Origin of the sequence: Erythrobacter donghaensis (assembly GCF_002155425.1) — a bacterium.
Lineage (GTDB): Bacteria > Pseudomonadota > Alphaproteobacteria > Sphingomonadales > Sphingomonadaceae > Erythrobacter > Erythrobacter donghaensis.
The window spans coordinates 112,304-167,687 of the sequence record NZ_MUYG01000005.1; the positions used below are offsets into that span (position 1 = coordinate 112,304).

Below are 55,384 nucleotides of genomic sequence, written 5' to 3' on the forward strand. Positions count from 1 at the left end.
CCGATCACGGTGCCGCCGGGGTTCAGCATAAGCCTTGCCGCCGATGGCACGATCCTCGCCAGCGATCCGGCCGCGCCCAATGCCGCTGCCGAAGCGATCGACCGCATCCGGCTGGTCAATCCCGAAGGCAGCCCGCTCGCCAAAGGGATCGATAGCTTTCTGAAGGTGCCGAACGGCGGTGTCCTTCCCCCCGATCCCACTGCCCGGCTCAGCACCGGGGCGCTCGAAATGTCCAATGTCGAAACCGCCGATACCCTCGTCCAGATGATCGAGGCGCAGCGCGCCTTCGAACAGCGCGCCAAGATCATCGCCACCGCAGGTACGCTCGATGAAGCCTCCAGCGGCCTGATGTCGCTGCGCTAAGAACAGGAGAACCGACCCATGCCCACTTCCGCTCTTCACGTCGCCCGCACGGGCCTCGAGGCGCAGGATGCGCGGATGCGCGTCATCGCCAACAACCTTGCGAATATCGGCACCACCGGCTTCAAGCGCGACCGCGCGGACTTTGCGACGCTCGCCTATCAGGAACAGCGCGTGGCGGGGCAGGCCTCGACCGGGCAGACCGCCTATGCGGTGGGGCTCAATTTGGGCACAGGCGTGCAGGTGCAGGGCACCGCGCGGATCAGCACGCAGGGCACGCTCAGCCGCACCGACAACCCCTTCGACCTCGCGCTGGATGGCGACGGGTTCTTTCAGGTGGAACTGCCGCCGGGCGGCCAGATCGGCTTCACCCGCGCAGGCAATTTCGCGCTGGCGAATGATGGCACGCTGATCACCGCGCAGGGCTATGCGCTGCAGCCGCCGGTGCAGATCCCGGCCGGGGCGCAGTCGATCTCCATTGCGCCCGACGGCACGATCAGCGCGATCACCCCCGGCAATGCCGAGCCGACGCTGCTCGGCCAGCTGACCGTGGCGAGCTTCGTTAATCCGGGCGGCCTGCGCGCGATTGGCGACAACTTCCTGGTCGAAACCGCTGCCTCCGGCCCCGCCGAACTCGGCTTTGCGGGCGAAAACGGGCGCGGGCAGATCCGGCAGGGGATGCTCGAAAGCTCCAACGTCAACGTGGTCGAGGAGCTGGTCGAAATGATCGAGGCCCAGCGCGCCTACGAGATCAATTCCAAGATGGTGAGCGCGGTCGACGAGATGCTGCGCAACGCCAACCAGACATTGTGAGAACTGCCATGAAGGGTCGGATCATCATCCTCGCCGCGCCGCTGCTGCTCGCTGCGTGCGGCGGGCTGGGCGGCAAGGGGCCGCAGGCGGGCTTCACCGCGCCGCCGCCGCCCGGCGCGGCGATGGTCGCTGCCGGGGCGAGCGATCCGCTGGCGGTGGCCGCGCCGCAGCCGATGGTGCCTGCCACCAGCGCGGGGGCGATCTTCCAGACCGGGACGGGCTATTCCGGCCTCGTCGTGGGCACCCGCGCGCGCCAACTGGGCGATATGGTGACGATCATCCTCACCGAAGCGACCACCACCACCAAGAGCACCACCGGCAAGACCAGCCGCGAAGGGAGCTTCGGAATCACGCCCCCTGCGGCCGGCCCGCTCGATTTCCTGAACCCCGAAGCCCTTAAAGCTGCGGCGCAAGGGTCGTTCACGGGTTCGGGCAATGCCGCGCAGCAAAGCCGCCTCAATGGTGCGGTCGCTGTGACGATTGCCGCGATCTACCCCAACGGGACTGCCGAAGTGGTCGGAGAAAAGCAGATGATGTTCAGCCAGGGAGACGAGTGGGTGCAATTCGCCGGCCGCATCCGGCTGATCGATATCGACGCCGACAACCGCCTCGCCTCATCGCAGGTCGCCAATGCCCGGATCATCTATTCGGGCAAGGGCGCCGTGCAGCAGGCGAGCCGTCCGGGCTGGCTCAGCCGCTTCTTCAACATGATCTCGCCGTTCTGAGAGGGCCGCACCGATGAACCGCATCCGTATCCTCGCGCCGATCCTCTATATCCTGATCGCACTGGTTGCCGGGCACATGCCCGCGCCTGCTGCGGCCGAGCGCATCCGCGATCTCGGCCAGTTCGAAGGCCTGCGCGCAAACCAACTGACCGGCTATGGCGTGGTTGTCGGCCTCGCGGGTACGGGCGACAACAACCTGCAATATGTGACCGAGGCGATGAAGGGGGTGTCCGGGCGGCTGGGGCTGCAATTGCCGCCCGGTGTCTCGCCGATCCTGCGCAATTCCGCCGCGGTGATCGTGACGGCGGAACTGCCTGCCTTTGCCAAGCCGGGGCAGCGGATCGACATTACCGTCTCGACCCTTGGCCAGGCGCTCTCCTTGCGCGGCGGGGCGCTGATCCTCACGCCGCTCTACGGTGCGGACGGGCAGATCTACGCGATGGCGCAGGGCAATGTCGCGGTGGGCGGCCTTGGCGTGACGGGCCGTGACGGATCGCAGGTCAGCGTCAATGTCGCCACCGTGGGCCGGATCGCCGATGGCGCCACGGTGGAGCGCGCGGTGGCGACCGGGTTCGACCTGTCGCCGACCTTGCGCTTCAACCTCCACAAGGCCGATTTCCTCACCGCCGCGCGGGTGCGCGATGCGATCAATGGCCGCTATCCCGGCATTGCCACCATCGCCGACGGGGTGAGCATCGAGCTGGCCCTGCCGCAGGGCAACGACATGCGATCTGGCCTGATGGCCGAGATCGAGATGCTTGCCGTCACGCCCGCGCCGGTCGCGGCGAAAGTGATCGTCAATTCGCGCACCGGAACCGTGGTGATCAACGATGCCGTGCGCCTCGCGCCCGCAGCGATCAGCCACGGCAAGCTGGTGATCCGCATCGACGAGAACCCCGCGATCGTCCAGCCCGCGCCCTTCAGCCGGGGCGAGACCACGCAGGAGGAATCCTCCGACATCACCGTCGAGGAACGCTCCGACCGGGTCGCCTACATGCCCGCCGCCGCTTCGCTGACCGAGATCGTCGATGCGCTCAACCTGCTGGGCGTGGGCGCGTCGGACCTGGTGGTGATCCTCGAAAGCCTCAAGCAGGCGGGCAGCCTGCAAGCCGAAATGGTGGTGCTGTGATCCGCCCCCTTTCCCCCTCGGGCGTCCCTGCGCCCGGTAGCGCGGCCCGTACCGGCCAGCCCCCCTTCTCTCCGGAACGGGCCGCGCTGCGTGAGGCCGCCGAAGGCTTCGAGGCGATCATGATCCGCAAGATGCTCGCCAGCGCGCGCGCCTCCAGCTTTGCCGAGGACGCGCCGCTGACCGGCGGCGGGCTCAAGCAGTTCGAAGCGATGCGTGACGAACACTTCGCCGAAATCGCCGCCAATTCCGGCGCCTTCGGGTTTGCCCGGAGTATCGAGGCCAGCCTCGCGCAACACCTGCCCGCTAAAGCTGCGGATCAAGGGGACAGCTGATGCCAACCGCGATTTTCACCATTGCCCGATCCGGCCTCAGCGCCAGCCGCCGCAGCCTCGAGCTGACGGCGCAGAACATCGCCAATGCCTCCAACCCCGACTATTCGCGCCGGGTGCTGACGCAGGGCGAGCTGGTGATGACAAGCTCGATCGGCACCAATGCGGTCGACTCGCTCGGCGGCGTGCGCCCCGGGAGCATCGAGCGTGCGGAAAGTTCGCTGGTGCAGCGTCAGGCGCGCGATACGTCCTCGGCGCTGGCAGCGGCGGAGGCCGAATTCTTCGCGCTGCGCGAGGCCGAAAGCGCGCTCGAAACTTCAGGCGTGTTCACCGGCATCGTCGATTTCGAAGCCGCGCTGACCCGGCTCCAGAACAACCCGACTGAACCCGCGCTGAGGCTCTCGGCGGTCGAGGCCGGGCGCAAGATGGCGGGCAATTTCCGCATCGCCAACGGCACGCTCGCCAATGCCCGCAGCCTCGTGCAGGCCGAAGTCAGCGCCGAGGTGCTGACCGTCAACGAGCTGGCGGGCGAGCTGGCCAAGATCAACGCCGATCTGGTCGGCTCGCGCGAGGGCACCGCCGGGCGCGCGGCGCTGCTCGATGCGCGCGACAAGGCTCTGCGCGGGCTGGCGGAGGAATTCGGCCTCGAGCCGACCATCAACGCCAACGGCACCGCCGACGTGATGCTGACCGGCACCCCGCCCGTGGCGCTGGTGACCGGTTCGGTCACGCAGCCGGTCGCGGTCACCTATGCCGCCGATGGCACCGCCAGTTTCACCGTGGGCGGCACGGCCTTTGCGCCTGCCAGCGGAGCGATGGCGGGTCGGGCAGCGGCGCTTGGCGAGATGGCGGGGCTGCAAACCGGGCTCGATGCTCTGGCCGCTTCGGCGATCGGCCTCGCCAACACCGCGCAGGCCAATGGCGCCGGGCTCGACGGTTCGCCGGGTCAGCCGCTGTTCGGCGGCACCGGAGCGGGCGATATCGACGTGGTGCTCGCCTCTGCCGATGGCCTCGCCACCGCTCCGGCAGGCGCGCCTGCGGGCAGCCGCGACACGGCCAATCTCGCCGCGCTGATCGCCAGCTATGCCGGGCCCGGCGGGCCTGCGAGCGAGGCCGACGCCCTGCTGCTGGGCCTCTCCAGCCAGGTGTCCGCGCTCAACACCCGCGCCGAGGGCCTCAGCGTTGTCGCCGCCAGCGCCGAGGCCGAGCTGCTGCGCGAGACCGGGGTCGATCTCGATGACGAGGCCGCCAATCTGGTGCGCCTGCAACAGGCTTTCGAAGCCAACAGCCGGGTGATCCAGGTCGCCGCGCAGCTGTTCGATACCATCCTCGACCTCAGATAGGGAGCGCGCGCCATGGGTTTCATCACCAATTCGACCGGCTCCTACTTCAACCGCTCGCTCGCGCAGATGGCCGATCTTCGCGCCGGGATCGAGCGCACGCGCTCGCAGATCGCCACGGGCCGCAAGATCGAGCGCGGGTCGGATGATCCCGCCGCCGCCGCGCAGCTGCGCAGCATCGCCCGGCGCGAGGCGCTGGCCGGAGTCGAGGGCGATAACGCCGCCCGGCTCGGGCAGGATCTGGCTGCGGGCGCGAACGAGATCGAGGCGGTGACCGCGCTGCTGCAGCGCGCGCGCGAACTGGCCCTGCAGGCCGCCAATGCCCCGCTCGGCCCGGACGGTCGGCAGGCGGTCGCCTTCGAGCTGGAGCAGCTGGGGCAGGAACTGTTCACCCGCGCCAACGCCGTCTCGCTGACCGGCGAGCCGCTGTTCGCGGGGCAATCCTCGGGCGCGGCCTTCACCCGCGATGCGCTTGGCAATGTCACCTATGCCGGCACGCCCGAAAGCGGCGCCGTGCCGGTCGCACCGGGGACCGAAATCTTCCGCGGGTTGCCGGGCAGCGAAGTGTTCGAATTCAACCTCAATGGCACCCCCACCAGCGCCTTTGCCGTGCTCGGCGGGCTGGCGGCGGCGTTGCAGGGCGGCGCGGCCGATCCGGTCGCTGCGGCCAATGCCGCGATCGAGGGGATCGACGCCGCGCTCGATACCACCAACCGCGCAGTTACCATCCTCGGCACCCGCATGGCCTGGACCGAGCAGGTCGAAGCCCAGCAGGGCGAGCGCATGATCGTGCTGGCCGAACGCCGCAGCCGGGTGGGCGATACCGACATCGCCGATGCCATCGCGCGCCTGCAGCAGACGATGACCGCGCTCGAGGCCAGCCAGGCCGCCTTCGCCCGCGTCAGCTCGCTGACCCTGTTCGACGCGCTGCGCTAAGAGAGGGCTGGCGGAATGTTTGTTGCCATTGGCATAGTCGTATTGCTCGCCATGGTGTTCGGCGGGTTCATCCTCGCTGGCGGGGCGATGGGCCCGGTGCTGAAGGCGCTCCCGCTCGAATTCATGATGATCGGCGGAGCGGCGACCGGCGCGACCCTGATCGGCAACTCGATGCACGAGATCAAGCTGCTCGGCGGCGGGCTGGGCAAGATCTTCAAGGGGCCGAAATATACCGATCAGGATCACATCGACGCGATCGCGCTGACATCGAAGCTGATGAAGCTGCTGCGCTCCGAAGGCGCGGTGGCGCTGGAAAGCCATGTCACCGAGCCGGGCAATTCGACGCTCTTTTCCGAATACCCCAAGCTTCAGGCCGACCCGGTGGTGAGCGCGATGATCTGCGATCCGCTGACGCTGATGGTGGTCTCTTCGGGCACGCTCGATACCCACGCGGTCGAGGATATCATCGACAATGCGATCAAGACCCAGCTGCACGAAATGGACGAGCCGCAGCACATGATCCAGTCGCTCGCCGATGCGCTGCCTGCGCTCGGGATCGTGGCCGCGGTGCTCGGCATCATCAAGACGATGGGCGCAATCAACGAGCCCCCGGAGATTCTCGGCAAGATGATCGGTTCTGCGCTGGTCGGCACCTTTCTGGGCGTGCTCTTGGCCTATGGTTTTGCCGGGCCGCTGGGCGCGCGGCTGAAGCAGATCAACGCGCACGACAGCCAGATCTTCCATTCGATCAAGCAGGTCATCATCGCCTCGCTGCACGGCTATCCGCAGCCGCTGGTGCTGGAAGCCGCGCGCTCGGGCCTGCCGCCTGCGCATCGCCCCAAGCTCACCGACCTGCTCGACATGATGCGGGGGCGGTGAGGTGGCGGATGGCCCTGCGGCGATCCCCGCGCCGATTATCGTCAAGAAGATCACGGTGGTCGAAGGCGGCCACCACGGCGGGGCGTGGAAGGTCGCCTATGCCGACTTCGTAACCGCGATGATGGCGTTCTTCCTGCTGCTGTGGCTGCTCGGCGCGACCGAGGAGAAGCAGCGCAAGGGCATCGCCGATTACTTTGCGCCCACGCTGGTCAAGATGCGGCAGGAAAGCGCCGGGTCGGACGGCTTGCTGGGCGGATCGTCGCTAACCGATCCGGACAATTATCCCAATGAAATGGGCCAGACCGGCACACGTTCGATCACTATCCCGCGCGGCGTCACCGGCGGCCCGACCGAAGGCGGCGGGCGCGGCGAGCTGGACGCCAAGAAGCTGAAGGAATTGCAGGACAAGATCGAACAGAAGCTCGTCCAGCGCCGCCAGCTGCGGCACCTCGCCAAGCAGGTGCGGGTGATGCGCGCGCCCGAGGGCATCCGCATCGACCTGATGGACAATGCCGATTTCTCGATGTTCGAACTGGGCACCACGATCCTCACCAAGGATGCGCGCGGGCTGCTGGAGGTGATGGCCGACACGCTGAAGGACGAGGCCGCCCCGCTGATCCTGCGCGGTCACACGGATTCGCTGCCCTGGCGCGGCGGGGTGAGCGCGAACAACTGGTCGCTCTCGACCGGCCGCGCGGAAGCCACCCGTCAGGCGCTGGTGCTGGGCGGCGTGACACAAAATCGCTTTGCGCGGATCGAGGGCGTCGCCGACACCGAGCCGCTGATCGGCGACAACCCCGCGGACCCGAGAAACCGTCGCATCTCGCTGCTGCTGCTCGAAGGGCGCGGCCCACGTCAGTCGGCAGCGGCACCGCCGGTGAAGGCAGCGAAGGTAGCCCCCGGACCCTGACCTTCTTCCGACGCGACGAGCCGTGATCAGGTCGACGCAACGACAAAAAGGCCCCCGCGGTGCACCCCGCCGGGGCCTTTTTGTCGGGCGGCCCGGTGTCGGCTTTCGGGCAAGCGCCGTAGCATTCTGGATGGCCGGGAATGGGTGGAAATCGGAAATCGCGAAAGCTAGACAATCGAGGCTATGGACCACCCTCAGATGCTCACTGAAATTGACGTCAGCCAGCTTGCAGGCGCCTTCCCCATGTCGATGGGGACAAACGCGGTCGAAGCCGGAATGGTGGTCCATGGCCTTCTTGATCCACGACAATGGGCCAACCAAGTGAGCCTTCTAGTTGGCGGAGAGAAAATACTCGTGCCACGACGGCTTCGATATAGCGAGGACCAAAGCACGCCCTCAAACGACAGCCCCATCGCGCAAATGGCCGCCTGTCTCCAAACTCAGAGTTCCAACGGCTTTGACCGTCAGCGTGCTTTGCGATCACTTCTACCCGCGGTGCAGCCATGGTCTGCACCCTTTGTGGTAACCCTGATCGGTGAGTATGTCGTCGAGATCATCGAGGACATCGCAGGTGCGACCACTCCGTTAAATGTTGACGCGATGATCTCGTTTATCTCCGAAAATACGGACTATTGGAAACTGACTAAGCAGCGCGTCGCCAGTTACTGGAATGTCTACTACAGACATAAATACACAAAGCTGAATTACCCCGGATTTCAGCTAGTGAGGACACTTGAGACTGGCCTACGCGCACGCGCTGCATGATGTCCGGTTTGGGGTCGCTAGCTGAACGACAGCGTTTTCCTCTACGGGTCCCGAAGCCGAGGTGCTTTCCTACGCAAGGGCGATCTCCCAGCCTTGCGGTAATGCCACGACCGCACGCCGCGCTTTGCATCAGCACGAACCGCCTTCCAGCGGCTGTCAGCGCGAAGCCGGTATCTTCTCTCTGGACACTGTCTCAAGTGTCTCCAACACGCGCGCAACTCGGCTGTCTGAGGGTGCACGATGACCGAGCCGTCACACGCCAAAAAGCCCGGAGCCTTGCGGCTCCGGGCTTGCTTGGCCCGCCCCCAGGGGAATGGGGCGGGTGCGGGAAGGATTAGCGCAGCAGCGAGAGCACGTTCTGCTGCGACTGGTTGGCCTGCGCCAGCATCGCGGTCGAGGCCTGGCCGAGGATCTGCGCCTTGGCGAGCGCGGTGGTTTCCACCGAGTAGTCGGTGTCCTGGATCCGCGAGCGGGCGTCCGACAGGTTGGTCGAGACGTTGGTGAGGTTGTTCACCGCCGACTGCAGGCGGTTCTGGCCGGCACCCAGCGTGGCGCGGGCGCTGTTGATCGCATCAAGCTCGGTGTCGACCGAACCGATCAGCGTGTTGGCCGCAGTCGCGGTCGAGACGTCGTAGGAGCCCGCCGCACCGCCGTTCGCGGCGAGGCTGGTGAGGTCGGCCATGGCCAGGGTCACGGTGTCGGTGCCATTGGCGCCGGCCTGAATGTCGACCGTCGCGGTGCTGGCGTCGAACAGGACCACGCCGTTGAATTCGCTGTTGGTGATGACCTGGCCAATCTGCGCGGTCAGTTCGTCCACTTCGACCTGCATGTAGGCACGGTCAGTCGCGTCTTCGTAGGTGCCCGAGGCCGACTGGACAGCCAGTTCGCGGATGCGCTGGAGCATGTTGGTCACTTCGTTCAGCGCGCCTTCGGCGGTCTGCGCGAGGCTGATGCCGTCATTGGCGTTGCGGATGCCCTGCTGCATGCCGCGGATCTGCGAGGTCATCGAGGTGGCGATGGCGAGGCCGGCGGCGTCGTCTGCGGCGCTGTTGATGCGCTTGCCCGAGGACAGGCGCTCCATTGCGGTGCCGAGCATCTTGCCCGCAGCCACAGCGGAGTTGGTGGCGCGCAGGGCCGAGGTGTTGGTGTTGATCACGTTCATTGTCAAAACTCCCGAATGGTCAGGCAGGACGAATTGGCCCGTCGCTGCTGGCCCATAGAGCGGCCGTGATCCGGGATGTTTAAGCGGAAAAATTTTCATCGCGAAAACAGTCGATTGATTGGCGGCTGACAGTGTGTTGACCGCACAGGGCGATCCCGCCGCCGCTCGGGCCTAGGTGTTCCTCGCAGGGCCAATAGGGGAAGCTACGGGGGCTTAAATTTGCCTCGCGTCCAGCCTGTATGCGGCAGAGCTTTGCCACACACACCGGCAACCAGACGACAACAGGGGCAAGCATGACGAAACCGGCGATCAGCGCGGGGCAGGGCGAAATGCCCGCGGGCGCGCATGATATCCTCATCAACATGACCGTGCCGCTGATGGGCGGGCGCTGGCAGCGCGACCGGATCGTGCTGGGCGAGAGCCTGCCGCCCACCATGGCCGCGGCCATCGCGCGCAGCGGCAAGGTGGCGATTGCGCTGTCGCCCGCCGCCTCGCCCGCCATCGCGCTGAACGGCACGGGGCGGATCGCGCTCGCCTATGATCCCGCCGCCCCCGCAGCCGCGCGTCCGGCGCTGATCGCGGCCTCGGCGCAAGGCGGCTGGCCGGTGGCGGGCGACCCGCAATCGCTGGCGCTGCTGACGCTGGCAGAGCGCATCGCCGCGAGCGACATTCCCGTCCTTCTCGAAGGCCCGACCGGAACCGGCAAGGAGGTGCTGGCGCGCTTCGTCCACAATCTCTCCGGCCGCGCAGATGGCGCTTTCGTGGCGGTCAATTGTGCTGCCATGCCCGAAGCGATGCTGGAGGCGCTGCTGTTCGGCCACAAGAAGGGCGCCTTCACCGGCGCGGCTGAGGCGGGCGAGGGGCTGTTTCGCGCGGCGGACGGCGGGACGCTGTTGCTCGACGAGATCGGCGAACTGCCGCTGGCGCTGCAATCCAAGCTTCTGCGCGCGCTGCAGGAAGGCGAGGTTCTGCCGCTGGGCGCGACCCGGCCGGTCAAGGTCGATTGCCGGATCATCGCCGCCACCAACCGCGATCTTGCCGCCGAAGCCGCCGCCGGGCGGTTCCGCGAGGATCTGCTCTACCGCCTCAACGTCTTTCCCCTGCGCCTCCCGATGCTGCGCGAGCGGGCGGCGGATATCGCCCCGCTCGCCTTTGCGATGCTGCTGCGCCATGCGCCCCAGACAGCCCCCGGCGCGCCGGGCCAGCCGGGCTGGATCGCCGATGCGGCGCTAGCGATGCTCGAAGCGCACGCCTGGCCGGGCAATGTCCGCGAGCTCGAAAACGTCATCCGCCGCGCGCTGCTGCTGGCGGGCGAGGCGGAAGTGATTGGGCCGGAGCATATCATCTTCGACACCGCGGTGCGCCCCGTCGCCGATGCGGCCCCGGCGCTTGCGCCGCGCGGCCCGGCGCAGTGCTCGCTATCGGATGTCGCCTTTGCCTCGGAAGCGCGGGCGATCCTCGACACGCTCAGCCGCCACGGCGGCAATCGTGCGGCGACCGCGCGCACGCTCGGCATCTCCGAACGCACGCTGCGCTACCGCCTCGCCTCGATGCGCGGGGCGGGGATGCTGGCGGCGGGAGGTGCGGCATGAACCCCGTGGGTCGCGCCAGCTTCGGGATCGAGGACGTGATGGCGCTGCGCAGCCAGGTGCTCGCGCGCAGCAGCGCGCTGCGGCAGGTGCGCGCCGCCAGCGAGGCGAACGGTGCCATGCAGGCCCCGACCCGCGCGCCGGGCGCAGGCTTTGCCGATACGCTGCACACGGCGCTGAAGCAGGTCAACGCGGTGCAGGAACATTCCTCGCAAATGCAGGTCGCCTATGAACGCGGGGCAGTGACCGACATCGCGCAGGTAATGCTCGCGCGGCAGGAGGCGGGCGTGGCTTTCGAGGCGACCTTGCAGGTGCGCAACAAGCTGCTCAACGCCTATCAAGACATCATGCGGATGGGGGGCTGATAGATGGCCGAGGCTGCACTTCCCGTCCCCGCCGACATCCCCGGCCTGCCCGCTGCGCCGCAAGCTGCAAGCGGCTGGCGCACCATGCTGCCGCCGCCGCTGGCAGGCTTCGTCAGCCAGCCTGCACTCGCCCGCGCTTTGCCTGCGATGGGCGGGCTCGGCGCGGTCGCAGTGGCAGGCGCGCTGTGGATGGCGATCTCGTCCGGCCCCGACCGGGTGCTCTACGCGAGCCTTACCGATGCCGAGCGCGCCAAGGTGGTCGAAACGCTCGAAGCGGGCGGGATCGACTACGGTATCGACAACGGGACCGGCGCGATCACCGTGTCGGAAGGCGACGCCTACCGCGCGAAGATGCTGGTCGCGAGCAATGCCGGGATCGCCGCGCCCGAGGGGGCCGAGGCGATGCTCGACGCGATGCCGCTCGGCACCTCGCGCACGCTGGAAGGCGAGCGCCTGCGACTGGCGCGCGAACGCGAGCTGATGCTGACGATCAAGGAGATCGACGGGATCGAGAGCGTGCGCGTCCACCTCGCCACGCCCGAACGATCGGCCTTCGTGCGCCAGACCAACCCGCCGTCCGCCTCGGTCATGGTGCGGCTGGTGAGCGGGCGCAGCCTGTCGCAAACGCAGGTCGAGGCGATCGTCAATCTCGTCGCGGCCAGCGTGCCGGGGATGAGCGCCGACGCTGTGCGGGTGGTCGATCAGAACGGCCGCCTGCTGTCCGACCCGCGCGAGGCGGCGGGCGAGGGGCTGACGCTGCAGCGCGAGCATGAGGCGAAGCTTGCCCAGCAGATCGACGCGCTGCTCACGCCCCTGCTGGGGGAAGGCAACTTCTCCGCGCAGGTGCAGGTCGAACTCGACACGCAGGAAGTCACCACCGCGCGCGAGACCTATGAGAAGGAAGGCGCGATCCGGGCCGAGAGCGCCCGCAATGCGACCCGCACCGGCGCTGCGCCCGCAGGCGGTGTGCCGGGCGTTCCGGCCAATACGCCGCCGCCGCAGGCCGAGCTGGTCGACGGCGCGCCCAACCCCGCACCGCCCGCAGCGCCGGGCAGCGCGACCGACACCGAAACCGCGACCGATCGCTCTTACGAATTGGGCCGCGAGGTCGCCGTCACCACCGCCGGGCCGGGGACTTTGAAGAAACTCTCGGTCGCGGTCGCGGTGAGCGATGCCGCGCTGAAGGCCGCCGCGCCGATGACCGCGCAGCAATTGCAGGCGCTGGTGAGCGCCGCCGTGGGTGCCGATACCCAGCGCGGCGACCAGGTGCAGGTCGTCGCGAGCAAGTTCGAGCCCGCCGATCTCGAGCCGCCCGCCTTCTACGAAGCGCCGTGGTTCGCGATGCTGGTGCGCTATGGCACCGCGCTGCTGGCGGTGCTGCTGGTGCTGCTGCTGGCGGTGCGCCCGCTGATCGGCAAGCTCAAGGGCAGGGGTGAAGCTTCGGCGCCTCCCGCCGATGGCGCTGACGGCACGCTGCTGGCCGGGCGAGCGGAAGATGCCGACAACGCGCCCGACGCTGACAACACCGGCGCGGCGATTACCGATCTGCCGCGTCAGGTCGAACTCGCCCGGCGGCTCGCCGTGCAGCAGCCCGAACGCGCGGTCGAAGCGCTCCAGCGGATGCTCGAAGCGCCCGACAGCCCGCAGCCGGAGGCACAGGCGGCATGAGCCTTGAGGATGCCCTGAACGACACGGCCCCCGCCGCACCGCCGCCCGCGCTGCTCAGCCGGGTGGACCGCGCCGCGGTGTTCCTGATGCTGCTTGGCGACGAGGAGGCGACCAGCCTGCTCGCGCGCCTCAGCCCGGCCGAACTCGAAAAGCTCGGCGCGGCGATGATGCAGCTGGGCGAGATCGAGCAGCCGCACATGGCCGAAGCGCTCGCCGATTTCGCGGGCGAGGCGGCGCGCGAGCTGCTCCCCCGCCGCGGGCGCACCGACCGGGTGCGCAGCCTGCTCGATAAGGCGCTGGGCCCGGCCCGCGCCGACTCCATGATGCAGCGGATCGAGCCCGATGCCCCCCCACGCAGCCTCGAGCTCGCGCAATGGCTCGCGCCTGGCGTGCTGGTGCGCCTGATCCTCGACGAACATCCGCAGGTGATCGCCGCACTGCTGCTGCTGATCGAGCCCGAACCCGCTGCCGAAGTGCTCGCCATGCTCCCGCTCGAACTGCAATCGCTGGTGGTCGAGAGGGTCGCCAAGAGCGGGTCGATTTCCGCGAAGGCGATCGCCACGATCGACACGCTGCTGACCCAGCGCATCACCGCCACCTATGGCACTGCTCCGCTGCTGATGGGCGGCCCGCGCGAGGCGGCGAACCTCATCAATCTGGCTGCGGGCGAGCTGCGGAGCACCGTGCTCCCCGCCATCGCCGAACGCGATGCGCCGCTGGCCGAGCGGATCGAGGAGGAGCTGTTCACCTTCGAAATGCTGTTCGCGCTCGACCCGATGTCGATGGGCCGCCTGCTGCGCGATGTCGACAACGAGAAGCTGGTGGATGCGTTGAAGGGCCTCAAGGAGCCCGACCGCGCGCCCTTCTTCGCCGCCATGTCGAGCCGCGCGGCGGACGGCGTGCGCGACGAGATCGAATTGCGCGGACGCCTCGTCAAGAGCGAGGTTGTCGCGGCGCAGAAGGCGATCGTCGAAATTGCCAAGGGGCTCGCCGATGCGGGCGAGATCGTGATCGGAAGCGGCAGTGGCGAATTCGTCTGATTGGCTCGTGGCGCTGGCCGAGCCCGAGATTGCCGAAACTGCCGCGCCGGATTGGCTGGCTTCGCTCGGCGCGCCCGGCGCCTTCCGTGAGGCGGCGCTGTTCGGCGAGACGCTGGGGAAGCCCGCGCCGCCTGATCCCGCGCCCGTGCCCGAACCTGCGTCCGATCCGCTCGCCGTGGCCTGCGCGCGCGCCTTTGCCGAAGGCGAGGCCGCCGGACGTGCTGCTGCCGAGGCCGAGAGTGCAGCGCTCGCCGCCCGTCAGCGTGCGCTGCGTCTGACCTTCCGCGCGCTCGATGAAGCCGCGCTTGGCGTGCTGGCCGACGATCTGGCCGCCACCGTGCTCCACCTGTGCGACAGCGTGCTGGGCGAGGCTGCGCGCGATGCCGACGCCCTGCGCGCGCGCTGCATCACCGCCGCGCGGCGGATCGGTGGCGCGCCTGACACGCTGGCGCTCCATCTCCATCCCGATGACATGGCCCTGCTGGGCGAAGAGGTGCTCGCCGCGATGCGCTGCGTGCCCGACCCGGCGCTCGAACCCGGCAGCCTGGTGATCGAGGGGCCGGACGGCTCGGTCAGCGATGGCCCTGCCGCATGGCGCCGTGCGATTGCGGCGGCTCTGCGCGGATGATCGGCGAATTGCAGCTCGATCTGGCGCGGATGCGCGCCGCGCGGCCCGTGGGCGGGCCGGTGCTTAACGGGCGCGTGGTCACCTGTGACGGCGGGCTGATCGAGGTCGCGGGCCTGCCGCTGCCGGTCGGCTCGCTGGGGCTGATCGAAAACGATGCGGGCGCGGAATGCCTTGCCGAGGTGATCGGCTTTCGCGCCGGGCACTCGCTGATGATGCTGCTCGGCGATACGATGCTGCTGCGCCCGCGGGCGCGGGTGCGCGCGCTGGGGCAGCCGGGTGAAGTGCGCGTCGGCCCGGCGCTGCTGGGCCGCGCGGTCGATGCGCTGGGCGAGCCGATCGACGGCGGCCCGCGGCTCGATCTGCCGCAGATCTGGCCACTTGCCGGGCGGCGCGAGGGCGCGCTGGAGCGGGCGAGCGTGCGCGAGCCCTTCGATTGCGGGGTGCGCGCGGTCAATGCGCTCGCCGCGATGGGTGTGGGTCAAAGGCTTGGGATCATGGCGGGGTCGGGCGTCGGCAAGTCGGTGCTGGTCGACACCATCGCAGGTCACGCGGTTGCCGATGTCACCGTGGTGGCGCTGATCGGGGAGCGTGCGCGCGAGGTCTCCGACTTCGTCAATCGCCACATGGCTGGACACCGGCGCGGGGGCATCGTGGTGGTCGCTGTCCCCGCCGATCACGCGCCCAATCTGCGGCTGCGCGCGGCGCAATATGCCAGCGGCATTGCGGAGTATTTCAGGGCGCAGGGCAAGCGGGTGCTGCTGATCCTCGACAGCCTCACCCGCGTCGCCCACGCCGCGCGCGAGCTGGCGCTGGTGCTGGGCGAGCCCGGCGCGGCGCGGGGCTATCCGCCAAGTGCGCTGACAGCGGTCACCCGGCTGGTCGAGCGCGCGGGCAATTCCGCGCGCACCGGCGGGGCGGTCACGGGAATCTACACCGTGCTGGCCGACGGGGACGACACCAACGATCCGGTGGTCGACACCGCGCGCGCGATCCTCGACGGGCATATCGTGCTCTCGCGCGAGCTGGCGAGCCGGGGGCATTACCCCGCGATCGACATTCCCGCTTCCCTGAGCCGGGTGATGGACGATCTTGTCCCGCGCGATGTGCTCGAGGCCGCGCGGCGGTTGCGCGGTCTGATCGCGGCGCGCGAAAGCGGGCGCGATCTGGTGATGATGGGCGCCTACCGCGCGGGCGGCGACCCGCTGCTCGACGAGGCGCTGGCGCTGTCGCAGCCGATCGACGCCTTCCTGACGCAGGCGCGCGGGGAGGCCGAGCCGCTGGCGGCAAGCCATGCGGCGCTTTTGGCGCTGATGGGCAATGCCGGTGCGTGAGGCGCGCCGCCTTGCGCTGCTGCGGCACCAGCGCCTGATCGCCGAAGTCGCGCGCAAGCAGGCGCTGCGCACGCTGGCCGAGGCGCGCGATGCCGAGGCGCGTCACCATGCGCTTGCCGCGCGAAGCCGCGCGCTGGTCGATGCGGCCGCGCCGGGGGCGGGGGCGACGACCGGCGCAGCGCTGGCGGCGCGCGCGGGATTCACCGCCGGGCTCGCCCGGATCGCCGACAATGCCCGCGATGCCGCCCGCGATGCGCAACGCCAGAGCGCCTGGCAGATCGAAAACCTCGCGCAGGCCGAAGCCCGCGCCCGGCGCCTGACCGAGCGCGAGGCCGAGGCCCGCGCCGCGCTCGCTGCGGCAAAGGAACGGCGCGAGGCGGCGCGCGACGTGCCGCTGGCACGCAAGTTGCAGAGCACTCCGCACACCTGACCCGCTTGCCGAGGACACGCCGATGATCCCCATTTTGTCCGACACGCCTGCCCCCGCGAGCGCGCTCTTGCCCGGGCCAATGCCCGCACAAGGCGCTGCGGGTAGCGGTACGGCGCTGGACTTTGCCGGACTGCTCGGCGCGGCGCTTGCGCCGGAGCCGGGCGCCGCGCCCGATGCGCCTGCGATGCCGAGCGCTGCCAATCCGGCGCTCGCTCTGTCGCCGCTGCTCCCGGCCGAACCCGGCAAGGGATTGCCGCTGGCGGGCGCGGATTTGCCGCCGCCGCTGACGGATGAGACCCCGCGCGCGCCGAGCCTGCCCGCGCCCGCCGAGGCGAATCCGGCAAGAGCTCTGCTGACGCGCGGCGGCATTGCGATCGCCGCGCCGCGAGCGGCTGTTCCGGTGGAGCTGCTGCAAGAGGACACGCGGCCCGCTCTCGCGCCCATTTTCGCTGAAGCCGACGCCAAGCCCGCCGTCCAGATCGCCGACGCACCTGCCCCCGCGCCGCCCGCACTGCCGGATGATCTCCCGACCCCGGCAGAGGCTCCCGCCCGTGTGACCGACCTTGTGCCGGTGGCCTCCCCCGAACCGGTGGCGGACGTCGGCGAGGATGAGATGGCCGAGGCCGACACTTCGCCTCCTGCGCCTGTCCCTCTGCCCGCCCCGCTGATCGCCCCCACGCCAGCGCTCGTCGCGACGCCTATCCCCGCGCCGCTCGCCGCAGTGCCGCCGCCGCCGCCGACAGTCGCGATGGAGGTGCAGGCCCGGCCTCTCCCGCTTGCCCGCATCGCCGCTGCGTCGATCCGCGCGGCGACCTCGCCCGCGCCAGCAGGTTCCGCACCCGCCGAGGACGCTCCGACCCCCACCATGCCCTCCGCAGCCACGCCCGTCGAAGCGCTCGCCGAGGCACCTGCTCAGTCTGCTCCGGCACCCGGTCAGCAATCCCCCGCGCCCACGCTCGCCGCTGCGCCGTCTCTCCCCGCCGCCGCCCCCGAGCGTACCGACGCCCCCCGCGCAGCTCCGCCCGCGGTGCAGCTCGAACAGGCGATCGATCAGGTCGGCACCCTGCGCGAAGCCATGCGCACCGCGCGACCGGAAATGACCTTGCGCCATGCCGAGTTCGGCTTCGTCTCGCTCCGTCTGGAGCAGCCCGCACCCGAGCAATGGCGCGCGGTTCTGGCGAGCCGCGATCCGGGCTTCGTCCCCGCGATCCAGCTGGCACTCGCCGAACGCGCCGTCGCGGCCACGGCGGACAGTGCCGCATCGACGGGTCATCACGGCGGGTCGCAAAACGGGACGGGCGACCAGCGCTACGGGGCTTCCCCTAACGGGGGGCAAGGGGCCTCGCAACCATACCTGGGCCAATCGGGTCAGCGAGACGGCGAGGCTGCGCCGGACCACCGCCGACCCTCGACCGCCGCCGCTCTCAGCGCGCGTGCCGAGGAGGAGGGGGAGGCCGCCGCCAGCCCCGGCCACCACGCACGCGGAACCTTCGCCTGAGCCCTTTCGGGGGCGCGGGCACGCAATAGAGACAGGAGCTGACACGCCATGGCCAAGGGCAAGGAAAAACCCGAAAACGGGGAAGGCGGCGGCAAGTCCGGTGCGGGGGGACGGGGCGGGATGATCAAGATCGCGCTCGGCGCGGTGCTGCTGCTCGGCGCGGGCGCGGGCGGGGCTTACGGCGCCTTTGCGATGGGCCTGATCGGCGGTGGTGATAGCGCGCATGAGCCCGACGAGCCCAAGCTGGTGCTCAAGACCGAGGATGATCCCTACTCCCTCCCCGGCGCGGAGAAGGAGAAAGACGGCGCCGCCCCCGTCTATGGCGAGGGCGGCAGCAAGTATCGCACCGCCTACTATTCCTTCGAGGAAAGCTTCACCTCCAACCTCGCGGATTCGCCGGGGCTGGTGCAGCTTGAGCTGGCGGTCTCGACCCGGCGTGACGGGCGGGTGCTGCAATGGGTCAAGAACCACGAGCTCGCGATCCGCTCGGCGATCCTCGCCCAGCTTGCCGCCACCACCGAGGCCGAGGTCTATGACGTCGAGGGCAAGGAAAAGCTCGCCAAGCGCCTGACCAAGGCGGTCAACGCCGTGCTCGAGGAGAACGAGGGCTTCGGCGGGATCGATGCGGTGCACTTCAAGGGATTTCTGGTGCAATGAGGCTGACCCACGATTTCGCGCCTGCGCGCGCGGCGGCGATGCATTGCGCCGAACTCGTCAACCGCGGCCCCCGGCCCGAGGAAGCCGCGGCGCTGATGGCGGCCTGGCGGCGCGATCTGGCGCGGCTGCTGGCCGATGACCTGTCGGGCTTGCTCTCGGGCGACCGGCTTGAGGTTACGATCTCCGAACCCGACAAGCTCAGCGGCGCAGATGCGTTGCGGCGGATCGGGCCGATCGCCGCCAACAGTCTGCTGCGCGTGGGCGCGGCGGGTGAGAGCGTGCTGCTCAGCTTCGATTTCGCCACCGCCATCGCGCTGACCGATCGCAGCTTTGGCGGCGACGGGCGCATCACCGGCGCCGTGCCCGAGGCGCTGCCGCGCTCGGCCGCACTGCTGGTGGAGGAGGCCGCGACGACGATCGCGGGCGCCATCACCCGCGCCGGGTTCGGCGACATGCCGCCGCCCGCCGGGGGAACGCCGCGCGCCGAGGTGATCGTGCGCAGCGAAAGCGCGGCGCGGCTGAAGCCCTTCGCGCTCGATGCCGAGGCTTTCATGTTCACGATCGATATCGCCAATCGGCAGGGCTGCATGTGGCGCGCGAGCCTGGCCGTGGCGGCCGAGCGGATGCCGCGCCTGCTGCCCGGCGGCGGTCGCCGTGCTTCCGCGCGCAAGCCCCGCACCCCCGCCACCGGCATGGCCGCGCCCTTTGCGGGCGTGCCGCTGCCGCTGCACGTGGTGCTGGCCGAATTCGACCTCTCGCTCGCCCGGCTCCAGAGCCTGAGCCCGGGGGACACCATCCCGCTCGCGATGGGGCGGCAGGTGCCGCTGATGGCGGGCGAAACGCTGATCGGCCACGGCAGCGTCGGCACCGCCGAAGACCGCATGGCGATCCGCCTGACCCGCCTTCCCAATTCCGCTTCTCATCAGGGGTTCGCACGATGACCGCTTTCCAGCCCGCCTCTTTCGCGCGTTTCGGCGATGTTGCCGTGCGCCTTTCGGTCGAACTCGGCCGCACCGAGATGCCCCTGCGCGATGTGCTGATGCTGGGCGAGGGCAGCACCGTGGCGCTCGACCGGCTGACCGACGAGCTGCTCGATGTCACCGCCAATGGCCGCGTGATCGCGCGCGGCGAGGTGGTGGCGGAGAAAGGGCGTTTCGGCTTGCGGATCGTCAGTCTGGTGGGTGAGGACGGCAAGGATGTGCCCCCGCCGCCGGGCTATGTCCCGCCCTCCGCCCCTGCCGTTGATGGCGAGAGCGCCGGTCTGCCCGATCCCGCCGATCTCGCGCCGCCTCCGTCCCCGGCTGCCCCCGCGCCCCCGCCGGTCGATCCGCTGACCTCCGCGCTCGACGATCTGCTCTGATCCGGGGCCGGGACGATGGTCGAATATCTCCTGCGGCTGGCGCTGCTGCTGCCCTTGCTGGGGGGCATGATCTGGGGGAGCCTGTGGCTGACCCGCTGGCTCCAGACCCGGCTCGGCCAGACCCCGGCGGCGGGTGGCGGGCGGCACCTGCAACTGATCGAGACCAGCCTCATCGGGCCGGGCATGAAGCTCGCCGTGGTGCGCTTTCACGACCGCGAGATCCTGCTGGGCTGCACCCGGCAGGGGATGGTGCGGCTGAGCGAAGTCGAGACCCGCGACACTGCTGGCCCGACGGCGGAGAACGTCTGATGCCCCCCTCCCGCCACGTCCGCGCAGCCCTCGTGTGCCTTGCTGCGTTAACCATGTTTTGCGCCGCACTGACGCCGGACATGGCGCTCGCCGCCGCGCCGGTGGCTGCGCCCGATCCGGTCGCCGCCGGTGTCGGCACCGCGATCGAGCGCGCTTTGGGTGAGCAAGGGGCAGGCGAGGACAGCCCGCTGAGCATGTCGCTGCAACTGCTGGTGGTGATGGGCCTCCTCACCATCCTGCCCGCGCTGGTGCTGATGATGACCAGCTTCCTGCGCATCCTTGTGGTGCTGGCGATCCTGCGGCAGGCGCTGGGCCTGCAAGGATCGCCGCCGGGGCAAGTGCTGGCGGGGCTGGCGCTGTTCCTCTCGCTGTTCGTCATGGCTCCCACATTGGACGCGGTGAACGCCGATGCGATTGCGCCTTACGCTGCCGGAACGATCGGCGCCGATGCCGCGATCGGCAAGGCGGGCGAGGCCCTCCACGCCTTCATGATTGCCCAGACGCGCGAGGCGAACCTGTTGATGTTCACCGACATGGCCGGCGGCGCGACCTTCGCCAGTCCTGAGGATGTGCCCTTCTCGATCCTGCTGCCCGCCTTCGTCACCAGCGAGTTGGAGACCGCCTTCCAGATCGGCTTCATGATCTTCCTGCCCTTCCTCGTCATCGATCTGGTTGTGGCGAGCGTGTTGATGAGCCTCGGCATGATGATGCTTTCGCCGACGATCATCTCGCTGCCGTTCAAGCTGCTCTTGTTCGTGCTGGTCGATGGCTGGGCGCTGCTGATGGGCTCGCTCGCGATGAGTTTCGCCACATGACCGAGGACGCGCAGCTCCTCGCGCTGGCCGATCAGACCCTGTGGGTCAGCGCGCTGATCGCCGGGCCGGTGCTGCTCGCGGCGCTGGTGGTGGGGCTGGTGGTCGGGATCATTCAGGCGGCGACCTCGGTGAACGAGCAGACCCTCAGTTTCATCCCCAAGCTGGCCATGACCGCGCTGGTCTTCGTGGTGCTGGGCGCGGCGATGATGGGGCTGCTCGCTGATTTCACCACCGAGATCATGGCGCAGGTCGCGCAGATTTCGGCGTGATGCCATGAACGCGCTCGATTTCGGCTTCGGCTCAATCGAGGCGCAGCTGTGGCAAATCCTGTTCCTGTCGGTGCGCTGCGGCGCGGCGCTGATGGCCGCGCCGATGGTGGGTGGCATGGCGGTGCCCGCGCCCTTGCGCATCCTGCTGAGCCTGACGCTCGGCTATTTCATCGCCGCCTGGGTGCCGCTCCCCCCGCCGCCCGAAATGCTGAGTCTCGCTGCCGTGCTGGCGCTGCTGCACGAGATCACGGTGGGGCTGATGCTGGGCTTCGTGCTGCAACTGGCCTTCGCCATTCCCCTCATCGCCGCCGAGCAGATTTCCGGCACCATGGGCCTTGCCATCGCCACCTCGATCGACCCGGCCAGCGGCGCGCAGTCCGGGGCGCTGGGGACGTTCTTCGGGCTGGTGCTGAGCCTGCTGTTCTACGCCATCGGCGCGCATCTGCTGTGGTTCGAGCTGCTGATCGAAAGCTATCGCCTGCTGCCCGCGGGGCAATTCGCCTTCGGGGCGTGGCGCGCGCAGAACGTGGTGTTGTTCATGGGCTATGGCCTCGCCGCCGCCGCCGCCATCGCGCTGCCGGTGGTGCTGGTGCTGCTGCTGGTGCAGATCGTCACCGGCCTCATCGCCCGCTCCGCCCCGTCGCTGAACCTCTTCGCACTCGGCCTGCCAGCCGGAGTGCTCGCCGGGATCGCCGCGCTGATCATCGCGATGCCGGTGATGGTCGGCCAGCTGCGCGGCGTGATCGAGAGCGCGCTCGAACAGTCCGCCGCGCTGGTGGAGGCCCGCTGACATGGCCGAGGAAACGCCGGGGGAGAAGACCTTCGCCCCCACCGCCAAGCGTCGTCAGGACGCTGCGAAGAAGGGCGATGTCCTGCGCTCCAAGGAGCTCGGCACGCTCGCCGGAACCGCTGCCGGAGCGCTGGCGCTGTGGGGGCTCGGGGCGTGGCTCGCCGAGGGGATGGGGCAGGTCGCGCGCGCCGGCTTCGTGTTCGACCGCGCCGCGCTCGACGGGTTCACCCCCGGCGGGGCGATGGGCGATGCGGCGCTCGCCGCGCTGCCGCCGGTGATGGCGCTGGGGCTGGTGGTTGCAGGTCTCACCGCCGCCTCACAATTGCTGCTGGGGCAGGACGGGCGCTGGGTGCCGGGCAATGCGGGGTTCAAGGGATCGCGCATCAATCCGCTCTCGGGGATCAAGCGCATCCTCGGCTGGCAGGGCCTGATCGAACTGGGCAAGGGGCTCGCCAAGCTGGCGCTGCTGGGCGGGATCGCGTGGTTCTGGGCCAAGGATCGCCTGCCCGATCTGCTGGCGCTGGGCAGGCTCAGCCTCGAAGCGCAGCTGGGCGTCGCCACCGATGCGATCGCCAGCCTTGTGGGCGCGCTGCTGATCGGCCTGCTGGTGATCGCCGCGATCGATTACCCCCTGCAACGCTTCCAGCGCGACAAGCGGCTGAAGATGAGCCTGCAGGAGATGAAGGACGAGAACAAGCAGTCCGAAGGCTCGCCCGAGATGAAGAGCGCGCGCCGCCAGCGCCAGCGCGATCTGGCGCGCGGGGGCGTGGCCAAGGCGATGCAGGAGGCGCAGTTCATCATCGTCAACCCGCTGCACTTCGCCGTGGCGCTGACCTATGACCCCGCCCGCGCGCCCGCCCCGCTGCTGCTGTGCAAGGGCCGGGGCGAGACTGCGCTGGCGATGCGCGAGATCGCGGCCGAGCAGGGCCTGCCGGTGCTCGAATATCCGAGCCTTGCCCGCGCGGTCTATTTCACCACGCGCCCCAATCAGATGGTGCGCGAGGAGCTTTATGTCGCGCTCGCCTCGCTGGTGGCTTTCGTGCTCGCGCTCAAACGCGGGGCACGCCCGCGCCGCCCGGTGGTCGAGGTGCCCGAAGGCCTGCGCTTCGATGGCGACGGGAAGGTGGAGCGATGAATCCCATTGACCGTCGCCCCGTGCCTGACACGGGGTTTGGCTTTTCTGGCGGATTGGGGCTGCCCCACGCGGCCATGGCGCTGGAGCGAGCGGCGATGCTGGCTCATCGACCGCAACCTCGGAGGAAGGCAGCTAAGCCCAGTGTCAAGCACGGGGCGACGAGGTTGTTTTCGATGCTTAAACATCCTCGCCCCGCGACGTTCTGACCGATATGGAAACCCCAGGCTCCTCGATCATCTCCGCGCTCGGCGCTGGCAGCGGCGTCGATTTCATCAAGCTCGCGTCGGACATTTCCGATGCGACCTTTGCCGCCCAGCGCAATCAGATCACCGCGCGGCAGAGCGCGCTGGAGGCGCAGGTCTCCGCCGCCGCTCAGCTGCGCAGCGCGGTCACCGGGCTGGCCGCAGCGCTCGGCGACCGGGTGCGCACCGGCGATCTTGCCCCGCGCGGCGAATTGGCGAACCCCGCCGTCGCCCGTGTCAGCGTGCCCGCCGGGCTTACCCCACGCGGCAATTTCAGCCTCGAAGTCACGCAGCTGGCGCGCAGCCAGACCCTGCTCTCGCGCCCGCTCGCGAGCCGCGATGCGCTGGTGGGCGAGGGCACGCTGACCCTGCGCTTCGGCACTGTGGACGGCGCGAATTTTGCCCCCGATGCGGCGCGCGGCGCGATCGACATCACCGTGACCGCGACCGACACGCTCGCCACGCTCGCAGCCAGGATTTCGCAGGCGACCGGCGGCGATGTGCAGGCCTATGTCGCCACCGGCACCGGCGGCGCACAGCTGGTGATGAAGGGGCGCGAGGGGGCCGCAAATGGCTTCGTGCTCGAAGCGACCGGCGCGGGCGGCGGCGCGGTGGCGGGCGATCTGGAATATCTCGGTTGGAGCCTGGCGACGGGGCCGGCCCAGCTGCAATCCTCCGCGCGCGATGCCGCGCTGAGCCTCGACGGGGTGGCGATGACCAGCCCGACCAACCGGGTGGCGGGCCTGCCGGGCGGCTTCACGCTCGATCTCACCGGCACCAACATCGGCGCGCCGACCACCCTGAGCTTCGGCACCAGTTCAGCCGCGATCACCAGCGTGATGGAAGACTTCGTCGCCGCGCTCAACGATATCGTCGGTCAGGTCGCCGATCTCGCCGCGCCCTTCGGGGGCGAGCTGGGCAATGATCCGGGCGCACGCGAATTGCGCCGCGATCTGGCGGGCCTTTCGGCACGCGTCGTCATGCCCGGCGCGACCGGCGACGAGCCGCGCACGCTGGCCGATCTCGGCCTCGCGCTGAACCGGGATGGCAGCTTCCGGCTCGACAGCGCCCGGCTGACCCGCGCGCTGGAGACCACGCCCGATGCGGTCGCGGCGATGTTCACCACCGGGGTGACGGGCGTGTTCGCCACCATGGACCGCTTCGCGCGCGAGAACAGCCTGATCAGCGATCCCGGCACGCTGGGCGGATCGCTGCGCCGCTACGAGAGCCAGCTCGCTGCCAGTGCCGAGCGCCTTTCCGCCATCGCCGAACAGCAGGAAGCGCTGCGCGAGCGCCTGACGCGGCAGTTCACCGCATCCGAACGGCGGGTCGCGGCCTCGCAGACGACGCTCGATTTCCTGCGCCAGCAGGTCGACATCTGGTCGGCACGGGATCGGTAAGGAGCGCCAGCGATGCAGATGCTCAGCCGCAATCCCGCCGCCGCCTATCGCCGGGTCGCGCTCGAAGCGCGGATCGAGGCGTCGGGCGGGGCCGATCTCACGCGGATCTGTCTGGAGGAAGCGCAGGCGGCGGTGGGCCATGCGCTGATCTCGCTCGACCGCGCGTCGGCGGATGGTCGGCCGGTTGTCGGCGTGTCTTGGCCGGGTCATGAACCCCTGACCCGCGCGCAGACGATCATGCTGTGGCTGGCCGCATCGGTCGCGCCGGGCCACCCGTTGGAGGCGAGCCTCAAGGCCTTCTATGGCGGGCTGGCGGCGCAGATCGGGACCAGTCTCCAACAGCCGGACACCGCTGCATTCCTGGGTATTCGCAACGATATCAGCGATTTGCTTGAGGCGACGCGGTAGAGCAGTGGCAATGTTTCACGTGAAACATTCGGAGAACATCGTCAGCCGTCAATGAATTCCGCGATGATCTGCGCGGCATCGGCGGGATCCTGGAACGGGTGGAAATGGGTCATGTCGGGGCGATGGAGGTCTTGCCCCTGCGGCAGTAGCCCCGCCAGCTCGGGCCATGTCGGCGAGCTCTTGAAATCGGTAAGGCTGGTCATCTGCGCGCGCACCACCAGCACCGGAATATCGACCCCGCGCGCCGCCTCCAGAATCGCGCCGTTGCTGCGGCTGGAGGCATAGACGCTGGCCTCGACCTCGGGCGCGCAGGCGAGCTCCATGCCCTCTCCCGATGCGGCGGGGACGAGGCCGTGGCGGCAATAGTCCTCGAACACGCGGGCGTCGAACAGATCGTAGGGATCGCGCGTCCGAAAGCGCTCCATCATTGCCTCTGGCGAAGCAAAATCGCGCTTGCGGCGGATGGCGGGGTGGGGGGTTTCGGCGGTGTAGAGCGGCTGGCCCGGCGCGTAGAATTCGGGGGCGAGGATCACCGGATCGAACAGCACCAGTCGGCTGAACCGCCCCGGCGCATCGGCGGCGACTTGCAGCAGCGTGTGCGCCCCCATCGAATGGCCGATGCCGACCGCGCCCGACAGGCCCGCCTGCGCCAGAAAATCACCGACATCGCGCGCGACCACCCGCCAGTCGTCGATCGGCCCGGCGCGTGACTGGCCATGGCCGCGCAGGTCGATGGCATAGGCGGGATGATCGGGGAAGCGGGCGATGATCGCGTCGAACACCCGCCCGTGAAACCCGGTCGCATGGGCAAAGACCAGCGGCACCCCGCCGCCGTCCGGGGCCCATTCGTGCACCGCCAGCTTGATGTCGCCGGTGGAGTAGAAACGAGTGACGGGATCGGGCCGGGCGCTGGTCATCCCCCGTCACAAGAGCATCGCGCCGGGGGTGTCAATTGCACAGCTTTGACAGGGGCGGGGCGCTGAGGCCTCAGACCAGCGGGAGCGCCTCGGCGGCCTCGTCGGCATCGTCGGCGTGGTTGCGGTTGCGCGCAAAGCGCAGCGCCTCGGCCAGCCTATCGGGCGCGATGAGGTGGAGCGCGCCGCCATAGAGGCCCACGCCCAGCACCACCGCCAGCGCCAGTGCGGCGATGTCGGGCAGCGGTGGCAGGGCGGCGAGCAGCAGCGCCACCCCTGCCGCCATCGCCAGCGCGGCGGCGAGCGGCGGCAGGATCGCGCGGGCGAGGCCGCCGATGGTCACACCGATGATCCGGCCCGACAGCCGCACCGTCGCCAGCATCAGCACGGCCATCCCGCCGACCCAGCCCCAGGCAAAGCCGGTCAGCCCGAAATGCGAGCCGATGAAGAACGCGCTCGGCATCACCACGCTGCCGATCATCGTGATCCTCAGCGCCGCCATCGGCACGCCGCTGGCATTGGTGGCGGGCGCGAAGAGGATCTGCAGCGTCATCATCGCCATCGCCGCCGACAGGATCGGCAACAGCGGTACGATCTCGAGCCACTGGCGGCCCAGCAGCACCGGCACCAGCACCGGGGCGACCACGGCGATCCCGGCATAGGCGGGCAGGGCAACCAGCATCACCAGCCGCACCGTGGCGAGCAGCGCCGGGGCGATCAGCTGGCTCTGCCCCTCACCCCGCTGGCGCGAATAGGCGGCATAGGCGACTTCGTTGATCGGCGGCACGAATTTGGAGGCAAGCAGCTGCGCAAGGAACAGCCCGGTGGTGTAAACCCCAAGACTGTGCGGATCGAGCACGCGCCCGGCGATCATCACGTCGGCCTGGCTCTGGATGAACCAGAAGATCTGCGTCGCGGTCATCACCCCGCCAAAGCCCGCGATATGGCCTGCGCCTGCAAAGCGGAAGCTCGGCCAGATCGGGGCGCGCGCGGCTCTGGTCATGCCCACCGCCTCGGTCAGCATCATCATCATCGGCGCGGCGACCAGCGTCCACACGCCCCAGCCGCTGAGCGCGCCGGTCAGCGCCGTGCCCGCCCCGACCACCGCCGCGGCAAGGCGCACCTGCGCCGGGCGGCGGAAATCCATCCGGCGCGACAGGATCGCGTGGGACAGGGCGGTAAAGGGCACCGCGAGATAGAGCAGCGCCTGCACCCGCAAGAGCTGCGTCACCATCGGCTCATCGAACCACAGGGCCACCAGCGGCGCGGCGAGGAACTGCGTCAGCGACAGGCCGAAATTGAGCAGGATCAGCATCCCCAGCGTCTGGCGCAGCCGCTCCTCGGTAACGTGCTCCTCGCGGATCAGCGCGCTCGCCAGACCCCAGCCGTTCATGGTGCTGAGCAGCACCAGCATCACCTGCGCCATCGCGAACAGCCCGTAATCCTGCGGCGCGAGCAGGCGGATGACGATCAGGGTCGAACACCAGGAGACGATCTGAGTCAGGACCTGACTGCCCGATCGCCAGATCACCGCCGTGCGCACCTGCGCGGCGAGCGACGGCGGGGCCGGAGAAGGCGGGGCCGGAACGGGCGGCGGGCTGCGGAGCAGATCGGGATCGGCTTCAGCCATGGGCGGCCTGCTCTGAAGTGATCGCCAACGCGGCGGGCGAGGGGGCGGGCAGGGCCGGGCCCCACGCCTTCGCCAGCAGCGCCGCCGCCGGGCCGCTGCGCACGAACAGCAGATCGGTCATGTCATAGCCCGCCACTGCGCCCATCATCCGCTTGTAGCCGGTATCGCCCACGCCCAGATCCATCACGCTTTGCCCGTCAGCAATCGCGTCCTCGACAGCGCGGTAATTTGCGAGCTTGCCGATCCCGAGGTGCTTCAAATCATCGGCGTAGCTTCCGGCGATACCATATTGCACCGGGCCGTCGTCGAGATCGAAGCTGAAGGCGATCGGGCGATCATCGAGCATCAGGATCGTGGCGGAGAGGTTTTGGGCTAGGACGGGATCGCTGAGCGCATGGCGCCATAGCGCGCGCTGGGCGGGGGTCATGAACTTCGCGCCGCTGCCGTCGGTGGTCTGGCCGATCCAGCTCTGCGCTTCGATCCGGCCCAGATCCTCCAGCACGGCGCTATTCCAGTCCCTGCCCCGGACATGGCGCCAGTGCGGGGTGCCGAGGCTTTCGAGCTTGCGCCACGCCGCGCGCAGCTTGCGTGCGCTCGCAGCGCTCGGCCAGCCACGCGTGCGGGCGGCGGCGAGGTCGATCACCCAGCTCGTCCCCGCCGGGCGCGCGAGCACGCTCCAGCCCGCGAGCTGGGCGGCGGCGATCAGCAGAGTGGTGGCTGGGACGTCGGTGCGCGCCGGGCCGACGCGCCACACCGGGCCAAGGCTGCGGGCGGCCCCGTGATCCAGCCTCCGGTCGAGCGCATGGGCGAGTTCGACAACCGTGCAATCGGGCGCGATCAGCGGGCTGCGCAGCGGCCAGTAGGACCCCGGCACCTTGCGCGCGCGGGCCATCGCCGGGCCGAAGGGGATGGTGGGGATTGCGGCGAGCACTGCCCCGTCCGCTTCGCGCCGCAACAGCAGCGTGCGGCCCTCGCTCGGAGCAGGCGCGGCATACCATGCGGCGCGCAGGAAGCTGTGTCCGGCAAGGTTGCGGGCGGCGAGCGCGTCGATTTCAGGCGGGAAGCCCTCCACCGCCGTGACCGTCAACCGGTCCGCTGCAATCCTGCTTTCGTACATGACCTGTTCCGGCGCCGATTCCGGCTTCGGGAGAGGTCATAAAGATACGGTGTAACCAGCGGGTTAACCAAGCCTTGCGGCGTGCCAGGCGACGTGATCGGCCATCAGGCTCGAAATGAAGAAATAGGAGTGGTCGTAGCCCTCCTGCATCCGGATTTCGGCAGGGATGCCGGCGGTCTCGCAGGCGTTCGCGAGCAACGGGGTGGCGAGCTGCTCGGCGAGGAAATTGTCGGCGGTGCCCTGATCGACCAGCAGTTCGGGAAGCCGCGCTCCGGCCTCGATCAGCGCGACTGCATCGTGCTGCGCCCATGCGGCGCGATCCTCGCCCAAGTAGCGGCCGAACGCCTTCTCGCCCCACGGCACTTGCGACGGCGCGCAGATCGGCGCAAAAGCGCTGACCGAGCGGAACCGGCCCGGATTGCGCAGTGCGATGGTGAGCGCGCCGTGGCCGCCCATCGAATGGCCGGTGATCCCCTGCCGCGCCATGTCGGCGGGGAATCGCTCGCCGATCAGCGCGGGCAGTTCGTCCTCAATATAGCTGCGCATCCGGTAATGCGTGCTCCACGGCGCCTGCGTGGCATCGAGATAGAAGCCCGCGCCCTTGCCGAAGTCGTAAGCCTCATCGTCAGGCACGTCCTCACCGCGTGGGCTAGTGTCGGGGGCGATGAAGATCACACCATGCCGCGCGCAGGCGGCGCGATATTCGCCCTTTTCCATGACGTTGGCATGGGTGCAGGTCAGGCCCGAGAGATACCACAGCACCGGCAGCTTCGCCCCCGGCGCATGGTCCGGCACGAACACCGCGAAGGTCATGTCGGTGCCGGTCGCGGCGGAGGCGTGGGTGTAGACCCCCTGCGTCCCGCCGTGGCTGCGGACTTCGGAGACGATCTGCATCAGAAGACGACGACAGAACGGATCGACTTGCCTTCGTGCATCAGATCGAAGGCGGTGTTGATCTCCTCGAGGCCCATGACGTGAGTGATCATCGGGTCGATCTCGATCTTGCCGGTCATGTACATGTCGACGATCTTGGGCACGTCGGTGCGGCCCTTGGCGCCGCCGAAGGCCGTGCCGCGCCAGTTGCGGCCCGTCACAAGCTGGAACGGGCGGGTGGCGATTTCCTTGCCCGCTTCCGCGACCCCGATGATGACGCTCGTACCCCAGCCGCGGTGGCAGGCTTCGAGGGCCGTGCGCATCACTTCGGTGTTGCCGGTGGCATCGAAGGTGTAGTCCGCGCCGCCATCGGTCATCTCGACGATCTTGGCGACCACCTCCTCGCGGCTCATGCCCTTCGAGTTCAGGAAGTGGGTCATCCCGAAGCGCTTGCCCCATTCCTCGCGCGCAGGGTTGATGTCGACCCCGATAATGAGGTTCGCGCCCGTCAACCGCGCGCCCTGAATGACGTTGAGGCCGATCCCGCCGAGGCCGAAGACCACGACATTGTCGCCGACCTGCACCTTGGCGGTGTTGGTCACGGCGCCCACGCCGGTGGTTACCCCGCAGCCGATATAGCAGGCCGACTGGAACGGCGCGTCCTCGCGGATTTTCGCCACGGCGATTTCGGGCAGCACGGTGAAGTTCGAGAAGGTCGAGCAGCCCATGTAATGATAGATCGGCTGGCCCTTGTAGGAAAAGCGCGTGGTGCCATCGGGCATCAGCCCCTTGCCCTGCGTCGCGCGGATCGCGGTGCACAGGTTGGTCTTGCCGCTGAGGCACGACTTACACTGGCGGCATTCGGGCGTGTAGAGCGGGATAACGTGATCGCCGGGCTTCACGCTGGTGACGCCCGCGCCAACCTCGCGCACGATCCCGGCGCCCTCATGGCCCAGCACACTCGGGAAAATCCCCTCGCTGTCGAACCCGTCCAAGGTATAGGCATCGGTGTGGCAGATGCCGGTCGCCATGATCTCGACCAGCACTTCGCCGGGCTTGGGGCCTTCCAGATCGAGCTCGACGATTTCGAGCGGCTTTTTCGCTTCAAAGGCAACGGCGGCGCGGGTTTTCATGGGGTGGGTCTCCTTTGCCCCTGCCTATTCCCGCAGGCTTGCAGCTTTGCAACCCTCAGCGGCGGCCGGGCACGGCTTCGTGATCATAGGGGCAATGCCGACAGGCCGATCCGCAGCACTTGCCGCGCGCGAGGTGAGCCAGCCGCGTGAACACGGTGTAGCCGGTCGCCGGATCGCGATAGGTGCTCTCCCCGCGCGCGCAGGCGGCTTCGTGCAGGGCTTGCCAGTCGGGGGAGGTCATCGCCTGCGCGCTCTAAGGGAAAAGTGTCCGCGATGCCATGCACGACATGAAATTGCGCACCGTGGCAGGATAACGGGTTGCATGGCTCGCGCTTTTGCGCTCTCAAACCCGCCTGCCAATCATACCCGGAGAGCGCCCTTGCGTTTCGTGCTGTTTGTCGCCGCCCTGCTGTTCGCCGTTCCTGCCGCCGCGCAGGGGATTCAGCAGACCAAGGGAAGCTACGAGGACAAGTTCCGCCAGCTCGACGAGGTGCTGCCCGATCCCAACACCTACCGCAACGCCAGCGGCGCGCCGGGGCATGAATACTGGCAGCAGAAGGTGGATTACGCGATCGAGGCCGAGCTCGACGAGCCCAAGCGCCGCATCACCGCGCGCGAGACGGTGCGCTACACCAACAACTCGCCCGACGCGCTGCCGTGGCTGTGGATGCAGCTCGACCAGAACATCTTCAAGCGCGACTCGATGGCCGAGCTGACCGACGCCTTCGGCGGCCCCGGCCGGCGCGGGCCCAAGGTGACGCTGGGTTCAGGGAGCGAGCCGACCAAGCTTTCGATGGAAGAGCTGCGCCGCCAGCAGGCGATGGCCGACAATGATTACGGCTATGACATCAATGCGGTCACGCTGCTGGATGGCGGCAAGCTGCCGCACACCATCGTCGGCACGCTGATGCGGATCGACCTGCACGAACCGCTCGCCCCCGGCCAGAGCGTCGAGTTCGCGATTCAATGGGCGTTCAACATTGTCGAGGAGGACGCGGTCAGCGCGCGTTCGGGCTACGAACATTTCCCCGATGATCCGAGGAAGGGCGGCAACGACATCTTCCTGCTCGCCCAGTGGTTCCCGCGCATGGTGGTCTATTCGGACTACGAAGGCTGGCACAACAAGGAGTTCCTCGGGCGCGGCGAATTCACGCTCGAATTCGGGGACTACACCGTCGATCTGACCGTGCCGGATGACCACATCGTCGCCGCCACCGGCACGATCCAGAACCCGGATCAGGTGCTCACCGCCGCCCAGCGCCAGCGGCTGGAAGCGGCGAAGAACGCCGATGCGCCGATGTTCATCGTCACCCCGCAGGAAGCCGCCGCCGCCGAAGCGGGCAACCCCAAGGGCACAAAGACCTGGCGCTTCGCCGCGCAGAACGTGCGCGATTTCGCCTGGGCCTCCAGCCGCAAGTTCATGTGGGACGCGCAAGGCCACAAGCAGCCCGGCGCCGAGCACGAGACCGTGATGGCGATGAGCTTCTGGCCCAAGGAGGGCGGCGATCTGTGGAAGAAGTATTCCACCGCCGCGGTGGTCCACACCATGAAGGTCTATTCGCGCTTCAGCTTCGACTATCCCTATCCGGTCGCCCAGTCCGTCAACGGGCCGGTGGGCGGGATGGAATATCCGATGATCACCTTCAATGGCCCCCGCACCACCCTGAACAAGGATGGCAGCCGCACCTATTCGCTGGCCGAGAAGATGTTCCTCGTCGGCGTGGTGATCCACGAAGTCGGGCACATCTACTTCCCGATGACGGTGAACTCGGACGAGCGGCAGTGGACCTGGATGGACGAAGGGCTCAACTCCTTCCTCGATTCGGTCGCGGGTTACGAGTGGGACCCGAACATGCCCTGGACCCGCAGTTTGGCGCGCGATCTGGTGCCCTACATGGTGTCGAACAACCAGCAGCCGATCATGACCCAGTCGGATTCGATCACCGATCTGGGCTCCAATGCCTATGGCAAGCCGAGTGCGGCCTATCACGTGCTGCGCGACACAGTGATCGGGCGTGAACGGTTCGACTTTGCGCTCAAGGAATATGCCCGCCGCTGGAAGTTCAAGCGGCCCACGCCCGCGGATTTCTTCCGCACCATCGAGGAAGCCAGCGGCACCGATCTCGACTGGTTCTGGCGCGGGTGGTTCTACACCACCGATCACGTCGATATCAGCCTCGATACGATCTACCGCCTCAAGATGGACACGAAGAACCCCGACATCGACCTGCCGCGCCGCCGCAAGGAAGCGGCGGATGAGCCGACGCCGATCGGGATTCAGATCAACGAGGAACAGGGCCTGCCGATCTGGGTGCTCGAAAACCCCGGCGTGACCGATTTCTACGACAAGAACGACCAGTTTACCGTCACGCCGAAGGACAAGAAGGGCTACACCGATTTCCTCGACGGGCTTCAGGCGTGGGAGCGTCAGGCGTTCGAGCGTGCGGTGAAGGAGGACGCGAACTACTACGTCCTCAACTTCTCGAACAAGGGCGGGCTGGTGATGCCGATCATCCTCGGTCTGACCTTCAAGGACGGATCGACCGAGAAGCTCAACATCCCGGCCGAAATCTGGCGCCGCAATTCGCGCGAGGTCGCCAAGCTGCTGGTGTACCCGAAGAACAAGGAGCTGGTGCAGGTCGTGGTCGATCCCGATTGGGAGACGGGCGATGCCGACCTTGAAAACAACCACTACCCGCGCCGGATCATCCCCAGCCGGGTCGAGGCCTTCAAGGATGAAGCCTCGAAATCGCGCGTCAGCCGCGATCTGATGGGCGAGGCGGCAGGAGCCGAGCCGGACAAGAAGCGCAAGTGATGCTGCGCCGCTGGCTGATGCTGCTGGCGCTGGTGCTCGCTCCCTTGGGGGCGGGGACGGCGCTGGCGCATCAGCAGAAATTCGCGATCACCACCATCGCCGCCAACCCGCGCACTGGGATGATCGAGATCGCGCATCAGGTGCCGGTGCACGACGCCGAACATGCGCTGGTGGTGCAGAAGACGGGCAATGCCGACATCCACACGCCCGACATCATCGGCAGCGAAGACAGCCGCGAGGCCTTTGCCCGCTATGTCGCCCGGCGGTTCCTGCTCCAGATCGATGGCGAGGTCGTGATCCCCGATCTCGTCGGCAGCGAGATCGATGGCGGGAGCCTGTGGGTCTATCAGGAAATTCCCATGCCTGCCGGTGGGCCCGCCGCCGGCGCGGTGCAGCTGCGCGTCAATTCGCAGATCCTCACCGATGTCTGGGCGCGGCAGGAAAACCGGGTCAATATCGGCGCCGGCACCAGCCCTGTCACCTTTGTCTTCCATGCGGGTGATCCTCCCGCCGAGACGCTGCTGAAGCCCTGAACTAGGCCCGGCGGCGCGCGGGCGCTTCGGTCTCCGTCGCTGGTGCGCGCAGGTCCGCCAGCCGCGCGGGGCGGCCATAGCGATAGCCCTGCACATGACGGCATCCGATCGCGCGCAGGAAGATCTCCTGCTCCTCGGTCTCGACCCCTTCGACCACCACGCGCAGGCCGAGGCTGTGGCCCATCTGCACGATCGCCTGAATGATCAGCCGCGCCTGATGATCCTCTCCGATCGCGGCGATGAAATCGCGCTCGATCTTGACCTTGTGGATCGGGAAGGCGCGCAGGTGGGTGAGCGAGGAAAAGCCCGTGCCGAAATCGTCGAGGCAGATCGTGAAGCCGCATTCGTCGAGCATCGCCAGCGAGGCGCGCAGCTGGCCGCCCGCGTCGATCAGCATGGTCTCGGTCACTTCGATGGTGATGTTGTGCGGGGTGAGCGCGCTGTCGTCGATCACGTCGATCAGATGGCGCACGAAATCGCCCTGCCTGAGGTCCGCCTCCGACAGGTTGATGCCGATCCGCGTGTCCGGCCCATAGAGGTCGAGGATCGCTGGCCCATCGGCGACCACCTGATCCAGCATCACCCGGCTTACCCGGCGCGACAATTCGGGATCGAGCAGCGCGGCGAAGACCTCGCTCGCGGCGATCATCGCGCCGTCTTCGCCCCCGAGCCGCAGCAGCGCCTCGACCGAGACCACCTTGCCGCTATCGAGCGCCAGGATCGGCTGATAGGCCGCCAGCACGCGCCCTTCGTTGAGCGCGCTGCGCAGCATCGCGATGGCCCGCTGGCGATCGGACTGGCGCGCTTCGATCTGCTGATCCCAGCACACCACCGAGCCGCGCCCGTTTTCCTTGCCGCGATAGAGCGCAAGGTCGGCGCGGCGCATGATCTCCTCGCTGCTGGCCGGTGTGGTCATGTGCGCGACGCCGCAGGTCGCCCCGATCCGCAGCATCGCGCTGCCCAGCGGAGGCAGCGCGCCAAGATCGGCCAGCAGACCTTCGAGAAAGGCTGTCACCTCCGCCAGCGGCATCGCGGGCGGGAACAGCAGGGCAAACTCGTCCCCGCCCCAGCGCGCCAGCAACATGCCGGAGCCGGTGCGCTGGCGCAGCTGGAGCGCGACGGTTTCCAGCACCCGGTCGCCGACCAGATGGCCGAGCGTGTCGTTGACATCCTTGAACCCGTCGAGATCGATCAGCGCAATCGTCACCGGCTCGCTTTCGACCCGCTTCATCGCCCGCGCCAGCCGCCGGTCGAAGGTCGCGCGGTTGTAGAGCCCGGTCAGCCGGTCACGCTCGGCAGCGCGTTTCAGGGCGACATTGCGCAGGTGTTCTTCGGTGCAATCGAGGATGATCCCGGCCACGCATTCGGGCTTGCCGTCGACATCGATGCGCTCGCCCACCACGCGGATGCGCCGCTGCTCGCCGTCGCGGCGGCGGATCGTGGTCTCGAACATGAACGGCTTGCCGTCGTTCAGCGTGTCATCCATCGCCTTGCTGACCATCGCCCGGTCTTCGGGCTGATAGAGCTTCACGACATCGCGGACGTTGATCGAAGGGCCAGACTCCAGCCCGGTGATCGCGAAGACCTGATCCGACCAGACCAGTTCTCCGGTGGCCATTTCGACCCGCCAGCTGCCGACATTGACCGCACGCTCGGCCTGCCGGAAAATCTGGGTGGATTGCTGGAGCGCGGCATTGGCAAGGCTCAGCGCGCGGGTGCGGGCATGGAGCGCGAGGCTCTGCTCGGCCAGTTCCGCCAGCATCGCCAGCGGGGCGATCTGATCGGATGTGAAGGCATCGGGCTCGGGCGAAATCACGCACAGCGCGCCCAGCACCATGCCATCGTCGGCCCGGATCGGCACGCCGAGATAGGACCGGATATAGGGCGGCCCGGTCACCAGATCGCTGCCCGCCAGCCGCGGATCCTCGCGCCCATCGCGAATCAGCAGCGGCCCCGCGCCCAGCACGCAGACCGCACAGAAGGAGTCCTCGACCCGGGTTTCGACAAGGTCGGTGCCGGTGCTGCCAAGGAACCACTGACGATCCTGCTCGACCACCGAAACCAGCGCGATCGGGCAATCGAGGATGCTGGTTGCCAGCAATGTGATGCGCGAAAACAGGTCGCGGTCGGGGATCGCATCGAGCCCGAGATTGCGAATGGCATCGAGACGAGGAACGGGGTGCACGCCGAGCGCTTTGCGCTGCAAGCCTTTAAGAAATCGTGCTGTCCGCTACGCGTAATCGGGTCTGTCAGCCGCCCGCGTCGCGGCGATCCGGCCTATTGCACCCGCGCGCGGAAACGGATGGTGAAACTGGGCTGGCTGGTGCCGCTGGTGGCGGCATTCATCCGCCCTGCCGGAGTGATGCGGATCGCCCGCACGGCGGCATCGAACGCCCCGACCGGGGTGTAGGTATAGGGCCCCGACCCACTCGCGTTCGATGAAAAGCCCACCATCGTTGCCGCATTGAAGCTCGACAGCCCGCTGGTGGTCGCGCCATTGGTGAAGGTCACCGGGGTGCCCGTGGCAAAGGCCATGTCGGCTGGCATGATGTCGGTGATGATGACCGAAGCGCTATCGGGCCGCGACGCGCCGACATTGCGCACGGTGATCGCATATTCGACGATCGCGCCGGGGATCAGCTTGGGGTTGATCGTGCCGTTGACCGGGTCGGAGATCACCACACTCGATTTCTCGACCACCAGTTCGGCGGTGCTGCTGCGGGTGTTGGTGATGGTGCAGACGATCACATCGCCCGGACGCGGGGTGACGGCGCCGCCCACGGCCGAGGGCAGTGCGGTCGGCGATCCGCTGGCGCTGTTAGTGCAGGCCATGACCGCGTCGTAATTGGCAAGGCTGGTGGTGCCGGCGGCGACTTCGTCGAAGATGTAGGATGTCCCCGAAGTGACCTGCACCAGCCCGGTGTCGCCATCATTGATCGTGCCGCTCGATCCGGTGGTGGTGCGGCTGGCGACGATGGTCTGGCCCTGACGGATGCGGATGGTGAACTGGTCGCCGGAAAAGCGCCGTCCGCCGCTGCCGAGAACTTTGCGCACTTGCAGCCGGGGCTGGGCGCCGACGGTGTAGGTGCACACCAGATACTCGCCGAATTGCAGCTGGCCGATCGCGGTGCTGGTCGCGGCGAGATTGTTCGGCAGCGCGGCGCGTGTAGCCCCCGCGGTGTTCACGCAGGTGAGGCTGCTGACATAGGCCGAGAGCGGGCTGGCGCTGCCCGGCGCCATGTCGAGCGCGAGGCTGAGCGGAAGCCCGGCGGACATGTTGAGCGGCGCGGCGCTGAACGGCCCGCCGCCGCTGCCGCTCGTCGTCCCGTTGTTGAGCGTCGCGCCGGTGATGGCCGAAGCGATGCGGTAATTGAACTGGTCGGCGCTGCTCACACGCGCGCCGATGATCTGGGTTTCCAGCCGGATCGTGGCAAAGCGCACCGCGAACATCACCCCCTGCAAGCCGCCGGCCTGCGTCTCCACCGTCACGCTGGTGGGGCTGTTGCTGCCGAGGATATGCGCTCCGACCGTGCCGGGCTGTCCGCCGATGGTGACCGTGCCCGTGCCGACCCCGCTGATGGTGGGGAAGGCCGATCCGCTGATCGGATTGACCGCGTCGAGCAATTGCCACCCGCCGCCATTGGTCGTCATGCGCAGGCTCTCGCTCTGGTTGCTCGATTCGGCATCGGCGACGACGAAGGAATAGACCGTCGCGCTCGCGCCCACCGGCGGGATGACGGTGATGTTCGACAGGGTGATGGTACGCGTCCCCGCGCTGGCGGTGTAGAGCACCGGGCGCCCGGGAATGCCGATGAAGGCGGTGTTGCCGATCGCAGCACCGGTCCACGATGGCGACGTGACAGCGTTGTAAGCGGTGGTCGTACCCGTCACCCGCGCATTGAAACTCAGCACCGAGCCATCGGGCAGCGTGAAGCTGAGCGTCTGCCCGGCTGCGGTGCGCGCCAGCGTGTCGTTGTAATTGGCAAGGTTGAGCCAGCAATAGGTCTGCCAGCTGGCAGGCGCGGTGCCCTGCGTGGCGGCCTGCCCGCAGTTCTGCGCCATCGCCGCCGGGCTCCACATCAGCGCAAACAACAACGCCATCGCAGCCAGCATCCGGCGGACAGGGAGCATGCGAAGGGCCATGTCTCGGCTATAGGAAATCATGGTAAACACGCGGTTAGCAAACCGGGCGGAAAGGGCGCTGCGCATCGCCTACCTCCCCAGCCCGAGGAAGCTGAAGCTGTCGGCGTCGAAGGCCATCCGCACCGCCGCAAAGACACCCTCGTCGGTGTTGCGGGCCGCGCGGAAGTCCCGGTCGCGGAAGCCTTCGACATTGTAGCCCAGCGTCAGCAGCATCCCCTTCACCGGGGTCACGCCGATGGTCGGGCCATAGGCGAAGCTGGTCACCTCGTCGGTGAGGTTGGAACGCACCGTGGCGCTCGCGCCGATTTCAAAGCGCTCGCCGATCCCGATACGGCCGTCGGCCCCGACCAGCACCGAGGTGCCGGCAAATTCGGTGCCTTCGAAGCGGTCGAGATTGTGCCGCGCGCCGAGGAACAGCGCGAATTCGTGGCGGCGCACTTCGGCCCCGTCCTCGTCCCCGCGCGGCGTGAGATTGGCCGAGAGGCTGGCGACCAGGCGGCGCGCGGTGGCATCACCATCGACCACCAGCGCGGTGCGGCCCGCACCCCCGGCGCCGCCGATCTCGCCTGCCACGCCGCCGGTGATCCGGTCGGAGCGGAATTCGAGCCGCCCGAGCATGGCGAGCGGTTCCCCGTCGGGGCGGTGCGCAAAGGCGATGCTGGCATCGAGGATCTCGGCCGTCGCGCCGCCTACCGCTTCCGAATGCGTCCAGGTGATCCCCGATCCGACGAGGCTGCCTTCGCCCAGCTGGCGGATCGCGCCGAATTGCGCGCCCTTGCGGTCGGCGGTCTCGCCATCGCGCATCTCGCCGCGCGCGGTGACGCTCCAGCGGTCCTTGCGCCAGGCGACGCCGAAGGTGACGGCGGTGAAATCCTCGAACAGCAATCCGCCGGTCAGCTGGCCGCCGCTCGCCGTGGGCTGGGCGGGGTTGATCACGCCTGCGGTGCCGGGGTTGCCGCCAATGGTGCGGTTGCCGTCAAGCGTGGCGTCGATGGTGAAGTGCTGGTCGACCTGCAGCGTCTGCGACAGGCCGAAGGCGGCAAAGCTGCGCGTGCCGTTCTCGCCGATGGTCTCCTCGCCCAGCGTGGTGACGATCTGCCCGCCCTGCCACGGCGCGACTTCGATCCCGCCGCGCAGCTGCCGCGCCTTCAGAGTCTCGCCCTCGGACAATTCATAGGTGCCCACCAGCCGCACGTCCTGCGTGATCGCATAGCGCAGGCCGAGGCGGTGACGCGCGGGCAGATCGAGGCTTTCGCTCTGGCCCAGCGCCACTGCGGTCCCGGCGGACAGTTCCAGCCGGTTGCCCATCAGCCGCTGGGTCGCTCCGGCTTCGAGCACGGTCGAGGCGGCGGTCGAGCCATCGGCGAGGCGATCGTCGAAATGGGTGATGCCGAGGCGCAGATCGGTGTTGAGGCCGGTGCGCGTGAACTGGCCCTGCGCGGCGCGGCGGCGGACCGTGTCGGTCAGGCTGTCGTCCTGCCACAGGCTGCCGGTGAAGTTGAAGCGCTGGCTCAGAAGCACCCGCCCATCGATCCCGATCTTGCGACGGCCGCGCTCGGCAGCGTTCTGCTGGCCGATGCCATAGTCGGCGTCGATCTGGCGGGCATAGGCGAGCAGATCGAGGCTGGCGGTCTGGTGCTGCGCTTCGACCAGCCAGCCGGCCGCGGCCTCGCCCTCGCGGCGGCTGAGGCCCAGCTCGGCGCGGATTTCGGTGTTGTCGCCGACGCGGGCGAGCAGATCGACCGCGCCGATATCGGTGCGCTGCACTTCCCCGCTTCGGGTTTCGAGGCCCGCATCGCTGATCGCGGTCGCGCCGATGCGGATCGCGCCATCATCGCTGGTCCAGTCGGCGCGCACCCCGGCGTTCCACTCCGCCGCGCCCGCGCCGTCGGTTTCGAACTCGATCACGATGAATTGAGGGTTGAGGTTCTCATCGCGGCTCAGCACCGGGGCGGCAAAGCTGATCGTGCCCGAGAGCAGGTCGATGTCGTAATCGACGAAGCGGGTCAGCTCGCGCGCCGAGACGATCAGTTCGGGGCGGAAGCGGTCGCGCACTTCGATGGTCACGCGCTCGGAATTGGCGAGGATGCGGCGGCTCGCAAGGCTGTAGGGGCCGGAAATGCCCTGGCCCTGAATCTCCTGCCGCTGGAACCGGCTGGCGATCTCGGCGGCGAAACCCTGCGCCTTGATTCCGCCGACCCGCGCCTCGCCCTTCACGCCGGTGGCGGTGCGGTTGTAATTGGCAAGGCGGGTCTGGTTGAAGGCGGTCTGGAAGTCGCCGTAGAGCGCATAGAAGGTCGCGGTCTCGATCCGCACATACAGCTTCTCGCGGCTGGCAGCATCGAACTGGCGCGCCGAGGCATCGCCGAACACGGTGTAGTAGGCCTGCGGGTCGATCGCGCCCAGCACGCGCTGGTCTTCGCGCTGCTTGGCGCTGTCATAGGCGAGGGTGAGCAGATATTTGCCCAGCACCCGGCCCTTGGCATAGAGCGCGACGCGCGCATCATCGCCAAGATCGCTGTCGAACTGGCCGCTGCGCTCCATGTTGTCGGCAACCGAACGCGCGCCCACCGTGCCTTCGGCCAGGCCGACGATGGTCCATTCGATATCGCCCGGCTCGATCCAGGTTTCCAGCTCCTGTCGGCGGGTTATGGTGCCGTCGTTGAAGGCGAAGTCGAGCCGCAGCGAGCCGCTGACCATCGTCGGTGCGAGTTCGATGCGGGCGATGCCTTCCTCGCCCTCGATCACCCAGCGCGCGGCGATGGGGGCGGTGCCGGTCAGCTGATTGAGCTGCTGGCGATCGATCTGCTCGGCGCTCTGATAGGGGGCGTTGAGCGTGAAGTTGCCCGAAATGCCCTCGCGCAGCGGGCGGCCGTTGCGATCGAGCACCCGGATCGCCACCACCGGGCGGGTGCGGCCATCGGCGACGAGGTTGGAAAGTGCGGGCAGGAATTCGACCTTGGCGGGCGTTCGGGTGAAGAACACTTCGCGGGTGAAGGTCTTGGAGACCTCACCGAAGGAGTTGAGCACGCGCGCTTCGACCATCGTGCGCTCGTTCACCAGCGGCACGCCGCGCCACTGGCTGACGGCATATTTGCCGCGCTCGGGCGTCTGGGTGCCGTCGAAGGCGAGCGGATCGACCGGCTTGCCGTCGACCAGCAGCTGCACGCTCTGCCCGCGGCGGTGGCGGATCGCGACGCGGATCGCGGGCGCGCGCGGGTTGGCGTTTTCGGTGGGGCTGAGGAAGCCGTCCTCGCCATCGCCCAGCGCAAGGTAATCGTCGGGCGCGGCGGTGGGCTGGGCGGGGTTCGCGGGGTCGGGCGGAGGGCCTTCCGCGGCGGGAGCGGGGGTCGGAGCCGCCGCAACCGGCGCGCCTTCGGGCAGCACCGCGTGGAAATCGGCGACCACCAGACTGCCGCCCTGTCCGATCGCAAAGCGCGAGATCGCGCTGCCGGCGTTGCGGGTCGAGGCCGAGCAATCGATCATCCGCGCGCCTTCAGGCAGGGTCATGCGCGAGACCTGCACCACGTGCGTGCCGGGCACCACGCCTTCGAAGTGATAGCGCCCGTCGGCATCGGTGACGGCGAAGCTGCCGTCTTCCAGCATCACGCGAACGCCCGCGATTCCGGTGCGCGCAGCCTCGTCGAGCGTGCAGGCCCCGGCGGTGATGCGGCCGATGATGGTCATCCGGTCGGCGATCCCTTCGCGCACCACATCGACCGCCGCGCTCGCGCGTACCTGACGGCCCAGCGCATCGCGCGCCAGCGCATCGTTCAGCGCGCGGCCCGGCTGCGCATCGGGGCGCACGGTCATGGCATAGGTCACCCGCGCGCTGCCGCCTGCGGCAATGTCGCCGAGCGCGATGGTCAGCACGCGGCCATCGGGAGCGACGGTCACGACCCCCGGCGCGGCGGCGGTGCCGTTGATGCGGATCGTGTCGGGCCGCAGCCGCAGCCAGCGCGAAGGCGTGTCGGTCAGCGTCACCGCGCGCTTGATCCGCGCCGGATCGGCGTTGCGCACGGTGATCGTGTAGAAGATCGCATCGCCCGGCGCGGCATTGACGCGCGAGGCGGTTTTGGTGAGGGCGAGGTCGATACCGGGGCGGTCGACCGGAATGTCGATCTCGTAGGGGATCGGGCTCTCAAGCACGAAGGCATCGCCGAACGACCCTTCGCGGATCACGTGCGGCCTGCCATCGGGGCGAGTGACGCGCGCCAGCAGCTCGCGCGGGGCGGCAGAGGGCGCGGTGTAGGGGGTGGGGGGATCGACCACCAGCCGGTAACGGCCCGTCGCGGTGAGCGGGAACCAGAACTCGCCCGGCCCCATCATCACCGTCCGCCCGCTCGCATCGGTGATGTCGCCGCCGGAGATAATCGCGGAAGGCCAGAGGGTTGTCCCGTCCTCGGCAAAGACGGTTGCAGGCGCGCCGGTGACGGCATCGACCAGCGTAACGCGCGCGCCGTCGACCGGCTCGCCGGTCTCGCTGTCGAACACCACGCCAAAGGGATCGACCAGCACGGCAACGTCGGTCTGCACCAGAATGGTGTCGCTGCCCGGAGCCATCGCGGCCACGGTGATGCGCGAATCCGGCCCGACGCTGAGGCGGCAATCTTCCTGCACCAGCGGCGGGGGAATGCGGAAAGTATCGATCACGCCGGTGAACACGCCGCTATCGGGGGCGGTTTCGAACACGGTCATGGTCTCGCGGTCGCCTTCGAGGCTGGTGAGCACCACGGTGAGGCTGTCGATCGCGGCGGGATCGCGGTTGGCGCTGGCCGCCGTCACTTCGAAGAACAGCGGCTCGCCCCCGCGCAGGCGGTCGGTCGGCTGGACGATCGAGGTGTTGAGCGCCGAAGTTGCGCCCGGATTGGGGCTGACAGCAGTGCGCGCCGACGAGCGGCCGGTTTGCACAGGGCTGCCCCCGGCACTGCAGACCGGCGAGCGGTAGACCAGTTCGGAACCCGTGCCCGGCGCGCGCCGGAACACCCGGATCGCAGGCGGAGCAGGCGGGGCGAGGCTGACGTCGAACCGGATCGGATTGCTCGAAATCCGGCGGCTCGATCCGTCAGCCTCCCAAGTGGCTTCGGCGATGTTGGTGATGGTGCGCACCGCCGCGCCGTCAGTCGTCTGTGCGGCTGCCCCTCCCTGCCACGCGCCAAACGGCAGCAGCACTGCAAAGAGTGCTGCCGCGACGCGCCGCAAGGAGGGGGTTACACGCAAGACCTGCTTCCCGATCAGGGGTTTAGTCGATCGTGACCCGGAAGTAGAGCGAGCGGGTCTGACCGCCAGCGACATCGCTGAGGTCGCCCGACACCCGGTCTTCGCCGCCTACGCCAGCGTTGGCTGTGAAGGTGCCGCCGGCGGTGCCGTTGGCGCAGGTCGCATCGCCATCGACGAAGATGCCGAAGGCGCTGTCATAGGTGACGTCGAAGGGCAGATCGTCGGTCACGTCGACATCGGTCGCGGTCGCCGCACCGGTCGCGTTCGACACGGTGATGCAATATTCGACCGTCGCGCCCGGGATCGCCTTAGGGTTGTTGGTCCCGTTAACCGGATCGCTGACCACGCGGCTCGCCTTGGCCACATCGACCACGGCGCCTGCCACGGTGTAGGTGCCGATCGCCGAGAACGCGCCGTCGCGCAGCGCGTCGGTGGCGCCCTGACCGTCGAACAGCACGGTGTCGATGCCGGTGGTGTTGGTCGCCGATTCGACGAGCTCTGCACCCAGCGAACCCGCGCCGCCAGCGGCATGGGCATTGGCGGTGAGCGCGACGTCGAAGCTGTCGCCGTTGACCGCATTGAGGCCGAAATCGGCCAGCACGATCACGGCCACGGTGACGCCGGTCGCCGAGCTGCCGACTTCATCGAGATAGGTGATCGGCCCGGCCGCGAGTTCGGTCGCGTCGAGCACGCGGTCGCCATTGGTGTCGAGGTACACGCGGATGTTGCTGATATTGGCCGCAGTCCCGGCGTTGAGCAGCGCGGTCAGTTCAAGATCGACGCTGCTGTTCGACAGGTTGGTGACGTCAAAGGCCAGCGCCTGATCGGTCTCGCCCGGCGCAACGCTGGTGGCCGCACCGACATTGGTGACGGTCACGTTGACGCGCTGGTCGACGGTGAAGACGTCGGTCGCGGTCTCGGCGTTCTGGGTGACGCCGTTGACGTTGAAGGTGACATTGACGGTGTTGGTAATTTCGGTGCCGGCGCTGGTCCCTTGGGCCAGAGCAGGCGCGCTCGTCATGGCGACAAGCGCAAACGCGCTTACCGCACCGAGCAACTGCTTGGTGGTCTTCATGGTTTCGGTCCTGAGTGTGTGTCCCGCGTCAGAAATGCCGCCCGCAGGACGTGGCGGTTACCCTCCGCAGGTCAGCGGATGATGGCGGGATAGGTCAGCCGCCCCGAAGCGCCGGGGTCGATGCTGGCCAGCACCCAGCGGACGTGGGTGACGTCGGCCTGGGTGGCGGGACGGGTGGTCCCGTCGGGATTGGTGATGGTCAGCGCGGCCAGCGCGCCGAAGGCCTTGCCCCCGTCGACCGACACCTCAAGCGCCGGATCGGCATCGGGCGCGAGGCGCACGGCGGCGGGCAGGGGGTTGGTGACGACGAAGTTGGTCACCGCATCGCCGCCCTTGTTGGCGTAGTCGGTGCCGAACACCAGCCGATCGCCCGGAACGATCGCGGTGGGCTCCACCAGCTCGGTGCGCTCCTTGCCGTCGGCGTCGGTGACGATCTTGACCGCCTTGACGTCGCCGTTGAGCGCGATCGGGCTGGAGGTCTGGGCTGCCAGCGGCAGCGCGGGCATGGCAAGCGCGGCGGCGGCCGCGGCGGTGAACATCAGGGTGGTGAAGGTCTTCATGGTCGTGGCCCCGTGGTTTTTGGTTGTTTTCGCTGTAGAATGTCTGGTCGGTTTACTGGTCTAAGGTAACTTCGAAAGTGACGGCCCGGCTTGTGCCGGCGGTAACGCTGCCGATCGTGACGGCGATGCCGTCGGCGTCGGACCCCGTGCCCGCATCGCCATCGGCGGCGTCGGTCAGCGGTGCGGCGTCGAGCGTGAGGGTGCCGGGCGCGTAGGTCGTGCCGGCGGGAATGGCATCGCGCACCACCAGGTTGGCGACCGTTCCGGTGCCGCTGACGCGCGCTTCGATGGTGAAGGTGGCAATCGTGCCGGGCACCGCGCTGGTGCCTCCAAACGGATCGCGCAGCACCACCGACTTGACCAGCGCAACGCTGGCGATGGCATTGACCAAGGCTCCGCGCGCGGTCGCCAGCGCGCCGGTGTTGCCGACGATCGCGTCGCCGCCGTCCACCCCTGCGCCCGCAAAGGCGGTGCCGGGGGTGCCGCTGCCGGTGACGGCTTCGGCGCTGAGATCGACATTGCTGGTCTGCGCGTCGGTGACGCCATCGGGCACAGTCACCAGCACGAACACGGTGAGCGCCGCATCGGGCGCGAGCACCGCGGTGGTCTCCGGCGCGTTGAGGATCTCGTCGACGCCCTCGTCATAGGTGCCGTTGCCGTTGCTATCGATCGCGATGGCGCGCAGCGTCACATCGAAATCATTGCCGCCCACCGCCGTGTTGGCGAGCAGGCGGAAGGCTTCGGGCCCGTTGCCCTGGTTGGTCAGCTCGAAGGTCAGCACAGCATCGCCCGGCCGCGCGGTCACCGGGCCGGGATCGAGCGAGGTCAGCGTCACGTCGAGCAGCTCGTCGACCCGCACGGTGACGGTGTTGGAGTTGACGTTGCGCGCAATGCCAGCCTCTTCGTAGCTGGCAACGGCGGTGTTCTCGATCAGCGTGCCCGCAGTCACGCCGCCCGCCAGCGCGGGCGCTGCGCCCAGCGTAGCAAGCGCCAGCGCGGTGGCGATGAGAGAGGTGGACGACCGGTAAAGGCGATTCTGGGTGTTCATACCATCGGGCAATTACGCAGCGATGGTTAGCAATTCGTTAGGCACGTTCCTTCGCCATCGCCCTCAAATGGCTCGCCGCGCAGGCCCGCAACCCCTCACCCGGGGGCGAACCGCATTTGCAAACGTTTGATTTGTTGCAGAAGGTGGCGGATCGAAACCGGCTTTGGGCGCCCCGATTAGCGCGCCGGTTAGGCAAATTATTTTTTTCATGTTGCCCAGTGCGACCGCGCCGCCTGTTACATCTTGCGACAATTTACCGCTTGCCCTGACAAACCGCTGGGACAGCCGCCCGCCATAAGAGCTTCAGAGGCGGCGATCATGCGGCCTTCCTGCAAAAGGAATAAACCATGCGAATTGCCACTCTTCTCACCGGCGGGCTTGTCTCGATCGCTCTGGCTGGCACGGCCATCGCCGCTCCGCCCCACGGCGCTCGCGGCGACATCGACAAGGACGGTGCGGTCACCCTGGCCGAACTCAACACCCGCCTCGACCAGCGCTTCCAGAAAATCGATGCCAACGGCAACGGCCAGCTTGAACAGGCCGAAATGCAGGCCGCGCGTGAACAGCACCGTGCCAAGCGCGCCGAACGCCGGGAGGCCCGCGGGGCCGAGATGGCCGACAAGCGCGGCGGCGAACGCCGTGGCGGCATGCGTAGCGAGGGGCGCGGCGAAGGGCGCGGCCAGATCGACGCCAATGGCGACGGGGTCATCACCCGCGCGGAATTCGGCGCCAAGGCGCTCGCCCGGTTCGAGCGGGCCGATGCCAACAAGGACGGCGTCGTGACTGCCGAGGAGCGCGCCGCCATGCGCGAGGCGCGCAAGGCCCGCCGCGGCTGATCGGCCTCGCTGCCAGACGAAGCGGGGGCTTGGCCTAGCGCCGGCCCCCGCCTTCGCACACATTTGCCCGCATCCGTGCTATCGCACCGGTGCTGACCCGAACCGCTGAAAGACCCGATGACCACCGCCAGACCGCATCTGCTGCTAGTCGATGACGAGGAATCGATCCGCAAACCGCTCGCCGCAGTGCTGGCCAATGCCGGGTACCGCGTCACCGCCGCCGCCGATGCGGCCGAGGCGCGTGCGCAGTTGCAGGCCGGGGCCTTCGACCTTGCCATCCTCGACATCATGATGCCGGGCGAAGACGGGCTCAGCCTCGCGCGCTTCATCCGCGCCACGGGCGATCTGCCGATCATCCTGCTGACCGCCCGTGCCGAGGAGATCGACCGCATCATCGGGCTGGAAATGGGCGCGGACGATTACCTCGCCAAACCCTTCAACCCGCGCGAGCTGACCGCGCGCATCGCCGCGATCCTGCGCCGCAGCCAGCGCAGCGTCGGGGGGGCTGAGGATCACGAGGCCTTCCGCTTCGGCCCGTGGATTCTCGACGTCACCCGCCGCCGCCTCGCCCACGAGGACGGCACCGAGGTGCCGCTGACCGGCGGTGAGTTCCTCCTGCTCGAAGCGTTGGTGCAGCGCCCCGGCATTCCCCTGTCGCGCGACCAGCTGCTCGATCTCACCCGCGGGCGCGAGGCCGGCCCCTTCGACCGCGCGGTCGACAACGCCATCAGCCGGTTGCGCCGCAAGATCGAGGCCGATCCCAAAGCGCCCGAATTCATCAAGACCGTCCATGCCGCAGGCTATGTCCTCTCCGCGAAGGTGACGCGGCTGTGAGGCCGTTTGCGCGGCTGTCGCTGGCGCAGCAGGTGATGCTGATCGTCGCGCTGGGGCTGATCCTTGCCCAGTCGCTGAACTTCGCGCTCCAGCTGCGCGAGCGGCGCGGGTTCGGGATCGAGAGCGCCGCCAGCCCCGCCATCGCCCGGCTGGTCGATGCGATCGAGGCGGGCGACGCGGGAGAAGTCCGGGCGCTGCCACCGCGCCGCGGGTTACGGCGCACGGCGGTCGTTGCCTCGCGCGCGAGCCCGGTCGCGCCCGCTGCGCCCCGCCTTACGGATGTCGAGGCGGTGCTGCGCGCGCGCATCGCCGAGGGTGCCGATGCGGGTGTCACCGAGGTGCAGGCCGCCGTTCAGCCCGGCCCGCGCGGAGGGAATGTCCTGATTGTCGCGGCCCGGCTTGCCGATGGCAGATGGCTGTCCGCCCGCGCCCGCGGGCCCGACCCGCTCGGCCCGGTGATCGCCGAGTTGGCGCTTCAGACGCTGGTGATCCTCGCCGTGCTGCTGGTCCCGCTGTTGTGGCTGGTGCGCAGCGCGACACGTCCGCTCGCGGTGCTGACCCGCGAGGCCGACAGCTGGGAGGCGGGCCGCGACGGTGCGGCCCCGGCGGGCGATCCCGCGCCCGCCACCGCGCCGAGCGACGTGCGCGCGCTCGTCACCGCGATTGGCGCCATGAAGCAGCGGATCGTGCGGATGCTGCGCGAACGCGACGTGATGCTGGGCGCGATCGGTCATGATCTGCGCACGCCGCTCGCAGCCTTGCGCATTCAGGTCGAGCTGGTGGGGGACGAGGCGGTGCGCCGCGACATGATCGATTCCCTCGACCGGCTGTCCGGCGATCTTGAGGGGATCCTCTCGCTGGCGCGCAACACGACCTCCGTGGTGCGCCAGCCCTCCGACCTTGCCGACATCGCCCGCGAAGTTGCCGCCGGTTTCCGCGCGAAAGGCGCGGAGGGCACCTCACCCACCGCAGCCCCGATCCTCGCCCCTGTCGATGCGGCAGCGGTGCGTCGCGCGCTTGCCAATCTGGTCGAGAACGCCGTGCGCTACGGCGGGCAAGTGGCGATCGGGATAGAAGCGGGCGAACGGTTCGCCACCATCGTGGTCGAGGATGATGGCCCCGGCATCCCCGAAGATCGCCTGCCCTCGGCGATGGAGCCCTTCGTGCGGCTCGAACCGTCGCGCAACCGGGCGACCGGCGGGCACGGGCTCGGCCTTGCCATCGTCGCCGCCATCGCCCGCGCGCATGGCGGGCAGTTGCGGCTCGCCAACCGGCCCGAAGGCGGGCTGCGGGCGGAACTGGAACTGGCGCTGGACTGAGGCGCACAGCACCACCGCCGCGCCGTTGGGAGCGGGGCGTCCGGTGTCCCGGATATCTCACATCATGTCAGGGAAAAATTGGTGCGGTCGAGAAGACTCGAACTTCCACGGGCTTTCGCCCACAACGACCTCAACGTTGCGCGTCTACCAGTTCCGCCACGACCGCACTCGGGGTATGCCGGGGCAGCCAAAGCGCTGGCCCCGCGGTAGGAGCGCGCCCCTAGCAAGGGGTTTGGCCGCGCGCAAGCGGTTTGACGCGGTTGTGCGCGAAGGCGCTAGTTGGGGGCCCAGCCGAGCTTGGCTTCGGCGGCTTCGGGCGGGATATTGCGCACCGCCTGCGTCACCTGCATGGTCTCACCCGGAGCCAGACGGCGCTTGGGCGGAGGCACCAGCCAGTCGCCGACATTGCGGTCGCGGCGGTCCTTGAACACCAGCAGCACATCGGGCACCGCCGCGCTCTCGCGGCTGGTGTTGGTGATGGTGCCGCGCACCTGGAAGATCGCCTCGCCGCTTTCGAGCGTCTGCTTGCGCTGTTCGCCCCGGGGGAAATTGAAATCGAGCGCCGGCTGGCTTGCGCCGAAGGTCGGGCGTTTGATCGGCACCCAATCGGGAAGGCCGTAGTAATTGACCGCCACGACCAGCCCGGTGGCGATCGCCGCGAACAGCGCCGCAGCCAGCGTCCACATCTTGAGCGTGTTGCGCCGCCGGGTGAAGGGGGCGCGGTAATCGAACTGCGAGCCGCCGTCCTCGTCCGTGTCCTCGTCATCGAAGGGCGGGTCGGGGGTGTCGTCGGCAAAGTCGGGGGCAGGCTCCGACGCCGGAGCGGCGGGCGTGCCCACCGGCGGTTCAGCCCCGCCGTCCTTGGCCAGCCCGCGCCGCAGCGCGCGCACGGCAAAGCCGGTGTCTTCCTCGGTATAGCCCGGATCGCCGCCGGACGCCTCGGGCGAGCGCCAGTGGCTTACCGACGGGCCTTCGCTCGCCGGCTCGGGGGCCGGCTGCGGGGTCGCGACGGCGGGCTCGGCGGGTGGCGGAGGCGGCGCGGGAGCGGGGGTCGGCGGGGCGGGAGGCGCTGCGCTTTCGGGCGGCTCCTGGAACCAGCTGTGCTTGCACTTGGCGCAGCGCACGGTGCGGCCCTCGCTGCCGACGGCGGCGTCGGGTACAGCATAACGGGTGCTGCAAGCGGGGCACACGATGATCATGTCGCAAAAAGCATGAATCACCGCGCCCCCGCACACAAGAGCGCACAAGCCCGCGAGGGGCATTTACCCTCTGTTTTCCACATTGCGGGGGCAAAATCGGGTGATGGGGCCCACTCTTTGCAGCTTGCGGCTTTTCCGCACCCCGCCCCGCTGTTAGGTGCGGCCCATGAGCGACAACCTCGCGGGCCATGTGAAATTCGACAATGTCGGGCTGCGCTACGGCACCGATCCCGAGGTGCTGAGCGACTTGAGCTTCACGCTGTTCCCCGGCAGTTTCTACTTTCTCACCGGCGCCAGCGGTGCCGGCAAGACCAGCCTGCTGAAGCTGCTCTACCTCGCCCAGCGGCCTTCGCGCGGGGCGATCCGGATGTTCGGGCAGGATCTGGTGACGATGCCGCGCGAACGCCTGCCCGATCTGCGCCGCCGCCTCGGCGTGGTGTTCCAGAACTTCCGTCTCGTCCCCTATCTCACCGCCTTCGACAATGTCGCCCTCCCGCTCCGGCTGGCGGGGACGGAGGAGAAGAAGGTGGTGAAGGCAGTCGGCGACATGCTCGACTGGGTGGGTCTGTCGCACCGCGCTCATGCCGTGCCGCCGACCCTGTCGGGCGGAGAGCAGCAGCGCGTCGCCATCGCCCGCGCGGTGATCGGCCGGCCCAAGATGCTGATCGCCGACGAGCCGACCGGCAACGTTGACCCCGAAATGGCGCTGAAGCTGCTGCGCCTGTTCGAGGCGCTCAACAACCGCGTGGGCACCACGGTGGTGGTGGCGACCCACGATGTGCACCTGCTGAAGAAGGTGCCGGATTCGCTGATCATGCGATTGAACAAGGGCCAGCTTTCCGACCCCACCGGCGCGCTGCGCTATCCGCCGCGGGTTTCGGGGGTAAGCGGGGCACCATGAGCACGCTGCCGCCGCTCCCCGCCGGGCCCGAGGCCGACGAGCCTGAAGACGACGCCGCGCTCGCCGCGCCGCTGCCGCAGCGTCCGCTCGGGCGGGCGGCGGCACGGCTGCTGCCGCCTGCGCGCCTGACCGGCCCGATCCCCTGGGTGATCGCCATCCTGATCGCGCTGGTGGTGGTCGCCGCCGCCGGAGGGCTGGCCTTCGCCAATCTCTCCGCCAGCGCCAATGCCGGGCTGTCGCGAGCGGTGAGCGTGCAGGTGATCGAGCCCAACCCCGATCTGCGCGAGGCCCGCGGGCAGGCGGCGGTGGATGTGCTGACAGGGCTCGACGGCGTCACCGCAGTGCGCCTGCTGCCCGAGGCGGAGCTGGTCGCCATGCTCGAACCATGGCTGGGCGAGGGCGCGTCGTCGGGCGACGTGCCGATCCCGGCGCTGATCGATGTCGAGCTGTCGTCCAAGGCGGGTGCCGACGATGTCGCGCGGATCGAGGCAGCGCTTGCGGCGAAAGTGCCCGGTGCGCGGGTCGATGCGCAGGGCGATTTCCTGAAGCCCGTGGCCGATGCGCTCGCAGCGATGCAGTGGATGGCGCTGGCGCTGATCGTGCTGGTCGCGCTGGCGACCGCGGCGGCGGTGTGGCTGGCGGCGCGCAACGCCTTTGCCGGGGCGCGCGAGACGGTCGAGATCATGCACCTGCTCGGCGCGAGCGAGCGTCAGGTCAGCGCCGTGTTCCTGCGCGACGTGCTGCGCGAGGCGACCTTCGGCGCGCTGGTCGGCGCCGGGCTGGGGGTGGCGGCGGTGTGGCTGCTCGGCCAGCAGTTCGCCGCGCTCGGGAGCGCGATGGTGAGCGGCGGGGGGCTGACCCTCGGCGACTGGCTGGTGATCGCGGCGATTCCGCTCGCCGGCGTGGTGCTGGCGCTGCTGACCGCGCGGATCACCATTGCGCTTGCCTTGCGCGACATGCTTTAGGCGACGCGTGATGATCCGGCGCGTGCTCTCTGTGATATTCCTGGCCTGGGCGATCGGCTTCCTGTGGTTCGCCACCATGCTGCCGCAACCCGCCGAGGACGGGGTGAGAACCGACGCGGTGATCGTGCCGACCGGTGGGGCCGGGCGCATCCCGCGCGGGCTGGCGGTGCTGGACGAAGGCCTGTCGCGCAAGATGCTGGTCAGCGGCGTCGATCGCGAGGTGCGCCCCCAGGAATTCGCCGTCCAGTTCGGAGTCTCGCCGCAGCGCATGGCCTGCTGCGTCACGCTCGGCTTTGCGGCGGTCGACACCCGCTCCAATGCGGCCGAGACCGCCAAGTGGGTGGCACAGAACGAAGTCCGCTCGCTCAGGCTGGTCACCACCGACTGGCACATGCGCCGCGCCGCCGGAGAGCTCGCCCGCACTCTGCCCGCCTCGGTCACGGTGGTGCGCGATGCGGTGCCCTCGCAGCCCGATGTCGGCACGCTGTTCCTCGAATATCACAAGCTGCTCGCCAGCCGCGCGGCGGGGCTGGCGGACCTTTGAGCGGACTGATCGCCGCGCTGCGCAGCCTTGTCTTCTACGTGCTGTTCTATGGCGGCAGCGCGCTGCTTGTGGTCGCCTCGGTGGTGGCGGTGACCGTGCAGCGCAGCTGGCTGCGCGGGATCGTCGGCCGGTGGGGCGCGTGGCACCTGTGGTGCGTGCAGCATCTGCTCGGGATCGAGGTGGTGCTCGATGGCGAACTGCCGCAGGGTCCGGTGCTGATCGCGGTCAAGCACGAGGCCTTCTTCGAAGCGATCGACACCCCGCGGCTGTTCACCTTCCCCGCCGTTTTCGCCAAGCACGAGCTGTTCCGCATCCCCGGCTGGGGCTATTCGGCGCTGGTCTACGGGTTGATCCCGGTGGCGCGAGAGGATGGCGCCAAGACCCTGCGCCAGATGCTCGCGCTGGCGAAGCAGCGGGTCGCGCAAGGCCGCCCGCTGGTGATCTTCCCCGAAGGCACCCGCGTCGCCCACGGCACACGGCCCCCGCTGCAGGCGGGGTTCGCCGGGCTCTACAAGCTGCTGCGCCTGCCGGTGGTGCCGATCGCGGTGGACAGCGGCGCGACCTATCACCACGTGGTGAAGCGCCCCGGACGGATCACCTACAAGGTGGGCGACACGATCCCCGCCGGCCTCCCCCGCGGCGAGGTCGAAGCGCGGGTCCACGCGGCGATCAATGCGCTGAACGGATAGGGCGCGCGTCCGCTTTCGGGAGCTGCCTCGCCAGAGCGTTGTGATCGCAACTGGGTGGATTCCTGCTACCTCCCCCTCCCACGTCACCCCGTGCTTGGCACGGGGCTTGGCTTCTTCGCTTCGCCACCGAAAATCAAGAAAGGCCGAACCCCGTGTCAAGCACGGGGCGACGAACATGACATAACCGCAACGGGGGCCGATCGCCGATGTCAGCTTTTGGCTGGATTGTGTTGAAAAACTCCTCCTTGCAATCGGGCTAAAGTATTGATTCTATGTCTTGGCAGACAAGCGGAGACGGTCGGATGATGGGTGAGCGGACGGTGGCGCAGGAGGCCCTGTTCTACAGCTTCAACCTGGAGCGGCATGTTCCGCAGGATCATTTGCTGCGCTCGATCGATCGGTTCGTCGACCTGTCGGGCATTCGCGAACATCTGCGTCCCTTCTACAGCTCGACCGGACGACCGTCAGTTGATCCCGAGTTGATGATCCGGATGCTGATCATCGGCTACTGCATGGGCATCCGGTCCGAGCGGCGGCTGTGCGAGGAGGTGCATGTCAACCTCGCCTATCGCTGGTTCTGCCGCCTGGGGCTGGAAGGCGATGTGCCCGACCACTCGACCTTCTCGAAGAACCGTCACGGTCGCTTCCGCGACAGTGATCTGCTGCGCCAGCTGTTCGAGACGACCGTGGCGCGCTGCATCGCCGAAGGACTGGTCGGCGGTGAAGGGTTCGCGGTCGATGGCAGCCTCGTGCGCGCCGATGTGAACCGCCAGCATGCCGTCGATCAGGCCGATGGCTTGCCGGACCCGGCCACCAGCCATGCCGTTCGCGAGTATCTGGCTGTGCTCGACGATGCGGCCTTCGGGGGCGCAACCCCGGTGCCGCCCAAGCAGTTGGCGGTGGCCGATCCGGCCGCACGCTGGACAGCGGCAAGCCGCGAGCGTGCCTTCTTCGCCTATGCCACCAACTACCTCATTGATCTCCAGAACGCAGTGATCGTCGATGTCGAGGCGACCACCGCCATCCGTCAGGCCGAGGTGACCGCCCAGCGCCGCATGATCGACCGGACGCAGGAGCGCTTCGGCCTCTGGCCCGAGCGGCTCGTGGGCGACACCGGATATGGCGATGCAAGGAACCTGTCCTGGCTGGTCGAGGAGCGCGGCATCGAGCCGCACATCCCTGTGTTCGACAAGTCTGCCCGCCGCGATGATACCTTCGAGCGTTCGGCCTTCACCTTCGACCATGAGGATGACAGCTATATCTGCCCTGCTGGCAAGCGGCTGCGCCAGAGGCAGAAGGTCTATCGCGAGGAACGTCCGTTCGTCGATGAGAACGGCATGTTGCGTTACCGCGCCAGCAAGCTCGACTGCAGTGCCTGCGCTCTCAAGCCGCGCTGTTGCCCGACCCAACCAGCGCGCAAGATCCTGCGTTCAGTCCACGAGGGCGCCCGTGATCTGGCCCGCGATATCGCCACGACCGACGCCTATCTGGTCTCGCGCCGCCAGCGCAAGAAGGTCGAGATGCTGTTCGCGCACCTCAAGCGCATCCTCAGGATGGATCGCCTGCGCCTGCGAGGTCCAAACGGCGCAAGAGACGAGTTCCTCCTCGCAGCCACCGCCCAAAACCTCCGGAAAATGGCCAAGCTGATCCCCATGCCAGCCACCACAGCCCCCGCATAAGCGGGGGCGAAGCCTCAGAGCGCCGCTCAGGCTCGCGCCAGCGCCGATCTCAGCGCCGGGTTTTTCAACACAATC

The 55,384-nt window shown here is 68.6% G+C and carries 52 protein-coding genes and 1 tRNA gene (1 of these 53 only partly in view); 38 read left to right on the forward strand and 15 right to left on the reverse strand.

The window, feature by feature from the left end; translation table 11 throughout:
* The 10 genes from BZF59_RS01050 to BZF59_RS01095 all read left to right on the forward strand — a co-directional run.
* On the forward strand, positions 1 to 363 hold the 3' end of the coding sequence (locus BZF59_RS01050; RefSeq protein WP_086606391.1) for a flagellar basal body rod protein FlgF. The gene continues 384 nt to the left of window position 1, outside the view; only the last 363 of its 747 coding nucleotides appear in the window; the start codon falls outside the window, past its left edge; the stop codon is at positions 361 to 363.
* Between the two features lie 18 nt (positions 364 to 381).
* The gene (gene flgG / locus BZF59_RS01055; RefSeq protein WP_086606392.1) at positions 382 to 1,173 is read left to right on the forward strand and encodes a flagellar basal-body rod protein FlgG; all 792 of its coding nucleotides are present in this window, start codon (positions 382 to 384) and stop codon (positions 1,171 to 1,173) included.
* Positions 1,174 to 1,181: 8 nt separating this feature from the next.
* Positions 1,182 to 1,898, forward strand: coding sequence for a flagellar basal body L-ring protein FlgH (locus BZF59_RS01060; RefSeq protein ID WP_086606393.1), 717 nt, complete (start codon positions 1,182 to 1,184; stop codon positions 1,896 to 1,898).
* Positions 1,899 to 1,911: 13 nt separating this feature from the next.
* Positions 1,912 to 3,027, forward strand: coding sequence for a flagellar basal body P-ring protein FlgI (locus BZF59_RS01065; RefSeq protein ID WP_086606394.1), 1,116 nt, complete (start codon positions 1,912 to 1,914; stop codon positions 3,025 to 3,027).
* Entirely contained in the window at positions 3,024 to 3,359 is a 336-nt protein-coding gene (locus BZF59_RS01070; protein WP_086606395.1) for a hypothetical protein, read from the forward strand. The genes BZF59_RS01065 and BZF59_RS01070 overlap by 4 nt, the downstream gene beginning before the upstream one ends.
* A complete protein-coding gene (gene flgK / locus BZF59_RS01075; RefSeq protein WP_086606396.1) occupies positions 3,359 to 4,699 on the forward strand; it encodes a flagellar hook-associated protein FlgK in 1,341 nt (446 codons plus the stop codon). Before BZF59_RS01070 ends, flgK begins: the two co-directional genes overlap by 1 nt.
* Before the next feature lie 12 nt (positions 4,700 to 4,711).
* Positions 4,712 to 5,632 carry a flagellin N-terminal helical domain-containing protein gene (locus tag BZF59_RS01080; RefSeq protein ID WP_086606397.1) on the forward strand — a complete coding sequence of 307 codons (921 nt, stop codon included), beginning with the start codon at positions 4,712 to 4,714 and terminating at the stop codon, positions 5,630 to 5,632.
* A gap of 15 nt (positions 5,633 to 5,647) precedes the next feature.
* Positions 5,648 to 6,511 carry a flagellar motor stator protein MotA gene (motA, locus tag BZF59_RS01085; protein ID WP_086606398.1) on the forward strand — a complete coding sequence of 288 codons (864 nt, stop codon included), beginning with the start codon at positions 5,648 to 5,650 and terminating at the stop codon, positions 6,509 to 6,511.
* 1 nt (position 6,512) lies between these two features.
* Complete coding sequence (locus tag BZF59_RS01090) at positions 6,513 to 7,421, forward strand: flagellar motor protein MotB (RefSeq protein ID WP_086606399.1); 909 nt, start codon at positions 6,513 to 6,515, stop codon at positions 7,419 to 7,421.
* A gap of 198 nt (positions 7,422 to 7,619) precedes the next feature.
* Positions 7,620 to 8,186 (forward strand): hypothetical protein, encoded by a 567-nt coding sequence (locus tag BZF59_RS01095; RefSeq protein WP_143738047.1) that lies wholly within the window; start codon positions 7,620 to 7,622, stop codon positions 8,184 to 8,186.
* Between the two features lie 334 nt (positions 8,187 to 8,520).
* On the opposite strand, the gene BZF59_RS01100 is transcribed toward BZF59_RS01095, so the two are convergent.
* The gene (locus BZF59_RS01100) at positions 8,521 to 9,348 is read right to left on the reverse strand and encodes a flagellin N-terminal helical domain-containing protein (RefSeq protein WP_086606401.1); all 828 of its coding nucleotides are present in this window, start codon (positions 9,346 to 9,348) and stop codon (positions 8,521 to 8,523) included.
* 293 nt (positions 9,349 to 9,641) lie between these two features.
* On the opposite strand from BZF59_RS01100, the gene BZF59_RS01105 reads away from it, so the two are divergent.
* The 18 genes from BZF59_RS01105 to BZF59_RS01195 all read left to right on the forward strand — a co-directional run bounded on the left by BZF59_RS01105 (position 9,642) and on the right by BZF59_RS01195 (position 25,282).
* Positions 9,642 to 10,940 carry a sigma-54 interaction domain-containing protein gene (locus BZF59_RS01105; protein ID WP_245805960.1) on the forward strand — a complete coding sequence of 433 codons (1,299 nt, stop codon included), beginning with the start codon at positions 9,642 to 9,644 and terminating at the stop codon, positions 10,938 to 10,940.
* Positions 10,937 to 11,302 (forward strand): flagellar hook-basal body complex protein FliE, encoded by a 366-nt coding sequence (gene fliE, locus BZF59_RS01110; protein ID WP_086606402.1) that lies wholly within the window; start codon positions 10,937 to 10,939, stop codon positions 11,300 to 11,302. The genes BZF59_RS01105 and fliE overlap by 4 nt, the downstream gene beginning before the upstream one ends.
* Positions 11,303 to 11,305: 3 nt before the next feature.
* Positions 11,306 to 12,970, forward strand: coding sequence for a flagellar basal-body MS-ring/collar protein FliF (gene fliF / locus BZF59_RS01115; protein ID WP_086606403.1), 1,665 nt, complete (start codon positions 11,306 to 11,308; stop codon positions 12,968 to 12,970).
* Positions 12,967 to 14,010 carry a flagellar motor switch protein FliG gene (gene fliG, locus BZF59_RS01120; protein ID WP_086606404.1) on the forward strand — a complete coding sequence of 348 codons (1,044 nt, stop codon included), beginning with the start codon at positions 12,967 to 12,969 and terminating at the stop codon, positions 14,008 to 14,010. The genes fliF and fliG overlap by 4 nt, the downstream gene beginning before the upstream one ends.
* Positions 13,994 to 14,638, forward strand: coding sequence for a FliH/SctL family protein (locus tag BZF59_RS01125; RefSeq protein WP_143738048.1), 645 nt, complete (start codon positions 13,994 to 13,996; stop codon positions 14,636 to 14,638). Before fliG ends, BZF59_RS01125 begins: the two co-directional genes overlap by 17 nt.
* The gene (locus BZF59_RS01130) at positions 14,635 to 15,969 is read left to right on the forward strand and encodes a FliI/YscN family ATPase (RefSeq protein WP_086606406.1); all 1,335 of its coding nucleotides are present in this window, start codon (positions 14,635 to 14,637) and stop codon (positions 15,967 to 15,969) included. Before BZF59_RS01125 ends, BZF59_RS01130 begins: the two co-directional genes overlap by 4 nt.
* A complete protein-coding gene (locus tag BZF59_RS01135) occupies positions 15,962 to 16,399 on the forward strand; it encodes a hypothetical protein (protein WP_158094234.1) in 438 nt (145 codons plus the stop codon). Before BZF59_RS01130 ends, BZF59_RS01135 begins: the two co-directional genes overlap by 8 nt.
* Positions 16,400 to 16,421: 22 nt before the next feature.
* Positions 16,422 to 17,897 (forward strand): hypothetical protein, encoded by a 1,476-nt coding sequence (locus tag BZF59_RS16155; protein WP_158094235.1) that lies wholly within the window; start codon positions 16,422 to 16,424, stop codon positions 17,895 to 17,897.
* Between the two features lie 48 nt (positions 17,898 to 17,945).
* The gene (locus BZF59_RS01150) at positions 17,946 to 18,554 is read left to right on the forward strand and encodes a flagellar basal body-associated FliL family protein (protein WP_086606409.1); all 609 of its coding nucleotides are present in this window, start codon (positions 17,946 to 17,948) and stop codon (positions 18,552 to 18,554) included.
* A complete protein-coding gene (locus BZF59_RS01155) occupies positions 18,551 to 19,495 on the forward strand; it encodes a flagellar motor switch protein FliM (RefSeq protein ID WP_086606410.1) in 945 nt (314 codons plus the stop codon). The genes BZF59_RS01150 and BZF59_RS01155 overlap by 4 nt, the downstream gene beginning before the upstream one ends.
* On the forward strand, positions 19,492 to 19,914 hold the full coding sequence (locus tag BZF59_RS01160) for a FliM/FliN family flagellar motor switch protein (protein ID WP_086606411.1): 423 nt from the start codon (positions 19,492 to 19,494) through the stop codon (positions 19,912 to 19,914). Before BZF59_RS01155 ends, BZF59_RS01160 begins: the two co-directional genes overlap by 4 nt.
* Before the next feature lie 15 nt (positions 19,915 to 19,929).
* A complete protein-coding gene (locus BZF59_RS01165) occupies positions 19,930 to 20,223 on the forward strand; it encodes a flagellar biosynthetic protein FliO (protein WP_086606412.1) in 294 nt (97 codons plus the stop codon).
* A 53-nt stretch (positions 20,224 to 20,276) separates the two neighbouring features.
* Complete coding sequence (gene fliP / locus BZF59_RS01170; protein ID WP_143738049.1) at positions 20,277 to 21,038, forward strand: flagellar type III secretion system pore protein FliP; 762 nt, start codon at positions 20,277 to 20,279, stop codon at positions 21,036 to 21,038.
* Entirely contained in the window at positions 21,035 to 21,307 is a 273-nt protein-coding gene (locus BZF59_RS01175) for a flagellar biosynthetic protein FliQ (RefSeq protein ID WP_086606414.1), read from the forward strand. Before fliP ends, BZF59_RS01175 begins: the two co-directional genes overlap by 4 nt.
* 4 nt (positions 21,308 to 21,311) lie before the next feature.
* Positions 21,312 to 22,097 carry a flagellar biosynthetic protein FliR gene (locus BZF59_RS01180; protein WP_086606415.1) on the forward strand — a complete coding sequence of 262 codons (786 nt, stop codon included), beginning with the start codon at positions 21,312 to 21,314 and terminating at the stop codon, positions 22,095 to 22,097.
* 1 nt (position 22,098) lies between these two features.
* The gene (locus BZF59_RS01185) at positions 22,099 to 23,232 is read left to right on the forward strand and encodes an EscU/YscU/HrcU family type III secretion system export apparatus switch protein (RefSeq protein ID WP_086606416.1); all 1,134 of its coding nucleotides are present in this window, start codon (positions 22,099 to 22,101) and stop codon (positions 23,230 to 23,232) included.
* Between the two features lie 211 nt (positions 23,233 to 23,443).
* The gene (gene fliD / locus BZF59_RS01190; protein WP_086606417.1) at positions 23,444 to 24,874 is read left to right on the forward strand and encodes a flagellar filament capping protein FliD; all 1,431 of its coding nucleotides are present in this window, start codon (positions 23,444 to 23,446) and stop codon (positions 24,872 to 24,874) included.
* Positions 24,875 to 24,886: 12 nt separating this feature from the next.
* The gene (locus tag BZF59_RS01195; protein WP_086606418.1) at positions 24,887 to 25,282 is read left to right on the forward strand and encodes a hypothetical protein; all 396 of its coding nucleotides are present in this window, start codon (positions 24,887 to 24,889) and stop codon (positions 25,280 to 25,282) included.
* A gap of 41 nt (positions 25,283 to 25,323) precedes the next feature.
* Here the strand turns inward: BZF59_RS01195 and BZF59_RS01200 are convergent, their stop codons facing one another.
* From BZF59_RS01200 to BZF59_RS01225, 6 genes are all read right to left on the reverse strand, one after another.
* Positions 25,324 to 26,199, reverse strand: a complete 876-nt coding sequence (locus tag BZF59_RS01200) for an alpha/beta hydrolase (RefSeq protein WP_086606419.1) — start codon at positions 26,197 to 26,199, stop codon at positions 25,324 to 25,326.
* A 70-nt stretch (positions 26,200 to 26,269) separates the two neighbouring features.
* Positions 26,270 to 27,826, reverse strand: a complete 1,557-nt coding sequence (locus BZF59_RS01205) for a lipopolysaccharide biosynthesis protein (RefSeq protein ID WP_086606420.1) — start codon at positions 27,824 to 27,826, stop codon at positions 26,270 to 26,272.
* Positions 27,819 to 28,943 (reverse strand): GNAT family N-acetyltransferase, encoded by a 1,125-nt coding sequence (locus BZF59_RS01210; protein WP_086606421.1) that lies wholly within the window; start codon positions 28,941 to 28,943, stop codon positions 27,819 to 27,821. Before BZF59_RS01210 ends, BZF59_RS01205 begins: the two co-directional genes overlap by 8 nt.
* 63 nt (positions 28,944 to 29,006) lie before the next feature.
* Positions 29,007 to 29,837 (reverse strand): S-formylglutathione hydrolase, encoded by an 831-nt coding sequence (fghA, locus tag BZF59_RS01215; protein ID WP_086606422.1) that lies wholly within the window; start codon positions 29,835 to 29,837, stop codon positions 29,007 to 29,009.
* Complete coding sequence (locus BZF59_RS01220; protein WP_086606423.1) at positions 29,837 to 30,949, reverse strand: S-(hydroxymethyl)glutathione dehydrogenase/class III alcohol dehydrogenase; 1,113 nt, start codon at positions 30,947 to 30,949, stop codon at positions 29,837 to 29,839. Before BZF59_RS01220 ends, fghA begins: the two co-directional genes overlap by 1 nt.
* A gap of 55 nt (positions 30,950 to 31,004) precedes the next feature.
* Positions 31,005 to 31,190 (reverse strand): C1orf53 family protein, encoded by a 186-nt coding sequence (locus BZF59_RS01225; protein ID WP_086606424.1) that lies wholly within the window; start codon positions 31,188 to 31,190, stop codon positions 31,005 to 31,007.
* A gap of 147 nt (positions 31,191 to 31,337) precedes the next feature.
* Between BZF59_RS01225 and BZF59_RS01230 the strand changes: the two genes are divergently transcribed.
* Both BZF59_RS01230 and BZF59_RS01235 read left to right on the forward strand, forming a co-directional pair.
* On the forward strand, positions 31,338 to 33,764 hold the full coding sequence (locus tag BZF59_RS01230; protein ID WP_211277330.1) for a M1 family aminopeptidase: 2,427 nt from the start codon (positions 31,338 to 31,340) through the stop codon (positions 33,762 to 33,764).
* Positions 33,764 to 34,297 (forward strand): DUF6702 family protein, encoded by a 534-nt coding sequence (locus BZF59_RS01235; protein ID WP_086606426.1) that lies wholly within the window; start codon positions 33,764 to 33,766, stop codon positions 34,295 to 34,297. The genes BZF59_RS01230 and BZF59_RS01235 overlap by 1 nt, the downstream gene beginning before the upstream one ends.
* A 1-nt stretch (position 34,298) precedes the next feature.
* Here BZF59_RS01235 and BZF59_RS01240 read toward each other — a convergent pair whose 3' ends face one another.
* The 6 genes from BZF59_RS01240 to BZF59_RS01265 all read right to left on the reverse strand — a co-directional run bounded on the left by BZF59_RS01240 (position 34,299) and on the right by BZF59_RS01265 (position 46,343).
* Complete coding sequence (locus BZF59_RS01240; protein ID WP_158094237.1) at positions 34,299 to 36,482, reverse strand: putative bifunctional diguanylate cyclase/phosphodiesterase; 2,184 nt, start codon at positions 36,480 to 36,482, stop codon at positions 34,299 to 34,301.
* Positions 36,483 to 36,574: 92 nt separating this feature from the next.
* Entirely contained in the window at positions 36,575 to 38,440 is a 1,866-nt protein-coding gene (locus BZF59_RS01245) for a CshA/CshB family fibrillar adhesin-related protein (protein ID WP_158094238.1), read from the reverse strand.
* A 69-nt stretch (positions 38,441 to 38,509) separates the two neighbouring features.
* Positions 38,510 to 43,660 (reverse strand): hypothetical protein, encoded by a 5,151-nt coding sequence (locus BZF59_RS01250; protein ID WP_245805961.1) that lies wholly within the window; start codon positions 43,658 to 43,660, stop codon positions 38,510 to 38,512.
* Positions 43,661 to 43,682: 22 nt separating this feature from the next.
* Entirely contained in the window at positions 43,683 to 44,735 is a 1,053-nt protein-coding gene (locus tag BZF59_RS01255) for a DUF11 domain-containing protein (protein ID WP_086606430.1), read from the reverse strand.
* A gap of 71 nt (positions 44,736 to 44,806) precedes the next feature.
* The gene (locus BZF59_RS01260; protein WP_086606431.1) at positions 44,807 to 45,295 is read right to left on the reverse strand and encodes a hypothetical protein; all 489 of its coding nucleotides are present in this window, start codon (positions 45,293 to 45,295) and stop codon (positions 44,807 to 44,809) included.
* Positions 45,296 to 45,347: 52 nt separating this feature from the next.
* The gene (locus BZF59_RS01265; RefSeq protein WP_086606432.1) at positions 45,348 to 46,343 is read right to left on the reverse strand and encodes a DUF11 domain-containing protein; all 996 of its coding nucleotides are present in this window, start codon (positions 46,341 to 46,343) and stop codon (positions 45,348 to 45,350) included.
* 347 nt (positions 46,344 to 46,690) lie between these two features.
* Here BZF59_RS01265 and BZF59_RS01270 point away from each other — a divergent pair, with 347 nt between their 5' ends.
* The 3 genes from BZF59_RS01270 to BZF59_RS01280 all read left to right on the forward strand — a co-directional run bounded on the left by BZF59_RS01270 (position 46,691) and on the right by BZF59_RS01280 (position 49,332).
* Positions 46,691 to 47,179, forward strand: a complete 489-nt coding sequence (locus tag BZF59_RS01270) for an EF-hand domain-containing protein (protein WP_086606433.1) — start codon at positions 46,691 to 46,693, stop codon at positions 47,177 to 47,179.
* Positions 47,180 to 47,296: 117 nt separating this feature from the next.
* A complete protein-coding gene (locus BZF59_RS01275; protein ID WP_086606434.1) occupies positions 47,297 to 48,013 on the forward strand; it encodes a response regulator in 717 nt (238 codons plus the stop codon).
* A complete protein-coding gene (locus BZF59_RS01280; RefSeq protein WP_086606435.1) occupies positions 48,010 to 49,332 on the forward strand; it encodes a sensor histidine kinase in 1,323 nt (440 codons plus the stop codon). The genes BZF59_RS01275 and BZF59_RS01280 overlap by 4 nt, the downstream gene beginning before the upstream one ends.
* A gap of 79 nt (positions 49,333 to 49,411) precedes the next feature.
* On the opposite strand, the gene BZF59_RS01285 is transcribed toward BZF59_RS01280, so the two are convergent.
* A tRNA-Leu gene (locus BZF59_RS01285) sits at positions 49,412 to 49,498 on the reverse strand.
* A 109-nt stretch (positions 49,499 to 49,607) separates the two neighbouring features.
* Positions 49,608 to 50,531, reverse strand: coding sequence for an MJ0042-type zinc finger domain-containing protein (locus BZF59_RS01290; protein ID WP_158094239.1), 924 nt, complete (start codon positions 50,529 to 50,531; stop codon positions 49,608 to 49,610).
* Positions 50,532 to 50,697: 166 nt separating this feature from the next.
* On the opposite strand from BZF59_RS01290, the gene ftsE reads away from it, so the two are divergent.
* The 5 genes from ftsE to BZF59_RS01315 all read left to right on the forward strand — a co-directional run bounded on the left by ftsE (position 50,698) and on the right by BZF59_RS01315 (position 55,309).
* A complete protein-coding gene (ftsE, locus tag BZF59_RS01295; protein ID WP_086606437.1) occupies positions 50,698 to 51,432 on the forward strand; it encodes a cell division ATP-binding protein FtsE in 735 nt (244 codons plus the stop codon).
* Positions 51,429 to 52,397, forward strand: a complete 969-nt coding sequence (locus BZF59_RS01300; protein WP_086606438.1) for a cell division protein FtsX — start codon at positions 51,429 to 51,431, stop codon at positions 52,395 to 52,397. The genes ftsE and BZF59_RS01300 overlap by 4 nt, the downstream gene beginning before the upstream one ends.
* Positions 52,398 to 52,407: 10 nt before the next feature.
* A complete protein-coding gene (locus BZF59_RS01305; protein WP_086606439.1) occupies positions 52,408 to 52,941 on the forward strand; it encodes a YdcF family protein in 534 nt (177 codons plus the stop codon).
* A complete protein-coding gene (locus tag BZF59_RS01310) occupies positions 52,938 to 53,630 on the forward strand; it encodes a lysophospholipid acyltransferase family protein (RefSeq protein ID WP_245805962.1) in 693 nt (230 codons plus the stop codon). Before BZF59_RS01305 ends, BZF59_RS01310 begins: the two co-directional genes overlap by 4 nt.
* A 302-nt stretch (positions 53,631 to 53,932) precedes the next feature.
* A complete protein-coding gene (locus tag BZF59_RS01315) occupies positions 53,933 to 55,309 on the forward strand; it encodes an IS1182 family transposase (RefSeq protein ID WP_086606213.1) in 1,377 nt (458 codons plus the stop codon).
* Positions 55,310 to 55,384: the final 75 nt, after the last annotated feature.

What these genes read in the sequence shown, in the direction of transcription:
- flgG (WP_086606392.1), top strand. Translation starts at nt 382, where the DNA reads ATGCCCACTTCCGCTCTTCACGTCGCCCGCACGGGCCTCGAGGCGCAG.
- BZF59_RS01060 (WP_086606393.1), top strand. Translation starts at nt 1,182, where the DNA reads ATGAAGGGTCGGATCATCATCCTCGCCGCGCCGCTGCTGCTCGCTGCG.
- BZF59_RS01065 (WP_086606394.1), top strand. Translation starts at nt 1,912, where the DNA reads ATGAACCGCATCCGTATCCTCGCGCCGATCCTCTATATCCTGATCGCA.
- flgK (WP_086606396.1), top strand. Translation starts at nt 3,359, where the DNA reads ATGCCAACCGCGATTTTCACCATTGCCCGATCCGGCCTCAGCGCCAGC.
- BZF59_RS01080 (WP_086606397.1), top strand. Translation starts at nt 4,712, where the DNA reads ATGGGTTTCATCACCAATTCGACCGGCTCCTACTTCAACCGCTCGCTC.
- motA (WP_086606398.1), top strand. Translation starts at nt 5,648, where the DNA reads ATGTTTGTTGCCATTGGCATAGTCGTATTGCTCGCCATGGTGTTCGGC.
- BZF59_RS01095 (WP_143738047.1), top strand. Translation starts at nt 7,620, where the DNA reads ATGCTCACTGAAATTGACGTCAGCCAGCTTGCAGGCGCCTTCCCCATG.
- BZF59_RS01100 (WP_086606401.1), bottom strand. Translation starts at nt 9,348, where the DNA reads ATGAACGTGATCAACACCAACACCTCGGCCCTGCGCGCCACCAACTCC.
- BZF59_RS01105 (WP_245805960.1), top strand. Translation starts at nt 9,642, where the DNA reads ATGACGAAACCGGCGATCAGCGCGGGGCAGGGCGAAATGCCCGCGGGC.
- fliE (WP_086606402.1), top strand. Translation starts at nt 10,937, where the DNA reads ATGAACCCCGTGGGTCGCGCCAGCTTCGGGATCGAGGACGTGATGGCG.
- fliF (WP_086606403.1), top strand. Translation starts at nt 11,306, where the DNA reads ATGGCCGAGGCTGCACTTCCCGTCCCCGCCGACATCCCCGGCCTGCCC.
- fliG (WP_086606404.1), top strand. Translation starts at nt 12,967, where the DNA reads ATGAGCCTTGAGGATGCCCTGAACGACACGGCCCCCGCCGCACCGCCG.
- BZF59_RS01130 (WP_086606406.1), top strand. Translation starts at nt 14,635, where the DNA reads ATGATCGGCGAATTGCAGCTCGATCTGGCGCGGATGCGCGCCGCGCGG.
- BZF59_RS16155 (WP_158094235.1), top strand. Translation starts at nt 16,422, where the DNA reads ATGATCCCCATTTTGTCCGACACGCCTGCCCCCGCGAGCGCGCTCTTG.
- BZF59_RS01150 (WP_086606409.1), top strand. Translation starts at nt 17,946, where the DNA reads ATGGCCAAGGGCAAGGAAAAACCCGAAAACGGGGAAGGCGGCGGCAAG.
- BZF59_RS01155 (WP_086606410.1), top strand. Translation starts at nt 18,551, where the DNA reads ATGAGGCTGACCCACGATTTCGCGCCTGCGCGCGCGGCGGCGATGCAT.
- BZF59_RS01160 (WP_086606411.1), top strand. Translation starts at nt 19,492, where the DNA reads ATGACCGCTTTCCAGCCCGCCTCTTTCGCGCGTTTCGGCGATGTTGCC.
- BZF59_RS01165 (WP_086606412.1), top strand. Translation starts at nt 19,930, where the DNA reads ATGGTCGAATATCTCCTGCGGCTGGCGCTGCTGCTGCCCTTGCTGGGG.
- fliP (WP_143738049.1), top strand. Translation starts at nt 20,277, where the DNA reads ATGTTTTGCGCCGCACTGACGCCGGACATGGCGCTCGCCGCCGCGCCG.
- BZF59_RS01175 (WP_086606414.1), top strand. Translation starts at nt 21,035, where the DNA reads ATGACCGAGGACGCGCAGCTCCTCGCGCTGGCCGATCAGACCCTGTGG.
- BZF59_RS01180 (WP_086606415.1), top strand. Translation starts at nt 21,312, where the DNA reads ATGAACGCGCTCGATTTCGGCTTCGGCTCAATCGAGGCGCAGCTGTGG.
- BZF59_RS01185 (WP_086606416.1), top strand. Translation starts at nt 22,099, where the DNA reads ATGGCCGAGGAAACGCCGGGGGAGAAGACCTTCGCCCCCACCGCCAAG.
- fliD (WP_086606417.1), top strand. Translation starts at nt 23,444, where the DNA reads ATGGAAACCCCAGGCTCCTCGATCATCTCCGCGCTCGGCGCTGGCAGC.
- BZF59_RS01195 (WP_086606418.1), top strand. Translation starts at nt 24,887, where the DNA reads ATGCAGATGCTCAGCCGCAATCCCGCCGCCGCCTATCGCCGGGTCGCG.
- BZF59_RS01200 (WP_086606419.1), bottom strand. Translation starts at nt 26,199, where the DNA reads ATGACCAGCGCCCGGCCCGATCCCGTCACTCGTTTCTACTCCACCGGC.
- BZF59_RS01205 (WP_086606420.1), bottom strand. Translation starts at nt 27,826, where the DNA reads ATGGCTGAAGCCGATCCCGATCTGCTCCGCAGCCCGCCGCCCGTTCCG.
- BZF59_RS01210 (WP_086606421.1), bottom strand. Translation starts at nt 28,943, where the DNA reads ATGTACGAAAGCAGGATTGCAGCGGACCGGTTGACGGTCACGGCGGTG.
- fghA (WP_086606422.1), bottom strand. Translation starts at nt 29,837, where the DNA reads ATGCAGATCGTCTCCGAAGTCCGCAGCCACGGCGGGACGCAGGGGGTC.
- BZF59_RS01220 (WP_086606423.1), bottom strand. Translation starts at nt 30,949, where the DNA reads ATGAAAACCCGCGCCGCCGTTGCCTTTGAAGCGAAAAAGCCGCTCGAA.
- BZF59_RS01225 (WP_086606424.1), bottom strand. Translation starts at nt 31,190, where the DNA reads ATGACCTCCCCCGACTGGCAAGCCCTGCACGAAGCCGCCTGCGCGCGC.
- BZF59_RS01235 (WP_086606426.1), top strand. Translation starts at nt 33,764, where the DNA reads ATGCTGCGCCGCTGGCTGATGCTGCTGGCGCTGGTGCTCGCTCCCTTG.
- BZF59_RS01245 (WP_158094238.1), bottom strand. Translation starts at nt 38,440, where the DNA reads ATGGCCCTTCGCATGCTCCCTGTCCGCCGGATGCTGGCTGCGATGGCG.
- BZF59_RS01255 (WP_086606430.1), bottom strand. Translation starts at nt 44,735, where the DNA reads ATGAAGACCACCAAGCAGTTGCTCGGTGCGGTAAGCGCGTTTGCGCTT.
- BZF59_RS01260 (WP_086606431.1), bottom strand. Translation starts at nt 45,295, where the DNA reads ATGAAGACCTTCACCACCCTGATGTTCACCGCCGCGGCCGCCGCCGCG.
- BZF59_RS01265 (WP_086606432.1), bottom strand. Translation starts at nt 46,343, where the DNA reads ATGAACACCCAGAATCGCCTTTACCGGTCGTCCACCTCTCTCATCGCC.
- BZF59_RS01270 (WP_086606433.1), top strand. Translation starts at nt 46,691, where the DNA reads ATGCGAATTGCCACTCTTCTCACCGGCGGGCTTGTCTCGATCGCTCTG.
- BZF59_RS01275 (WP_086606434.1), top strand. Translation starts at nt 47,297, where the DNA reads ATGACCACCGCCAGACCGCATCTGCTGCTAGTCGATGACGAGGAATCG.
- BZF59_RS01290 (WP_158094239.1), bottom strand. Translation starts at nt 50,531, where the DNA reads ATGATCATCGTGTGCCCCGCTTGCAGCACCCGTTATGCTGTACCCGAC.
- ftsE (WP_086606437.1), top strand. Translation starts at nt 50,698, where the DNA reads ATGAGCGACAACCTCGCGGGCCATGTGAAATTCGACAATGTCGGGCTG.
- BZF59_RS01300 (WP_086606438.1), top strand. Translation starts at nt 51,429, where the DNA reads ATGAGCACGCTGCCGCCGCTCCCCGCCGGGCCCGAGGCCGACGAGCCT.
- BZF59_RS01305 (WP_086606439.1), top strand. Translation starts at nt 52,408, where the DNA reads ATGATCCGGCGCGTGCTCTCTGTGATATTCCTGGCCTGGGCGATCGGC.
- BZF59_RS01315 (WP_086606213.1), top strand. Translation starts at nt 53,933, where the DNA reads ATGATGGGTGAGCGGACGGTGGCGCAGGAGGCCCTGTTCTACAGCTTC.